The sequence below is a fragment of the Roseateles sp. AC306 genome (genome assembly GCF_979253795.1).
In genome coordinates this window covers 222,248-269,757 of the sequence record NZ_CEEDEB010000007.1, presented here as the reverse complement: position 1 = coordinate 269,757, position 47,510 = coordinate 222,248, and the positions used below count along the sequence as shown (strand labels likewise).

Sequence of the window (47,510 nt, the reverse complement as noted above, 5' to 3'; positions counted from 1 at the left end):
GCCTCTTCTTTGGTGACTTTCTTCTGGCCCCGCAGAAGAAAGTTACCCCGCTGCCGGGCGGGACTCCCGGCAATGCACCGAGCCAAGCCGGCTCACCGCAAAAGCAACCAAGCCCCTCGCTGCCAGCGACTTCAGATCCCCGCCCCAGCCTCAAACAAACTCAACCGCGCCGCACTCAACTTCACCCGCTGCCCCCCCCGCAAGCTCAACGCCTCCGCCTGCTCCCGCGTCAGCTCCGCTTCCAGCGGCTGCCCATCCGGCCCGATCAATTCGACCCGCGCGCTCGCCCCAAACGACAGCACCCGCTCCACGGTGGCCGCCAAACCAGGCGCCGATTCATCGGTCAGGATCTGCAGCTCATGCGGCCGCGCATAGGCCTGCACTTCGCCGCTCCCAACGTTCGTGCCGGCGCCGGGCAGCTGGTGCTCGCCCATGTGCAGGACACCTCCGCGCGCATGCCCCACGAAGCGGTTGACTGCACCCAGGAAGCCATAGACGAACGGCGTCGCCGGGCGCTCATAGACCTCCTGCGGCGTGCCAACCTGCTCGACGCGGCCATGGTCCATCAGCACGATGCGGTCCGCGACTTCCAGGGCTTCGTCCTGGTCGTGGGTGACGAAGATGCTGGTGATGTGCAGCTCGTCGTGCAGACGGCGCAGCCAGCGGCGCAGCTCCTTGCGAACCTTGGCGTCCAGCGCGCCGAAGGGCTCGTCCAGCAGCAGCACGCGCGGTTCCACGGCCAATGCGCGGGCCAGGGCGATGCGCTGGCGCTGGCCCCCCGACAACTGCGGCGGGAAACGGTCCCCCAGCCAGTCGAGCTGCACGAGCTTCAGCAGCTCGGTGACGCGCTTCCTGATCTCGGTCTCGGGCAGCCGCTGCTTGCGGGGCTTCACGCGCAGGCCGAAGGCGACGTTGTCGAACACCGTCATGTGGCGGAACAGCGCGTAATGCTGGAAGACGAAGCCCACCTGGCGCTCGCGCACGTGCGTGTCCGACGCGTCCTGGCCGTCGAGCAGCACGCGGCCGCGGTCGGCGGTCTCGAGGCCGGCAATGATGCGCAGCAGCGTCGTCTTGCCGCAGCCCGAGGGGCCGAGCAGCGCGACCAGTTCGCCGGTGGGAAAGTCCAGCGACACATCACCCAAAGCGGTGAAGTTGCCGAAGCTCTTGTGGATGTTTTGAACCTGGATACCCATCACTCGTTCCCGTGCGACGACTGGCTGGCGCGCCACTCGATGAATTGCTTGATCACCAGCGTCACCAGCGCGAGCAGCGCCAGCAGCGAGGCCACCGCAAACGCGGCCGCGAACTGGTATTCGTTGTAGAGAATCTCGACGTGCAGCGGCAGCGTGTTGGTCAGGCCGCGGATGTGGCCGGAAACGACCGACACCGCGCCGAACTCGCCCATGGCGCGTGCATTGCAGAGGATGACGCCGTACAGCAGGCCCCACTTGATGTTGGGCAGCGTCACGCGGCGGAAGGTCTGCCAGCCGCTGGCGCCGAGCACCGTGGCGGCCTCTTCCTCGTCCTTGCCTTGGGCCTGCATCAGCGGGATCAGCTCACGCGCGACGAAGGGGAAGGTCACGAACACGGTGGCCAGCACGATGCCCGGCACGGCGAAGATGATCTTCACGTCATGGGCCTGCAGCCACGGGCCGAACCAGCCCTGGGCGCCGAAGATCAGCACGTACATCAGGCCGGCCACGACGGGCGAGACCGAGAAGGGCAGGTCGATCAGCGTGATCAGCAGCTGCTTGCCGCGGAACTCGTGCTTGGCGATCAGCCAGGAAGCGGCCAGGCCGAACGCGAGGTTCAAGGGCACGGCGATGGCCGCGGCGATCAGCGTCAGCTTGATCGCCGAGAAGGTCTCCTCCTCGACGATGGACGCGAAGTAGACCTCCCAGCCCTTGCGCAGTGCTTCGGTGAACACCGCCACCAGGGGCAGCAGCAGGAAGATCGCAAAGAAACCGAGGCCCAGCGCCAGCAGCGTGAAGCGAACGGCGGGCGATTCGCGCGTGGCGGGGTTGTCCTGGTACTTGGCCCTGGCGCGGGCAGGAGCGAGATGGAGGGCGGTGCTCATTTCCGGCCCCCTCGCTGCGAACTCCAGGCCTGCAGCCCGTTGATGACGAGTAACAGCATGAAGCTGACGATCAGCATCACGGCCGCGATGGACGTGGCGCCGACATAGTCGTACTGCTCCAGCTTGGCGATGATCATCAGCGGCGTGATCTCACTCACCATCGGGATGTTGCCGGCGATGAAGATGACCGAGCCGTACTCGCCGACAGCGCGTGCGAAGGCCAGCGCGAAGCCGGTCAGCAGCGCAGGCAACAGCGTCGGCAGCACGACGTAGCGAAAAGTCGTCCAGCGCTGGGCGCCGAGCGATGCCGCTGCTTCTTCCAGCTCGGTCTCCATGTCCTCCAGCACCGGCTGCACCGTGCGCACGATGAAGGGCAGGCCGATGAAGATCAGCGCCAGCAGCACGCCCAGCGGCGTGAAGGCGATCTTGAGCCCGGCCTCGCCGAACAGCGGGGCCAGCGCGCCACCCGGCACGAACAGCGAACCGACCCAGCCGTTGGGCGCGTACAGGGCGGTCAGCGCAATGCCGGCGACGGCAGTGGGCAGCGCAAAGGGCAGGTCGATGAGGGCGTCCACCAGCTTCTTGCCGGGGAACTCGTAGCGCACGATGCACCAGGCCAGGATGAGGCCGAAGAACAAGTTGATGAAGGCGGCGATCAGCGAGGCGCCGAAGCTCAGCTTGTACGAAGCCATGACGCGCGGCGACGTGGCCGCCGCCCAGAAGGCGTCGAAGCCGTGGCCCGACGACTTCAGGAACACCGCGATCAGCGGCACCAGCACGATCAGCGACAGGTAGAACAGCGTGAAGCCGAGCGTGGGCGCGAAGCCGGGGAGCACGCGTCGCTTCACTGATAGGAACGAAGCCATGTATTGGTTTTATGTGTTTTGCATTTCGGGTCGAGCGCCGGGCCGCTCCCGAGCCGGCCCGCCTTGGCGATGTGCATGTGGCTCAATGCCACAAGCATCGCCGTCCCCTCGGGGGACCGACCAGACGCGCCGGCGTTCAGCGCGGCGCGACCGGGCGAGGGGCTCCATTTCAACGCTTGATGCTTGCCATCACCTGATCAAACGAACCACCGTCGGCGAAGTGCGTCTTGCTGACCTTGGCCCAGCCGCCCAGCGTCTGGTCGACCGTGAACAACTTGATGTTGGCGAAGCGCTGCGCATGCTTCTTGAAGATGGCCGGGTCGCGCGGGCGGAAGTTGTTCTTGGCGATGATTTCCTGCGCCTCGGGGCTCCAGTGGAAGTCCAGGTAGGCCTTGGCCAGAGCGGCATTGCCCTTCTTGGCAGCGACCTTGTCGACGATGGCCACCGGCGCGTCCGTCTCGATGGAGATGCTCGGGTTGACCTGCTCGAACTGGCCCTTGCCGAACTCGTTCTCGATCAGCTCCACCTCGGCCTCGAAGGTGACGAGCACGTCGCCGATGCCGCGTTGCGTGAAGGTCGTCGTGGCGCCGCGGCCGCCGCCGTCCAGCACGGGCACATTGGTCAGCACCTTGGTGACCAGCTCCTTGGCCTGGGCCTCCGTGCCGCCGGTGGCCAGCACGCTGCCCCAGATGGCCAGGTAGCTGTAGCGGCCGTTGCCGGTGACCTTGGGGTTGGGCAGGATGACCTGCACGCCCGGGCGGGCCAGGTCCGTCCACTCCTTGATGCCCTTGGGGTTGCCCTTGCGCACGAGGAAGGTCATCGTCGACGAATAGGGCGCCGCGCTGTTCGGGAAGCGGCTGCGCCAGTCGGCGGGCGTCAGGCCGCTGGTGGCGAGTTGGTCCACGTCGGTGGCCTGGTTCATCGTCACCACGTCGGCTTCCAGGCCGCCGATGACGGCGCCGATCTGCTTGCTGGAGCCGCCGTGGCTCTGGTTGATGGTCACGACCTGGCCCTTGGCCTTCTGCGCGGCGACGAAAGCCGGGTTGATCTGCTTGTACAGCTCGCGGGCGACGTCGTAGGAGACGTTCAGCAGCGTCGCGTCGGCAGCGAACGCGGGCACGGCGGGCAGGGCGGCCGAGGCGGCGATCAATGCAACGAGGGCGCGACGGGTAGGCAGGAAGGCGGGCATGGCGGAGGCTTCGGGTGAACGAAAGCCGGAAGGTTGCCCGAAGTCGCTTATTCGCGGAACGACAGTTTCCTTATTTCCTTATTCGCTCTCCGGCGATGACTGGTGCAACCCTTGCTAATCTCATGAGCATGCCGTTTGCCCTTGACCACCCCTCCACCGCTTCGCTGCTGCTTGAAAGCACGGGCGAAGGCATCTTCGGCATCGACATGGCCGGCTGCTGCACCTTCGTCAACCGCGCTGCCTGCGAGGCCCTGGGCTGGCGCACAGAGCAGGTGCTGGGCCGCAACATGCACGAGCTGATCCACCACTCGCGCGAGAACGGCGCGCACTACCCCGAGTGCGACTGCCCGATCTTCAACGCCTTTCGCCGCGGCGACCCCTGCCGCATCGACGACGAGGTGCTGTGGCGGGCCGACGGCAGCGCCTTCCCGGCTGAGTATTCGAGCTACCCCGTCATCGAGCATGGCGAGGTGCAGGGCGCCGTCGTCACCTTCGTCGACATCTCCGCGCGACGCCAGGCCGAGGCCGCGCTGCGCGCCAGCCACGACGAGCTGGAGCAGCGCGTGGCCGGCCGCACCGCCGAGCTGCGCGAACTGGCCCACCACCTGGAGGCCATGCGCGAGACCGAGCGCAAGCGCATCGCCCGCGAGATCCACGACGAGCTGGGTTCCCTGCTCGTGGCGCTGAAGATGGACCTGGACTGGCTGGCGCGCCGTGTGGGCGACCCGGCGCAGCGCGAGCCCATGGTGGGCAAATGCCAGCGCATGGGCGGCCTGGTGGACACGGCCGTCGACGCAGTCGGCCGCATCATCACGGACCTGCGCCCGAGCATCCTCGACCACCAGGGCTTGTGGGCGGCGCTCGAATGGCAGGCGCAGGAATTCGAGCTCGCCGGCAGCGACGAGCGCCGCGTCGACTTCAAGATGCACATCGCCGCCGACGTGGTGCCGCCGGAAGGCGGGCTGGCCATTGCCGTGTTCCGCATCTTTCAGGAAGTGCTCTCCAACATCGCCCGGCATGCGCGTGCCAGCCATGTCGCCATCCGCCTCGACGTGGACGCGCCACCGGGACCGGTGCTCTACCTTCAGGTGCGCGACGACGGCGTGGGCGCCGCGCCCGAGGCGCTCAACGATGCGCGCAGCTACGGCGTGCTGGGCATGCGCGAGCGGGCCGGGCACTTCGGCGGGCGGGTCGGCATCGAGAGCTTTCCCGGCCGGGGCACCACCGTCCGGCTCGTCATGCCGCTGGAGGCCGCGACATGATCCGCGTCCTCATCTGCGACGACCATCTCATCGTCCGGCAAGGCATCAAGCAGGTGTTGGCCGAGGCCGCGGACCTGCGCGTCGTCGGCGAGGCGGCCAACGGGCCGGATGCGATCCAACTCGTGCGCGCCGGCGGCGTCGACGTGGTCCTGCTGGACATCGCCATGCCGCAGCGCGACGGGCTGGACATCCTGAAAGCGCTGAAGTCCGAATTCCCCAAGCTGCCGGTGCTGATGCTGTCCACCTACCCGGACCGCCAGTACGCCGTGCGCAGCCTCAAGCTCGGCGCGGCCGGCTACCTGAACAAGAGCGCGGACAGCGAGCAGATGATCGACGCCGTGCGCAGCGTGGCGCGTGGCAAGCTTTTCATCACGCCCAGCGTGGCCGAGCAACTGGCCGGCGCCATCGGCGCGGGCGGCGGCCGGCCGGCGGACGACACGCAGCCGCTGGACGAGCTGTTGTCCCACCGCGAATACCAGGTCTTCAAGCTGCTGGCCGCCGGCCGCAGCGTGGGCGAGATCGCCGAGCAGCTGGTGCTGTCGCCGAACACGGTCTCCACTTACCGCGCCCGGGTGCTGGAGAAGATCGGCGTGCGCAACGATGTGGAGCTGGCGTTGTTCGCCGTGCGGACGGAACAGGCGGGATAGGCCCACTTCTGGAAAAGTAAAACCGCGTTTCGTTTTTGCGCGGTACATTGCCGGCCGCATGTGTCACCGCGCCGGCCGGCGCACAGAAAGAGTTCCATGAGCGCCACCCAGCAAATCGCCGAAGCCTTCACCACCGCCCGCGCCGCCGGCCGTGCCATCGCGGCGTATCCCGGCACCCCGCCCGCAACGCTGGCCGAGGCCTACGAGATCCAGGCGGCCGCGATTGCGCGCTGGCCCGATGCGGTCAAGGGCTGGAAGGTCGCCCGCGTGAACCCGGCCTTCGCGGCGCAGTTCCCCGAGGAGCGCCTGATCGGCCCGGCGTTCGCCCCCAACGTCCACCACGTCGACGCTGGCGGCACGGCGACCTGCCCGGTGTTCGAAGGCGGCTTCGCGGCCGTCGAGGCGGAAGTCGTCATCGTCGTCGCGGCCGATTCGCCGGCGGGCAAGGCCGACTGGACGGCCGATTCAGTGCTTCCGCTCATCAAGTCCATGCACATCGGCGTGGAAGTGGCCAGCAGCCCGCTCGCGACGCTGAACGACATCGGCCCCGGGGCGGTCATCTCCGACTTCGGCAACAACTGGGGCGTCGTCGTCGGCGCTGAGATCGCCAACTGGCGCGAGCTGGACACCATCGACGTCGAGACCTTCATCGACGGCCAGTCGGTCGGCACAGGCAAGGCCCACATCAAGCCCGGCCCGCTGGGCGCACTGGCCTTCACGCTGAACAAGCGGGCCGAGCAAGGCGAGATCCTGCGCGCCGGCGATGTCATCTCGACCGGCATGATCACCGGCGTGCATGACATCCTTGCCGGGCAGCAATCGCGCCATGTGTTTGCGGGTGTCGGTGAGGTGATGGTGCAGATCACGCGGGCGGCGGTCGCAGTCGCTTGAGGGCGCGGCCGGAGCGGCAGCAGCCCCGGGTCAGGCCGAGGGCTGCTGGACGTGCTGGAACTCGCCAGCGGCGGCTCCAGCAGCGAACCACTCGGTCGTTCAACCCATGCGGCGCCGGCGCACCAGCAGGCCCACAACGCCCAGCCCCGCAAGCAGCAATGCGTAGGTGCGCGGCTCGGGAACGGCGCTGATGGAGATGTTGAGCACCGCGTCGCGCACCGCTGTTCCGTTCGCCACCAGGCGATAGGTGCCGGGACCGATGGCGCCGTTGAGGGTCGATACGGCGTACCCCCCGAGAACGCCTGCGAAAGCATCGCTCATCACGATGTTGTTGCCGGCGTCGAAGATGTCAATGTTGACGCCTGTGAGACGCGGCCCCGGGCCGGTGGCGGTCGAGATTTCCCACACCGCTCGCCCTGTGAGGCCGGTGATCCCCGCTCCCAAGGTGAAGGTGACGCTCTGCGACAGCGCGCCGGTTTCCTGTGTCACCGTCGTGTCGACGATCAGCGTGTCGCCCGCAGCGAACGATCCCTGGAGCGTGGCGTCGGCATCGAGCACGTTGAACTCAACGTCCCGCGTCATCGCATGCGCTTGGCCGGCCAGCGCCACGGTGAGCGTTGCGGCCGGCACCAGTGCCGCCTGCCTGAACCCTGCAATCCTGAACATCGCGATCTCCTTGCCATGGGGTTGCGCCCGACACCGCGCCGGGCTGCGAACAGCAAACATAGGTGACCCGGGTTTGCGTGCAAGCGTGCAACTAGGGGTGCGGCCGGCATCCGGATCTCGAGAAAGTCCCTCGGCCAGGTCTTGCACGAAGGCGACGCCATTTCGCCCGGCGTGATCACCGACGTGCTCGACATCCTTGCCGGCCTGCGGTCGCGGTATGTGCTTGCCGGTGTCGGTGAAGTGAAGGTGCTGATCACGCACGCGGCAGCCACCAGCCGCTGAGGCATCCGCTGATTCAAGCCGCCATCCAGGCGGCGATTCAGGGCAGCTTTGGCATCCCGCGCTGCACCGCCAGTTCCGCCACCTGACGGCCGAGCGCCGTGCCGTGCTCGTCGGCCGTGCGGGTGTGAATGCCCGCCCAGATCCGCGCGTTCTCGATCTCCGTGGCCGCCTGGGAGAAGCTGTTGAAATGACGCGTCAGCGCGATGTTGAAGGTGGCGCTGAAAGGCACGCCATCGTTGCCGAACAGCAGTTGCAGCGATCTGGACCAGGCGCCTGAAGTCACCGAGTGGCCGGAGAGATAGTCCGGGTGCGGCGGCGTGTTGATCAGCGGCTCCCAGGTCGGGTCCGCGTTCTTCGCAGCGGCGCGGATGGCGGTCAGCGGGCGCCAGGTGCCCATCTTGCGCTTGACCTCCCAGCCGGCGATCACGGCGTCGAGCGCCGCCATGTTGACGATGGCGAAGATGCGCGCGTTCTCCGGCATCGACGTGCCCTTGGCAGCGCTGGCCGCGCGCGCTGCGGCGTTCCACATCTGGCCGCCGTTCATCAGCGTGAAGATGGCTGCCACCGTCTGGTCGGCGGTGCGCTCGGTGGAGTTGCGCGCGCCCAGGCGCCGCACCTCGTCGAGTTCCTTGGCGTACTGCGCGCTGTCGATGGCCAGCGGGCCGGGCACCGACACCTCGGCCGCTGACTTCAGGAAGAAGGGCTTGACCTCCGCCCAGTGGACGGACGCGAAAGCGCCCATCGAAGGCGGTGCCGCCTGCCAGCTCCCCGGCGCGGTGGCCGGCGTGTAGGCGACGCGCGCGTTCCAGCCGTCAGCGGTTCGCATGGCGATGCACTGCTCGGCGACCTGGCGGCCCAGGGCGCTGCCATCGCTCTTGCCGGCGCCATCGGGCAGCTTGGCGAGCGAGGCCAGCAGAGCGGCGTCGAGCGCCGGCTTTTGCACCGGATAGATCGAGACCAGCACCGCATGCGCCGCAGAGGCCGCCGCCGCCTCGGCCGACGCGCCGGCCGGAGCCGTGGGCACGGGGCTCATGTAGGCCTGGTGCGTGCGCGTGATGGCGTTGACGGCGTCGAACATGGAAACGTGCATGAGGGACAGAGCCCGCATCTCGACCTGCGGCGGGCTGGACGTCGTGAGCCCCAGTGCGGTGACGTTCCAATCCGTGACGACATCGGCCCGCGACGAGGGCAGGGCAGTCATCAGCACAGCGGCAAGCAAGGCTTTCAAAGCAACAGGTGTCATCGCAGCTCCTTCGCAGTTGACGGTGCGAGGCTCCGCTCGCCCCTGTGGCCCGGCAACCCCTAGATGGCGGCACAACCGGGCTCTGTCCTCTCGGTTGAGGATTGCTGCGGGGGCGCTCAGGCGTGCAGCGCGACTGGGCCTACGCCGTCGCGGCTGTCAACGGCCGCCCTGGCAGCCGCATGAACGCCAGCGCCGACAGGAAGGAACAGATGCCCAGCGCGAACGCGCCGATGAACAGCCAGGTGTAGCTGGACGTGGCATCAAAGATCATCCCGCCCAGCACGGGGCCCAGCGCCATGCCGACGCTGCTGGCCATCGTGGTGCCGCCGATGACGGTGCCCATCATGCGCAGCGGAAAGTTCTCGCGCGCGATCACTGCGAACAGCGGCATCACGCCGGCATAGGTGAAGCCGAACAGCGCAGCCACCGTGTAGAAGCTCCCCAACTCGCGCGCTTGCACATAGCCCAGCACGACGATCGCCTGGGCCAGCAGCGCCAGCACCAGCGTGCGCGCCGCGCCGAAGCGGTCGCCCAGCAGGCCAAACACCAGGCGACCGCCCATGCCGGCCAGCCCCTCCAGGCTGTAGATGGACACGGCCGCCATCAGCGGGATGCCGCAGGTGACGGCATAGCTCACCGTGTGGAAGATCGGCCCCGAGTGCGTTGCGCAGGTCAGGAAGCTCGTCAGCACGAGGATCTGGAAGGGCGCCGAGCGCACCGCCTGGCCGACGGACATGCCCGGCTCCTGTGCGGCGCCGGCTTTGCTTGCCGCTGCGGCCTGGGCCAGCGCGGGCGGGCGGCGCACCAGCAGCGCGGCGGGCAGCATGATGGCCGCTAACACGGCAGCGATGATCTGCAGCACCGTGCGCCAGTCGTGCGCCTGCACCAGCCAGGCGGCCAGCGGCGACATCGTCAGCGGCGCCATGCCCATGCCCGCCGATACCAGCGACACCGCCAGGCTGCGGCGCGTGTCGAACCAGCCGGTCACGCAGGCCATCAGCGGCGCAAAGATCGCCGCTGCGGCCAGGCCCACGACCGCGCCGAACAGCAGCTGGAAGGCTGGCAGCGACGTCGCCAGGCTGGCGAGCGCCAGCCCTGCCGTGAGCAGCAGCGAGCCGGCGATGAGCACGACGCGCGGCCCGACGCGGTCCGACAGCGTGCCCCAGGCCATGCTGCCGACGGCCATCGCCGCGAAGGCAATCGTCATCGCAGTGGAAATGCCGGTGGTGGACCAGCCCGTGTCCAGCGCGATGGGCCGCAGCAGCACCGGCAGCGAGAAGAGGGCGCCGATGGCCACGCAACCGAGCAGGCCGCCGGCGGCGACGATGACCCAGCGGTAGTGCTCGCGAAGAGCGTTTGTCATGGAAGGCATGGCCGGTCCTTTGCTGAGGGAGTTGATCTGCAGCTCAGGGCTGGCAACCCGGGCCGTCGAGCTGGCGTACCTCGCATTCGAGGTCCCAGTCGGCGCCGTGCACCTTCAGGAATTGCTTCGCCAGTTCGACCGCTTCCGCCAGCGACGGCGCCTCAACGATCGCGTAGCCGGCGATGACCTCCTTGGCCTCGGTGAACGGGCCGTCCGTCACCGACAGTTCGCCGCCGCGACGCAGCCGCACACGTGCGCCTTCGGCCGTGGGGCGCAGGCCGGCGGTGCTCACCAGTTGGCCGGTGCGGGTCAGCGCTTCCATGAGTTGGCCCATGTCGGCCATCAATTGCTCGCTGGGCTGCTGGCCGGTGGTTTCGTCGGCACGGATCATCGAAAGGAATTTCATGTGCAGGTCTCCTGGAATGTGACGGGGGCGGAACGGTGCCGCCGTCTCCACAGGAAGACGAACGACGGCCCGCCAAATCGACGGGCCCGGCATTGCCCGGCCGTGTTTTCAGGGTTTTCCTGAGGGGTTGAAACCGGCACGTGCCGGCGTGCTTCAGCCTCGGCGGAGTCGCTCGACGACTGATGGCGGCAGCGGCATGAACTCGCGCACGTCCTGCGCGCAGCGGCAGGCGGCGGCGATCTTGGCGGCCCAGTGGTGCGCGGCGTCCCGGTCGGGCACGTCGACCACGGCGAAGCCGCCGATGAAGTCCCGATAGGCCGGGTTGGGGCCTTGGGTGATGTGCCCGTCGGTCGCGACGATGGTCGTCGTGGGCGGCTCCAGCAGCCCGCCTGCAAACAGGAAGACGCCGGCGTCGATGGCTTCCAGCACGGCCGCCGCGGCGGCCTTGCCCACGGCCGGAAAGTCGGCTTCCGGGATGTGGCTCATGGCGCCTTCGTTGAACGAGATCAGGTATTGAGTCACTGCACGCTCCTTCGTTGGGGCCGACGACTTCGGCCGCTACCCGTCACGACGAACGAGGCCGTACCGAATCGACAGACTTGGCTTGGCGTTCCAGCGCAATCAGGTGTCGCGTGGACCGAGCGGCATGGGCGTGAACCCGGCCGCGATCAGCCGGCTGCCGTCGAATGCGGCAGGCTGATCCCCAAACTGCATGCGTGGATCGTTCGTGACCTTCTCCATGCCGGCATCCCGCGCGGCCTTGTCGGGCCATTCAACGCAGGAAAGAACGACCGTCTCGTCGTGCCGGGCGCCCGCAGCCGTCGCGAAGTCGGCGTACTCCACCTCCGACCCCTTGGTTTCAACGCCGTGGTAGGTCTTGGCATCCGGTCCAGACTCGTCAAGCCAGCATTCGATGACGTTCAGCGCACCGTGCTCCTTGACCACCTGTGCCGAGATCCTGGCGAGCCTTTCATAGGCGGCGCGGTTGGCGCGCGGGACCGGTGCGAGGAAACAGTCGATGTAGCTCATGCAAACCTCCGTGGGTGATGCCCGATGCTCAGGGCGAGAGGCTGGACGTCATAGCCATGCTGGCGGCGTCTCCACTCCGGACCAGCCCCAGTCTCGAAGAACTTCGATTGCGCTCCCTCGTTCGTACGGGAAGGCGCCCATGCATGAATAGCCGTAGCCATTCTCCATAGCGGCCTTCGCCTTCGTTTCGTCCCACTGCTCCATGAGAAGCATGCCTCGGGTTGCGCCGAAATCGTAGACAACAGCGTCGAAGGGAACAGCCTTACCGGCCGTTGTTGTTAACACGAATGGCGCGGCAACGCGCAAGCCGAGATCAGCGCCGGCCTCAACCCAGGATTGACCAAGGTCTGAATTTATGACGTTCAACGTTGAAGTTCAGCCGACCTGCGCCAGCGAAGCTGGCGCAGGTCGGCTGCAATGCCAGGTTAAGGCGCTCTCCCGCAGACACAGGTAGTGCTCCTCACATTCCGCCGTTGGTCCGCGCCAATGAAGGGATTGAGCAATGTCACCTCAACTCGATAAGCGAGAGGACTGCACTTCGCTCTGCATTGCTCTTGAAACGAAGCTCGCGGATTTTCTTGGATGTCCAGCAAGGCCCAAGTCAACAGGGTCACCCACGCCACGAGAACAACGAGCACAGATGCCCGTCGTCGCGGGGATTGCGACTGAAACCTTTGCCAGTTGAACCGCAAGATGCCTCGTAGCCCCTGAAACTCCTTCGGCACTCTCTGCGCCGTAGATCGTGTCACGTCGCCAGCGCCTTAACGTTGAAGTTGAGCCACAAGCGGCGGCTTGCCGACGCGAGTCGGCTCGAGCGAATGGTTAGACATCAGATTGCATCCCCCGCGACTGGTTTGCCAGCAACGACGATTTGCGCTTTGACCGAGAAGAGAGCCCTTACAAATACTTGAACCAAGCCGCCTTCTGGCTCGCCTTGCGTCATAGGGGCTGTGAGCCAGAGAGTCTTTCTGAGCGCGAACCATCCTGTGTTCCGGTCGCGGCACTCACCATCGATATATAGACGCGTGCCGCCAGTCCATGAATTGACCACTCGAACATCGCGTCCATTGACGACTGCGGACCACTCTTTGATTGGCATGTCTCTTCCTCTCCCCTGATGTTTAACGTTCGCGCTCAGCGGGCGGCGAAGCCGTCCGCTGTAGCAAAGGGTTCGGCCTCGCAGTCAATACCAGAACGCTAACCTGCGACATAGGAGACTGAAAGCAGCTTGTACTTGGCAAGCTCCGCTGGTGAAGGGCAAGGTACTTCGTCGAGGTAGAAGTGATATCCGGTTGCAATCAGCGCGATGGGCACTGCGACTTTGGCGACGGTGCTCGGGGAAGCGCTGGTACGCAAGCATGTACGCGATCCGTGCTGCAACTTGACCTTCACTCGCGTGGGCTCCGCAGTTCTAGCCTGCACAAAAATCTCTTGCTCGCCCGGTGCCATGTCAGCAACGACGTAGTCGGAATTTGATAGCGATGCGAACGCCGCGCCGTTTGTGCCGACGGAAAGTGATACGCCTCCAGCAATGAACGACGACTCTCGAAAGACGAGAACCTCTGCGCGAGCAGATGGGGAAGGCTTGGGAATCGCGACGACGGGCTGACTTGCACACCCAACCAGCACTGCCGTAGTGAGTGCGATACAGAAGAGTCTCAAGAATTTCATAGGTGGAAGCCCCAGGGGAATGTTAAGACGCCTAACGTGTTCTCGGGAGAAAGACCGCGCCGCCTAGACAGGCGCCCTGCGCCCTAGATCGGCGCCTTGTATCGCAGGCAAGTGCTTGAATCGACAAAGAAAATCTCCCCTTTCTCTGCATTCCATACAGCATTAAATTTCCGGCGAAAGCGGCGAGAACTTACAAGTTCTCTGCCGTGGGTTTCGCCTGCCGTTGACGGCTGATGATGCCAGCGGCGGCGACCTTCGCGCCGCTGCGGCCAACTGCCGCAGCCCCAGGTTTTCCCTGGTAGTTCCACCCCTGCAAAAACTCGCCGCCCCCACGATGACGCGACGGCGTGCTGGTTCCTGGAGTCGCTCCCATCCCGAGTAGCACTCGATGACCCACGATCCCTACGACGCTGACCGCCCCTTGCTGATGCATTGCGCCTGCGGCCAGCACGCCAGCGCCGCAGACCACGCCGCCGCCGAGCTGCGCACCCGCAGCGAATCAGCCGACTTCGAGGCCGAAGCGGCCAACTTCGTCGAAGCCTCGCTCGTGAAGGCGCTGTTCCCGCAGGACGAGCTTCGCCGCCGCTTCCTGAAGACCGTGGGCCGGGGGCACGGCGATGGTGGCGATCGCCAGCCTGTTGCCGATTGCGCCACTGCACGCCATGGCCCCGGACACCAAGGCGGCGTCGGCGAAGTGCAGGTGCAGAGACGCGCGCTGCGGCGACAAGCACTCAAGACAGTGGGCGGAGGGCGGCCAGTACGGCCTCGGGATCTTCCTGGCAGCAGTAGCGCAAATTCAGGCGCGGCAGCGTGGCGCCAAAGTGAGCGGCGACCGAGCCGTCCGCAGGAATCAGGAACCGCACGTCCGCCCACTGCTGAGCGCACACGGCGATGGGCTGAAGTGCCGAGCCGGTGCAGCCGCCCGAAGACTCGACGACCCAGGTGGCCTTGCCTCCCGCGATGCGGACATGGCTCAGGTCTTCGATGGCCAACGCCACCAGCGCACGCAGCGTCGTGACCGGCGCGACGGTGATCCGCCGGGAAGGCGCGTCGTCGCTGGCGTGAACGGTCCCGCGCTCGACCCGCACGATCAGGTGCGCCGCCGCCTCATGGGTCGACTTTCTGCCGCGCGACCCCAAGCGCAAGCCGACGTAGAAGATGGCTGCGCAAGGCAGCATGGCCATGCCGGCCATCAAGGTCAGGCCGAACACCCAGCCAAGCACATCGCTGCTGAACAGCTTCGCGAGCACCAGGGTCACGACCGGGAAGGCGATGACCGCAAGAACGATGAGCGCCTTCGTGCGCCCACAGGCCTTGCCGGATCGGGCCGGACGCAGGCGCCCGAACGCAAACCCCGCAGCCAGCAAGCCGCCGATGCTGAAGGCGGCGCCGATCATGGCTGCCCCGCGCGAACGATCACCGGCGCGTTGCCGAGGCCGCTGCGCTGCAGCCAGGCGAAGACCGAGTCGACGGTCACCGTGTCGATGCGATCCGCGAAGCGCTGCTCGTTCGGGTGGTCGTCGAACGCGACGTTGGCGGCCGTCGCCCGCGCGCCGAGGCGTTTCAGCGGGCCGATGTTCAGCGACGTGGGCTTGTAGCCCTTCATCAGCATCCAGGCCTGCGCCTGCCGCCTGTCGGCAACGGTGGCTTCGGCCGCCAGCGCGAGCGTCTCCACCGCCCACTGGTTGCTCTGCTGGTAGGTCTGCCCCCAGGCATAGGCGACCATGCTGTAGCGCGGCTCGTTCAGCACGGCGGCGCGTGCGTTGTCCTTCAGCAAGGGCAGCAGCCGCGACTGGAGTTCGGGCGACAGCGTGACGAAGGCCGCTTCGTAGCGATGGGGGCGATCCAGGAAGAACTCGCCGAGCCCTTGCCGATAGAGCGCCGAGCGCGCCGTGCCGCAGTGGTTGAGCTTGTGCAGCACCCGCCAGACGGGCTTCGAGCCGTCTGTCTTCGAGCCGTCTGTGTCGCGATAGGCAAAACCGAGGTGCGAGTAGCTCAGCCGGTAGGCGCTGAGGTCCTGCCCGGCGCGCGCCAGCATGACGACGTCTGCGCCGCCGGCGTCGAGCGCCTGCGCAGTCGCGTGGGCCAGTGACATGCCATCGGACACTGACCTCGGGTCGGCCGCCTTCTGCTCGCAGGCCTGGCCTGCCGAGGCGAGCGGGGTCGCCGCGGCGAGCAGCAACGCGAGAGTCGACCGCCGGATCATGGCGTCACGCGTTCGTTGTGCAGCAGCGCTGCGCCGATCTCGCTCGGAATGAAGGCGACCACTTCACCAGCGACCGACAACACCTTGCCGGCAGTGATCGCAGTCACGACAACGCTGGTGCCGACGGCGACCGACGCCTTTCCCGTCAAGTTGCTGGCCACCTTCACCGAGCAGCGTGCGCCGTCGCTGGCCCGTTCGAGCACCCAGGTCGAGACGTTGGCAGACGCCTCAACCGCGACAACCGTCAGGTTGACGCCCGACAGGACGACGGGCACCGCCGCTGCCGACAGCACCCCGATGGGTACGGCGGACAGCGCGCTCGCATCGGAGGCCTGCGCGTGTGTATGGGCCGAGCACGCTGTGACGACGATGAAGACGACGGCTGAAAGGGTGGAAAGGGGCGCGAAAGCGGGCATGAAGCAACCTGACGGATGTGGGGAGGGAACAGCCCGAACTGTCGCCACCGCGCGTTGTTGCGTCGTTTCATGCTGGCGCTGTCTTGTTTCATTGGTTGCTCCAACAAATGAAACACGCCGGCCCGGGGATGAAACGCCCCTGCGACTGGCGGTAGCCAGACTGCGACTGCTCGCGCATTCGGCCCGAGCAGAACCCCTGGTAGCTGCATGCGCTTTCGTTTCACTTTGCCAACCTGGCCCTTCGTCGTTCTCGCCGTCCTCGGACTGGCCGGGTGCGACATGGCGAACTACCACCACAGGGGCGGCCAATGGCTGCACGGCGATGCTTCGTTCACGCCGCAGGACCCGGCGAGTTTCGAACCGCTCGACGAGCGCTTTGCGCGCGACAAGCTGCGCGGCTATTGCCGCGGCGCAGTGATCGAAGACAGCGACGGCGCGAGCTTTTCCGTCGTCTCGCAGACTGAGGCGCGAGACCGCAGCAAGGTCTTCCACTGCGACACCTACCGCAACGCGCAGGAGTACTGGTCCATCCAGCACCTGCGCATCAAGCAGGTCGAGGGCGCCGACGCGCCCAGCTATGTTTCGCTGGGCGGAGGCTATGCGCGCGACAGGCGTCGCGTCTACCTCGCCGGCACGCCGTTCAAGGTGCGCGACCCTGCGACTTTCGAGCCGCTGGGCGGCGACTTCGCCCGTGATGCCGAGCGTGGCTACTACGCACGGGTCGAGATCCCCGGCAGCGATGGCCCCAGCTTCGAGAACATCGATGCTGGCGACACCGCATACGCCCGACACCGCGCAAACGGCTACTACGGCTACCGTGACGATGAATCGCTGGATTCGGCCGGCCGCCCCCGCCGCGTCGTTCGCACGCTGCGCGGCGCCGACCCTGTTGGCCTGCGTGTGCTCGGGCGCGACTACGCCGCCGATGCGCGCCATGTGTGGCATCGGGGGCAGCCCGTCCTCGGCGCCGATCCCGCGAGCTTCGTGGTCGACAGGGCCTTCGAAGGCGAGGCCGATGCCAGGGACAAGTCGGGCGCGTGGAGCGCCGGCCAGCGCGCGGGCGCCTCGAAATGATGCGGCTCGCTCAGGTCTTCTGGACCGTCGCCGCCATCGATGCGGCGCTGCTTGCGATCTTCTTCTTGATGATGTTGAAGGACAACACCGGCCACCAGGACGGTGGCCGCGCGATGGGTCTGTTCTTCTTTGGGTGCGTGCCGGCGGTGGTGCTCGTCGCCACTGTGCTGCTGTTCCATTTCAGCGCCGGCTGGCCGATGAAGTCGGTCGCGCTTTTCATCCTCGTCGTGCCCGGCCTGTGGTTCGTGAAGGTGCAGGTCGGGGACCGGATGATCGACCGGCGCATTGAGGCAGACCGGCAGGGGGTGGGCTACTTCGAGGGCGATGCGATGCGCCAGATGGGCGCGGCGGTCGTGGCGCGTGACGTGGCGACGTTGATGCGCATCGGTGCCACGGTGGACGTCAACACGCCGGGCCGAGAGATGACGCTGATGCGCCTGGCCGTCGACAGCGCCGACGCGCGCTCCTCAGACGGCAACGAACTGCCGGTAGTGCGCGCACTGCTCGCACTGGGCGCGCAGGCGGACGACGCGTTGCCGGTGGCTTGCGTGCGACGCGATTCGACGTTGCTGACCATGCTGCTTGCGGCGGGCGCCAATCCGAATCTCAAGGTCTCGCCCAAGGAGCCGCTCGTGTTTGGCGTGATGAGCGGCGTGACGCCCGCCAACTTCCGCCTGCTCGCCAGCCATGGTCTCGATCTGGGCAGCAGCTCCTACGACAACCCGCTGGCGGTGCAACTGGTGATCTATCGCCGTTGGGACTTGCTGGCGATCCTGATCGAGCTGGGCGGAGATACCGCGCGCGCACGGCCCGACGGCCGGACGGTGAACACCGAAGTGGCCAGCCAGATCGCGGAGGAAACCGCCGCCGGGCGCGAGCCGCCGCCTGAGTTGCTGCGGGCCTCGAAGCTGCTGAATGGCAGGCGCCGCGGCCCCTGAGCCCGGCTTGCAACAAACGAAACGCGACGCCCTGCCGCGCGCAACAGGGTTGCAACCGGCGCGCAGAAGAATCAACGCTCACCACTTCTGACCCAGGACGAACCCATGCCGATCTCCCATTTCCGCGCGCGCACCGCATGCCATTTGCTCGCCGCGCTCACGCTGTCTCTGGCGGCCGGCGCAGCGAGCGCCACGGACGCCACGCGTGGCATCGAGCAGGCGCTCGCCGCCGCGCAGCAGGACAAACGCGGCGTCACGCTGTATGTGGCCGGTCAGACTATTGGCGGCGCCGTGACGCGGATCGAGCCGGGCCTGTGGGTCGAGCTGAAGAGCCAGGCCTTCGGCAAGATCATCGTGCGCCTGGATCGCATCGACGGCATTGCCGCGCCTTGAGGAGCAGGATGTGACTGCCACCCTGCCCAACCCCATGTCCATCGAGAGCGCGCTCGCCGCGCACTTCAAGCAGCCCGACGGCCCGAGCGTGCCCGGCGTCTCTTGGCTGGTCCGCATCGAGCATGGCGGCCAGGCCTGCCACGCGCGGGTGAAGGCCCTGCTCGCAGCAGACGCCAGCCGTGCGACCCGCCGTGACGAGGCCTACCAGGCGCGCGTCACGATGCAATACCTGACCGAGCTGATCGAGAGCGGCTGGAACCCGGCGGATGAACGTGAGCACACGATCGAGGTCGGCAACCCGCCCGGTGCCGCGCAATGCCCGTGGTGGCGGTTCTGGTGAGCTTCTGGGATCACCCCAAGTTCAACCGGCCGACTGATGCTGTGGGCGACTGGCACTTCGCGCGGAGCGCCTGCTTCGAGCATGAGGATGCGCCCACGGCGGTGAAGTACGCCGTCGAGAAGATGACGAAGCAATTGCTGCAGCGGGAACCGCTCGATCTCACGGCGCCGGTGCTGCGCTACGCCGGCACGTCAGGTGCGGGCGGGCACCCGAGCACCGTGCGGCTGGAACTCATCGCCATCGGCGGCGGGCGCCATCTCTACCGCCTGACCAGCGAAAGCAGCGCACCGCGACGCTGGGAAAGGGAGTTGGGCTTTACCGCCGATTGCGAACGCCGCTTCGCCCACTGGGGCAGGCAGTTGCGCATCGTTGCCGACGAGCAGGCTTGGCCGAGCGCATCGCGCGAAGCGCTTGAGCAAGTCGTCATGGCCGTCGTCGCCGAGGATGAAGCGGCCGCGCTCATCGTCGAGGACAGGGCGCCGGTCATCGAGTTGCAGCGCCAGGTGCTGGACGCGTTGCGGAGCGGCATGGGCTTCTTCACGGCCAACAAGGAAGGCGGCTCCCATTTGTTCTTCGACGGCCAGGTGTTTCGTCGCAACGACTACGGCGAAGCGCCCGAACCGAGCACCATCTACACCGACGACGCGGCGATGGTCGAGTGCCTGTGGCGCTTCTACCAGTGGGATGCCTGCCGCGACAGCTACCCGCACGCCAAGCCAGAGCGGGCGGTGTGGCAGTTCATCCAGGGCCAGTTGCGGCCTCGCTGAGCCGGCGACGAGGATTGCGGCGCAGAACAGTACCCAGGAAATCCCGGGTAGTTGCAGCACTACAAGAAGTCGCCGGCCACGACGATGCCGCTGAACTGCGGCTCTCCCTAGAGTCGCTCCCATCTTGAGGAGCGACGCGATGACCCACGATCCCTACGACGCCGACCGGCCGCTGCTGATGCGCTGCGCCTGCGGCCAGCACGCCAGCGCTGCAGACCACGCCGCCGAGGTACTGCGCGCACGCAGCGAGACGGCCGACTTCGAGGCCGAATCGGCCAGCTTCGTCGAAGCCTCGTTGGTGAAGGCGCTGTTCCCGCAGGATGCGCTGCGCCGCCGCTTCCTGAGGGCCGTCGGCCGCAACACCGCGATGGCGGCCATCTCCAGCGTGCTGCCCATCGCGTCGTTGCAGGCGATGGCGCAAGGCACGACAGGCCCGCTGGAGAAGAAGGACCTGAAGATCGGCTTCATCCCCATCACCTGCGCCACGCCGCTGATCATGGCGCACCCGCTGGGCTTCTATGCCAAGCAGGGGCTGAACGTGGAGGTGGTGAAGACAGCGGGCTGGGCGTTGATCCGCGACAAGATGATCAACAAGGAGTACGACGCGACGCACTTCCTGTCGCCGATGCCGCTGGCCATCAGCCTGGGCCTGGGTGCGCCGGCCACGCCGATGAACGTGGCCACCATCCAGAACACCAACGGCCAGGCGATCACGCTCAGCGTGAAGCACAAGGACAAGCGCGACCCGGCGACGTGGAAAGGTTTCAAGTTTGCGGTGCCGTTCGAGTATTCGATGCACAACTTCCTGCTGCGCTACTACGTCGCGGAAGCGGGGTTGGACCCGGACCGCGACATCCAGATCCGCGTGGTGCCGCCGCCCGAGATGGTGGCCAACCTGCGCGCCGGCAACATCGACGGCTTTCTCGGCCCGGACCCGTTCAACCAGCGCGCTGTGTACGAGGAGGTGGGCTTCATCCACATTCTCACCAAGGAGCTGTGGAACGGCCACCCCTGCTGCGCCTTCGGCACGAGCACGGAGTTCATCCAGAAGAACCCCAATACCTTCATCGCGCTGTACCGCGCGGTGTTGACGTCGGCGGCGATGGCGCGCGAGGCCAAGAACCGCGAGCTGATCGCCAAGGTCATCGCACCGCAGGCCTATTTGAACCAGCCGGAGACCGTCATCGCCCAAGTGCTGACGGGCAAGTTTGCCGACGGCCTGGGCAACGTCAAGGTCGTGCCCGACCGCGCCGACTTCGACCCGATGCCGTGGCAGGGCATGGCCGTGTGGATGCTGACGCAGATGAAGCGCTGGGGCTACCTGAAGGGCGACGTGAACTACAAGCAGGTGGCCGAGAAGGTCTTCCTGCTGACGGACGCGCGCAAGCAGATGAAGGCGCTGGATCAGGCAGTGCCGGAGGACAAGAGCGGCGGCTATCCGAAGTTCAAGGTGATGGGCAAGGAGTTCGATCCGGCCAAGCCGGACGCCTACGTGAACAGCTTCGCCATCAAGCGGACCTGACATGCAGAAGTCCCTGAGCTTCCGTGCCGGCCTGCTGTCGCTGCTGCTGCTGATCTGCCTGCTCGGCCTGTGGCATCTCGCCACGCTGGGCAGCGGGCCGGTCGCCGCGCCGACGGCGGCCATGACGCCCGAGCAGATCGAGTACGCCAAGTTGATGGGAAAGCCGGTGGACGCGACGCCGGTGGCCGCGAAGAGCGGCTTTCCGACGCTGATGCAGATGGGCTCGGTGGCGGTGCGCCACCTGTCCGAGCCCTTCTACGACCGCGGGCCGAACGACAAGGGCATCGGTCTGCAGCTCGCTTACTCGCTGGGCCGTGTCGGCGTGGGCTATCTGCTGGCGGCGCTGGTCGCCATTCCGCTCGGCTTCGTCATCGGCATGAGCCCGCTGATCTACAAGGCGCTGGACCCGTTCATCCAGGTGCTCAAGCCCATCTCGCCGCTGGCGTGGATGCCACTGGCGCTCTACACGATCAAGGACTCGGCCGCGAGCGGCATCTTCGTCATCTTCATCTGCAGCCTGTGGCCGATGCTGATCAACACCGCCTTCGGCGTGGCCGGCGTGCGGCGGGAGTGGCTGAACGTGGCGCGCACGCTGGAGGTGAGCCCGCTGCGCCGCGCCTTCGAAGTCATCCTGCCGGCGGCGGCGCCGACCATCCTGACGGGCATGCGCATCAGCATGGGCATCGCCTGGCTCGTCATCGTCGCGGCCGAGATGCTGGTGGGCGGCACGGGCATCGGCTACTTCGTCTGGAACGAGTGGAACAACCTGAGCCTGCCGAATGTCATCTTCGCCATCCTCGTCATCGGCCTCGTGGGCATGGCGCTGGACCTGCTGTTTGCCCGCGCACAAAAAGCGGTGACCTATGCCGACTGAACTCGTTCAAGTGCAGGGCCTGGCCAAACGCTATGGCGACGCGACCGTCTTCGACAACGTCAACTTCACGCTGACCGAAGGCGAGTTCGTCTGCATCATCGGCCACAGCGGCTGCGGCAAGACGACCATCCTCAACGTGCTGGCCGGGCTGGAGCATGCGAGCGATGGCCATGTCTTCATGGCCAAGCGCGAAGTGAATGCGCCGGGGCTGGAGCGCGGCGTCGTCTTCCAGGGCCATGCGCTGATGCCGTGGCTCACCGTGCGCCAGAACATCGCCTTCGCCGTGCGCAGCAAGTGGCCCGACTGGAAGCGCGCCGAGGTTGATGCGCAGGTCGAGAAATACGTCGCCCTGGTGGGCCTCACGCCCGCGCTGGACAAGAAGCCCAGCCAGCTCTCCGGCGGCATGAAGCAGCGCGTGGGCATCGCCCGCGCCTTCGCCATCGAGCCGCGCATGCTGCTGCTGGACGAGCCCTTCGGCGCGCTCGATGCGCTGACGCGCGGCACCATCCAGGACGAGCTGCTGAAGATATGCGCCGCGACGCGGCAGACCGTCTTCATGATCACGCACGACGTGGACGAAGCCATCCTGCTCGCCGACCGCATCCTGCTGATGGCCAACGGCCCGCAGGCGCGCGTGGCCGAGATCGTCGTCAACACGATGAGCCGCGACCGGCAGCGCGCCTCGCTGCACCACGACCCGCAGTTCTATCGGATCCGCAACCACCTCGTCGACTTTCTCGTCGAGCGCAGCGCAACCCTTTCTCACGGCCGCGCGCCGGAGCATCCGCCCGAGGTTCGACCGGGCCTGGCGCAGACCGCCGAAATCGTTTCTCTCGACACCCACCCCGCCATTCACAGGAGCACCGCATGAGCCGCCTCGAAGTCACCGAAAAGATCATCGCCACCAAGGTTGCCAAAGGCATCAAGTGGGCCGACGTCGCCGCCGACATCGGCCTCAGCAAGGAATGGGTCACCGCCGGCTGCCTCGGCCAGATGACCTTCAACGACGAGCAGGCCGCCAAGCTGGCCAAGCACTTTGACCTCACCGAAGCCGAGGCCCAGTGGCTCAAGGTCGTGCCCTACAAGGGCAGCCTGCCGACCAGCGTGCCGACCGACCCGCTGATCTACCGCTTCTATGAGCTGATCAGCGTCTACGGCACGACCTTCAAGGAGCTGATCCATGAAGAATTTGGCGACGGCATCATGAGCGCCATCGACTTCAAGATGGACCTGCGGCGCGAGGCCAACCCCATGGGCGACCGCATCAGCATCGTCATGAGCGGCAAGTTCCTCCCCTACAAGACCTATTGATCATGAAGCCGCCGCTTCCGCCGTTCACGCACGAGAGTGCCGTGCAGAAGGTGCGCATGGCCGAGGACGCGTGGAACAGCCGCGACCCGGACCGCGTTGTCGGCGTCTACACGGACGACACGGTCTGGCGCAACCGCGCCGAATTCCCCGTAGGCCGCGAGCAGGTACATGCGCTGCTCACCCGCAAGTGGGCGCGCGAGCTCGATTACCGGTTGATCAAGGAGCTATGGGCATTCACAGGCAACCGCATCGCCGTGCGCTTTGCCTACGAGTGGCACGACGACTCGGGCCACTGGTTCCGCAGCTACGGCAACGAGAACTGGGAGTTCACCGATGAAGGCCTGATGAGGAGGCGCTTTGCCAGCATCAACGACCTGCCCATTGCGGAGTCGGCGCGGCTGTTCTTTTGGCCGCTGGGTCGGCGGCCGGATGACCATCCGAGCCTGAGCGAACTGGGGCTTTGAACGCCGGGCACGCGTCAATGCGTGCCGCGCAGATGCTTGCCGCTCAGGCGATCGAACCAATGGCGAGCGCGGGCGGATAGCTGCGCGTCCTGGACGACGTCATCGAACAGGCGCAGGCCGTTGGGGTCGGCCAGCACGCCGGGCTCCACCGCAATGTCGCTGCCAGCACGCTTGACCTGCAGTGCCTGGAATCGCGGCAACAGCGTGCACAGGATCACGTTGTGAGTGACGACGACGGTGCGCGCGCGTGAGGCCAGCGACTCCAGCACGCTGGCTGAAGCCGAGAGCGACTCCAGGTTGTTGGTGCCCCTGAACGGCTCGTCCACCAGCACCAGCACCTTGTCCATCGACGCCACGGCGGCCAGCACTTCCCGGCAGCGCCTCAGTTCTGCGGCGTAGAGGCTTTCGCGGTCGGCCATGGAATCGGTCGCTGTGATGGAGCTGATGACGCCGGTCACCTCGCCCGTGCAGCGCGTGCAGAAGGCGCCGCCGAACGCCCGCAGGAACAGCGCGTTGACGCCGACGGCACGCAGCAGGGTGCTCTTGCCGGCGGCGTTCTGGCCGGAGATGAAGGTGCCACCGACGTGTGCATGCAACCCGGAGAAGGCCAGAGGGCGTTCGATCCCCGGGTGCACAAGTCCTTCGAAATCCAAGGCATCGCCTGCCGCCGCCACGCCGTCCTGCGCGTCCGACCACGGAACGCCCAGTCGCTGGGGCGCCGTGGCGAGCGCGTGCTGCAGATCGACGCTTGCGCAATAAAGGTAGGCGCTGCGAATCATCTCGATGTCGTTCTCCACGCGCCGGATGTCAGCCAGCATCGTGCGGTACTCGCGGAGCATCGCAAGGTTGAGGTACTCGTTCAGCCACTCCCATTGCGACCTGCTGCGCTCGAGTGCCCGGCGCAGGGCATTGATGCGCGCAAGCGGGTGCGCATGTCGAACGGTGTTCGATGCGGCCAGCGACTCCGCCGTGGCGAGCACCGTGCAGAGCCCCGCCCTGACCATCTTCCATGACACCAGGAAGGCGTGCAGCCGGATCTGTGCATAGGCCATGACTGCCATTGCCGCGGCCACGGCCAGCCAGCCCGCCGGCACCGAACCCGACGCCACCAGCACGATGCCAGAGAGCAGCAGCAGGGGCATGACATACAGGTGATTGGCCCAGGCCGGCGTCGGATAGCGGGCGCCGAGGAAGAGGAAAGGCAGCGGGTCGTGAGGTGAATGACGAAGCGGCTCCAGCAGCGGTTCCAGCGCGTCGGCATGGCGTCGCACATCGGCCTTCATGGCGGCGATGTCGCCTCGCTGCGTCTCGGCAGTTCCGTTGACAAGGGCCGCGTAGCCCGCGTAGTGACCGGCCTTGGAGCACGGTTCAAACACTGACTGCGTCGCGGCCTGCAGCTCCAGATCATCGACGGTCTGCATGTCGATGCGGCGGCCGGAGGCATTGGCATCTTGCCGGGCGAACTGCTCCAGGTGCTGGCGGCTGGGCGGCAGCGCCTTCACCGGTGCGGCGGGCGCGGCCCTGGAGAACAACTGGCGCGCAAAGCGCCGTTCGCTGGCCAGTTCAGCGCGGTAGCCCGACAGGTTCATCGCCTCCCATCCCCGGTTTTGTAGTTCGATTGAACCGCGAGGTCGGGGCCGTGCCGTCGATCTAAACCCCAGCCCTTAAAATTTGATCGCCGGCGCGTCCAGCGGCGGTCAGGCGCGCACCGCCAGCATCACTGCGTAGGCCTTGAACACCGCCGTCGCGGCTTGGCCCGCGGCCAGCGCGAGTCCATCGACCGCATCGTTGGTGACGCTCGCTGTCACGACCGCCCCGCCTGGCAGCGTGAGCCCGATGAGCGATGACACGGCGCCGCGCTCCACGCGCGACACGGTGCCGGCGAGCTGGTTGCGTGCCGACAGCCTGTAGCCACCGAAGTCGGTCACCAGCACGACTTCGCTGGACTTCACGAGCGCTAGCGCCTCCTGGCCTTTCTTCACCTTCAGCTCCTGTGCGGCTTCGGTGGTCAGCGAGGCGGTGACCTCCTGGCCGCCGTCCAATGCGACACGCACCGTCGTCGTCGACGGGCCCGGGTTGACGCTTGCGATACGACCGAAGAACTGGTTGCGGGCGGTGGTTTTCATGCTCATCCTTTTCAGCAGTGCGTCGAGCGCCGGTTGCGTGGCCAGCCAGGCGGCCTGTTCATGCAGGAAGGCGGCGTGGCGCGTCTGCAGTTCGCGCCAGGCGACCAGCAAGGCCCGACCCTCGGCCGTCAGCATCGTGCCGCCGCCGCCGCTGCCGCCGGCCGACTTGTCTACCAGCGGCGCATGCGTCAGCGCGGTGGCCGCATCCAGCACCAGCCAGGCGCCCTTGTAGCTGTAGCCCGCGGCCTTGGCGGCCTTCTGCAGCGAGCCGGTCAGGGCCAGCGCGGCCAGCAAATCGAAGAAGCGACCATCGAGCCGTCCGGCCAGGCGAAGGTCGCCCTGCAGCAGCGGGTGGTCGGAGGTGGTCATGCCAGGCGCGCTCGCAGATCGTCGCGGCCGGCGATCAGGCGCTCCGTCACGCGCCCGCCGTCGAAGAGGTAGACCTCGTCGGCCAGTGCGACCACGTCGTCTGCATCGTGGCTGACCATCACCGCCGGAATGCCCCATTGCGCCCGCACGCGCTTCAGCTCATCGCGCAGTTCGCGGCGCAGCGCGCTGTGCAGCGCGGCGAAGGGCTCGTCCAGCAGCAGCACCTGTGGGTTGCAGGCGAGTGCCCGCGCCAGGGCCACGCGTTGCTGCTGGCCGCCCGAGAGCGTGGCCGGCTTGCTGCGCACCAAGGCGGCGAGGCCGAAGGTTTCGATCAGCTCATCCACGCGCGCTGCGTCTTCTGCCTTGAGCCTGCGGCGCCAGCTCGTCAGCCCGAAGGCGATGTTGTCGCGCACGCTGAGGTGGGGGAAGAGGGCGTAGTGCTGGAACAGATAGCCCACGCCGCGGGCCTCGGGCGGCAGCGCTATGCCGGCGGCCGTGTCCATCAGCGCGCGGCCGTTCAGCCTCACATGGCCAGCGCGTACCGGCAGCAGCCCGGCCAGAGCCTGAAGCGTCAGCGACTTGCCGGCGCCGGAGGGGCCGTACAGCGCGACAAAGGGCGCGTCGGTCGCGAAGGCGATGTCCAGGTCGAAGCGACGGCGCGTGTCGCTGACTGAGAGATTGAGCGCAATATCGATCAAGGCTTACCGAAGCCGTACTTGGCGAGGATGGCCTGCGCCTCACTGCTGCCGAGGAATGTCACGAAGTCCCGCGCCAGTACCGCCTGCCGGCTGTCCGCCACCACGGCGGCCGGGTAGGCGACCGGCGCATGGCCGCTCACCGTCATGGCAATGACGACCTTGCCCCTGGCCAGCTCGGCATCGGTGCGGTAGACAAAGCCTGCGTCGACTTCGCCGCGGGACACGTAGTCCAGCACCTGGCGCACGTTGTCGGCAAACACGAGCCTGGCTTGCAGCGGCGCCCAGAGCTGCGCACTTTCCAGCGCCTGCTGGGTGTAGCGGCCCACGGGCACGGAGGCGACCTTGCCGACGGCGATGCGCTTCACGCTCGCCAGCGCCAGGTCGCGCATGGTCTTGACGGGGCTGCCCGGCGGTGTGACCAGCACCAGCGTGTTGCTTGCGAAGTCGCGCCGCGTGTCGGTGGCGAGGAGCTTCTGCTCGGCAGCGCGGTTCATGGTCTCCTGATCGGCGCTGGCGAACACGTCCACCGGCGCGCCCTGGGCGATCTGCTGCAGCAGCACGCCCGAGGCCGCAAAGTTGAAGCGCACGGTGGCTCCGGGCTTGCTGGCCTCGAAGCGCGGCCCGATTTCCTTGAAGGCGTCCGTCAGGCTGGCGGCGGCCGAGACGGTGAGTTGCTGGGCCGAGGCCAGCAGGGGCAGGGCGGCCAGCAGGAGCAGCAGTGGTTTCATGAGGGTGTGCGTTGCAGGAAGCGGTTGGACAGCAGCAGGATGGCCACCGATACCGCCGACACGACCAGCGCCAGCATCAGCGCCAGATCGTCATGCCCGGCCTGCACGGCGTCGTAGATGGCCATGGACGCCGTCTGCGTCTGCCCCGGGATGGAGCCGGCCACCATCAGCGAGGCGCCGAACTCGCCCATCGCACGGGCGAAGGCCAGCAGCGTGCCGGCCAGGATGCCGGGCCAGGCCAGCGGCAGCGTCACGCGCACGAAGGTGCTCCAGCGCGACTGGCGCAGCGTGCGGGCGGCCGCCTCCAGGTTGCGGTCCACCTGGCTGAACGCGCTGCTTGCGCCCTTCAGCACCAGCGGCAGGGCGACCAGCGTGGAGGCGATGACCGCGCCATGCCAGTTGAAGATGACGGTGTAGTCGAAGTGCTCGCGCAGCCAGCCGCCCAGGGCGCTGCGCCGGCCCATGAGCACCAGGATGCCGTAGCCCAGCACGGTGGGCGGCAGCACCAGCGGCAGCATGCAGACGGCCTCCAGCAGGCCGCGCCCCGGCAGCCGCGTGCGGGCGAACACCCAACCCAGCGCGACACCCAACAGCAGGGCGAGCAAGGTGGCGACGGCGGCCACGCGCAGCGTCAGGGCGAGCGGCGCGGCGTCGAACTGGCTCCAGAGATCGGCAGGCATGGAGGCGTAATGTAATCAACTACATCACGACTCTGTCGGCATTGGCGGACGCCAGCGCGGGCATGCCCGGAGAACTATGCTGACTGCTCACGCCATGGACCTGCTGATCGAACTCTTCTCCCGCCACGGCCTGTTTGCCGTGGCCGCTGCCGTGCTGCTGCATCAGTTGGGCGCGCCGCTTCCATCCACGCCGCTGTTGCTGCTGCTGGGCGCCGAGTCGGCCTCGCGAGACGGCTTCGCGCTGCGCGCCTTCGCTGCCGTGACCGGCGCCGCGATGGTGGCCAATGTGGTTTGGTTCTGGGCCGGCCGGCGCCTGGGCCGGCGCGTGCTGGCGGCGCTGTGCCGCATCTCCATCTCGCCGGACAGCTGCGTGCGCCAGAACGAGATCAGCTTCGCCCGGCGTGGCGCGCTGACGCTGCTGATCGCCAAGTTCGTGCCCGGGCTGTCCATGGTGGCGCCGCCGCTGGCCGGTGCGCTGGGCATGACGGCGGGGCGCTTCCTGACCTGGAACCTGCTCGGCTCCGCGCTTTGGGCCGCCGCAGGCCTGGCGGCCGGCCGCGTCTTCCACGCCCAGATCGGCGAGCTGCTGCGCGAGCTGAGCAGGCTGGGCGGCGCGGCAATCGCGCTGGGCGTGGCGGCCGTGGCTGCCTATCTGGCCTGGCGGCTGTGGCGGCGCCTGCGGGTGCGGCGGGAGCTGGGTCGCCTGGAGCGCCTCGGCCCCGCCGAAGTGATGGCCTTGCGGCAGCAGGGCTGCGACATCGTCTTCGTCGACGTTCGTGGCGGGCCGCCCGACAGCCGCATCCCAGGTGCGCGCCATCTCGATCTCGGCGCCCTGAGCGATGCCGCATTGGCCGATTGGCCGGCCGAGGCCGAGTTCATCACCTACTGCGCCTGCCCCAACGATGTCTCGGCCGCGCACGCGGCGCGGTGGCTTAAGGCGAGGGGCCACCACGCGCGCGTGCTGCGCGGGGGCGTAGAAGCCTGGACGCAGGCCGGGCTGGCTCTGGAAAGCAACTGAGCTTTCGGGCGGGCGCTCAAGGCGCTCATTTCGTGCGGGATGTCGCGAGCCGGCTGGCCCTCACCGCCCGGAGATGCGTGTTTACCCTAAAATAGGGTTTACCCGATAAAAACCGGGCCACAAGCCCAGATCAAAGACCATGAGCCTCATCGAGAAACTCTTCCGCTCCCTCCGCAACGTGCTGGCGGCCGACACGATGGCAGACGTCGAGGAGCGTTTCCTGTCCGACGCCACGGACCACGCCGACCTCGAGCGCCGCATCGCGATCCAGTCGCGCGCCCATGCCATGACGCCGCTGAACATCGGCCGCTGATCGGCCACTGACTGGCTTCGCCCGCGCGCTTCGTTTCGCGCATTGCTGACGGCCCCGAGAGGGGCCGTTGGTGTTTGTGGCGGTGATGTGTCCTGGCGAATTTCCGGTCGTCAGCCATGTCCGACAGCGGGCCGGGTCCGCAGCCGATGCCGTCGCCCGCCCGCAGCGGCGAGAGTCGGAACAAGGCTCGGCGAACCGCCGGGCTTCGGAAAGGACAACAAGATGGCTGAACTGCACACCCCCCTGCGCCTGGACGAGTCCGCGCTGAAGGCTGCTCGAAGCGACCTTGACGACGGCGCCGTCACCCCCGCCTACGGCCCCTGGCGCGACGACATCGTCGCCTTGCTGAATGGCGCGCTGGCCACCGAGCTGACCTGCGTGCTGCGCTATCGCCGCCATCACTTCATGGCCAGCGGGCTGGAGTCGCCGACCATCGCCAAAGAGTTCATGGTTCATGCCAACGCCGAACTTGGCCATGCCGACCGCCTGGCCGAGCGCATCGTGCAATTGGGCGGCGAGCCGGACTTCAACCCGGTTGGCCTGCTGGACCGCAGCCACGCCGATTACGACGCGGTCAACGACCTCAAGGGAATGATCCGCGCCAACCTCATCGCCGAGCGCGTCGCCGTCGAGACCTACCGCCAGATGATCAAGCTCATCGCCGACAAGGACTCCACGACCCGCCGGCTGCTCGAAGACATCCTCGCCGATGAGGAAGAGCATGCCGACGAGCTGAAGGACTGGATGACCCGCGCCTGAGCGCCCACTGCTGAGGAGACCGTCATGAGACTCTTTGCCAAGAAGCCCGTACCCCGTTCGCTGCTGAACCCCGATGGAAGCCTGCGCGTGGCCGACACCGCGCCCCGGCCGCACAAGGTGGTGGTGGTTGAGCCCAGGCCGAGGAGCCGCGTGCTGCCCTGGCTGCTGGCGCTGGGTGTCGGCGCGGCCATCGCGATGGTGGCGGTGGTGGCGATGCAGGACCCGCGCTCCGTCGGCACCCAGCTTGACGACGCCGTGGCCAACGTCAAGGACGTCGGCACCCAGGCGGAGCAGACCGTCATCGACTCGCAGAACGCTGCTGCGGACGCCTCGCGCAGCGCGGTGAATGGGGTCGGCACGGCCGTCGCCGACGCCGGCATCACGACCAAGGTCAAGGCCGCGCTGGCGGTGGACCCGGCCCTGAGTGCCTCGCGCATCGAGGTGCAGACCGACAACGGCATCGTGCGTCTGGACGGCCCCGCCCCCGACGCCGCCGCCAAGGCCCGCGCGACCGTGCTGGCCGGTGCGCCGCAGGGCGTGCGTGGCGTGGACAACCGGCTGGCCCTGCCGCAGCCCGGCGCTGTCGTTGCAACCGCAGCGGAACCTGCTGCGCCGGTCACGCCGCGCTGATCGGACACTGAGCCTGCGCTCATCCTGCTGAGAGTTCGAGGCCGCCCCGCCGTGGGCGGCCTTGGCGTTCCTAAACTGCGCCGACTCTTTCCCGAGCAGGATTCCCATGCCGTTCTCCCAGGCCTACCGGCTGTTGCTGCGTGCCTTCACCGCGCTCGTGCCCGCGTTCGCAGCGATGCCGTCCGGCGCCGATACGGCCGCCATCGGCAAGCGCTACTTCGACAGCAACTGCGCGATGTGCCACACGGTCTCGCCCGACCAGCGCGCGCTGATGGGGCCGGGCCTGTTCAACGTCCCGGGCCGCAGGATCGGTGGCGTGCCGGGCTTTGGCTATTCCGCCGCGCTCGCGAAGTTGGGCGCCCTCAACAAGGTGTGGACCCAGGCCGAGCTGGACCGCTTCCTGCGCGACCCAGCCCTGTTCGCGCCGGGCACGTCCATGCCCATCAGCGTGCCTGACAAGACCCAGCGGGCGGCGCTGGTCAGCTACCTGGCCGCGCAGACGGGCCAAGCCAAGCCGGGCGCGACGGTCGCACCCGCTGCGGCTGCAGGCGACACGCGTGGCAGCTGGACCGAGGACGCGCCAGGTCGCATCCATGAACTGAAAGCCGCCGACCTGGACAAGCCCTACGCCACCGAGAGCGCCAGCAACGGGCCGCGCACCGTGCCGCGCCCGGAAGGCGTGCTGCCGGCGGTGCCCGAAGGCTTCAAGGTCAATCTGTGGGCCAAGGACCCGGACCGTGGCCGCGTCATGGTGAAGGCACCGAATGGCGACATCTTCATCTCGTCCACGCCCAAGCGCCTGGTCAAGGTGTTCCGCTCGGCCAACGGCGAGACGGCGACCGAGGTCAGCACCTTTGCCGCCGGCATGGACCGGCCCTTCGGCATGGCCTTCTGGCCCGTCGGACCGAATCCGCAGTACCTGTACGTGGCCTTCGTCAACGCCATCGTCCGCTATCCGTACAAGAACGGCGACCTGGTGGCCACAGCCGAGCCCGAGGTGGTCGTGCCCAAGCTGACCGCTGCCGTCGGCGCGCACTCGTCGCGCACGCTGGCCTTCTCGGCGGACGGCAAGACGATGTTCCTCTCCATCGGCTCAGCCACCAACGTCGCCGACGGCATGCCGGCCGCGCCGCCAGAGCCGGTCGCGCAGTGGGAAGCGAAGCAGGGCGTCGGCGCCGCCTGGGGAGGCGAGCTGGACCACGCGCTCGTCATCGCCTTCGACCCTGACGGCAAGAACAAGCGCACCTTCGCCACCGGCCTGCGCAACTGCGTCGGCATGTATCTGCACCCGCGCACGGGCGACTTGATCTGCAGCGTCAACGAGCGCGACCTGCTGGGCGACAACCTGCCGCCCGACTACCTGACGCGCGTGAAACCTGGCGCCTTCTACGGCTGGCCCTGGTACTACATCGGCGCCAACGAAGACCCGCGCCTGAAGGGTCTGCGGCCCGACCTGAAGGACAAGGTGACGGCGCCCGACCTGCTGATCACTGCGCACTCGGCGCCGCTCGGCATGGTCATGTACGCCGCTCCGAAAGGTGCGCGTGCTGCCTTCCCGGCCGCCTACGACGGCGAGCTGTTCCTGGCGCTGCACGGCTCCTGGAACCGCCACACCCGCACGGGTTCCAAGGTCGTGCGCGTGTTCATGAAGGATGGCGTGCCCACGGGCCGATACCAGGATTTCATGACCGGCTTCGTCGTCAGCGACCAGGAGGTCTGGGGCCGCCCGAGCGCGGTGGTGGTGCAGGACGACGGCTCACTGCTGGTGGACGACGACGTGACGGGCGAGATCTGGCGCGTGGCGCCGAAGTAGGGCCTGCTGCCGTAGCGTTGGCAGGCTCTTCGCCCGGCAATTTTTCTCGCTTGGCCGGCGCTTCTTGTAAGCGCGGCCTGCATCAGGGCAGAAGTGCTTCATCCGCACTTGGCGTGGGCGGCGCGTCCATCAATGATTCGGATCGAGATCCCCCGACTCCGAAGCCACACCCCATGGACAGCGCCAGCAACACCCCACGCCCCGATCTGCGTCAGAAATTCATCATCGCGGGCGTCGCCGTCCTGCTGCTGCTGGCGCTGCTTGCGCTGGACCTGCTGCAGACGCGCACCGCCACCGAGGTGCAGGCCCGCCGCAGCGCCACCGCCCAGGTGTTCGAGCGCGCGCCCGAGCAGTGGCTCGCCCACCCTCGCGAGGCGTCCGAATTTGAGCGCGCCGTGCAGGCGCGTGAAGTCGCGGCCGTCGGCATCGAGGGCCGCCTGGTGCTCTACACCGACCGCGGCGGCCGCCACTTCTCCACCCACCTCATCGACTGCGGCCTGACCTGCAAGAGCGACATCGCCTCGCGCCTCGGCGAGTTGAGCGTGGCCCAGGGCTTCGCGCTGACCGACATCGACGTCGACGCCCGCACCACCGGCCAACGCTGGAGCCAGTCGCTGGACAAGGCCGTCACCGTGGCTTCGCCGCTGCTGGTCATCGTGCTTGTCGTCGGCCTGCTGCTCTATGTGCAGATGCGCGGCCCGATCGGCCCGCGCACCCGCCTGGCCGACAAGCCCAAGACCCGCTTCGACGATGTCATCGGCGCCGACGAGGCCAAGAAGGCCCTCAAGCGCGTGGCCGCCTTCATGAAGGACCCCAAGCAATACGCTGCCGTCGGCGCCAAGGCGCCGCGCGGCGTGCTGCTCGACGGCCCGCCCGGCACCGGCAAGACGCTGCTCGCCAAGGCCCTGGCCGGCGAGTGCGGTGCCAGCTTCATCAGCGTGGACGGTTCCTACTTCAGCTCCATGTTCTACGGCGCCGGCATCGGCAAGGTGAAGGAGCTTTTCAAGCGCGCCCGCGACGCTGCGCCCTGCATCATCTTCATCGACGAGATCGACGGCATCGGCCGCCGCAGCAGCGGCAAGGACTCGCCCGGCGGCGGCGAGCAGGAGCAAAACCGCATCATCAACCGCCTGCTGGTGGAGATGGACGGCTTCTCCGCGCTGGAGAACGTCGTCGTCATCGGCGCCACCAACCACGTCGACAACGTCGACATCGCGATGCGCCGCCCGGGTCGTTTCGACCTCATCGTGCGCACGTCTCTTCCCACCACGCCCGAGCGCGAGAAGCTGTTTGGCCTCTACCTCGGCCAGGTGAAGGCGGCGGCCGGCATGGACCTGCCGTCGATTGCGCGCACCGCCACGGGCATGTCGCCGGCCGACATCGCCAACTGCGTGAACCGCGCCGCCGCCTACGCGGCCGAAGCCGGAGAAACGCTGGTCAGCGAGGAGCGGGTCTACCAGTCGCTCGAGACGCATCAGCTCGGTGGCGAGGTGACCAACACCAAGGACATCATCACGCCCGAGACGCTGCGCCGCATCGCCTTCCATGAGTCCGGCCATGCGCTGGTGGCCCACGTGCTCGAGGCCGGCAGCGTCGAGCGCGTCAGCATCGAGCCGCGCGGCCCGGCCCTGGGCGTGACCTACGTGGCGCGCAATCACGAGGAGCCGCTGTACGGCGAGCGCGAGCTGCGCTCCCGCCTGGCGATGATGCTGGCCGGCCGCGAGGCTGAAATGATGGCCTTCGGCAACGCCTCCTCCGGCGCGGCGGACGACCTCAAGCGCGCTTCCGAGCTGGCCACGTCCATGATCGGCTCCTACGGCTTCGGCAAGACCTTCGGCCTGCTCAGCATGGCCGGTGTGCCGCGCGAACTGATCGGGCCCGACGTGCAGAAATCGCTGCTCGACGAAGCGCGTGCGCTGCTCGAAAGCGCGCAAGCCGAATGCCGCCGCGTGCTGGAAGAAAAGAGCGACCGGCTCCGCACGCTGGCCGAGATGCTGCTGGGCCACGAGACCGTCAGCGGCGCGCCGCTCAAGCGCGTGCTGTCGGGCGAGCCGGCCTGACGCCGTCGCATCCTGCCGGCTGACAGGCCGCAGGCCGCCTGCCGCTTAGGCTGTGGGCGTGAAGGTCGCCACCTGGAACATCAACAACGTCGTCAAGCGGCTCGATCTGCTCGTCGACTGGCTGGGCCGCAGCCGGCCTGACGTCGTAGCGCTTCAGGAACTGAAGGCGACCCCTGAGGCCTTCCCTGCCGACGCGCTGCGAGAAGCGGGCTACGAGTCGCTCGTGGTGGGGCAAAAGACCTGGAACGGCGTCGCGCTGCTGGCGCGTGACCTCGCGATGCTGCCCGTTGCAACCGCGCTGCCTGGCGACGCCAGGGACAAGGAGGCGCGCTACGTCGAAGCCGCCATCGGCGGCGTGCTCTTCGCGGGCCTCTACCTGCCCAACGGCAACCCGCAGCCCGGGCCGAAGTTCGACTACAAGCTGCGCTGGTTCGAGCGCCTGCGTCAGCGCGCCGCCGCGCTGTGGGCCACCGGCGCACCGGTCGTGTTGATGGGCGACTGGAACGTCGTGCCGACCGACGCCGACATCTACAAGCCCGACACGTGGCGCGACAACGCGCTGCTGCAGCCCGGGGCGCGGCAAGTCTTTGCCGACGTGCTGGCGCAGGGCTGGACAGACGCGCTGCAGGCCACGCATCCGCGGAAGCCGCCCTTCACCTTCTGGGACTACCGCCGCCGTCGCTGGGAGCGCGACGCGGGGCTGCGCATCGACCACATCCTCGCCAGCGCGGCGCTGGAGGTCGTGGCCGCCGGCGTGGACCGCGAGGAGCGCGGGAAAAGCGGGAAGGGCCAGCCCAGCGACCATGCGCCGGTGTGGGCCGAGCTTCGCATCAAGGCTGCGAGCAAGCCCCCTAGAAAGCGCTGACGCGCTGTAACCAGCACGCCGTCCTACAACGCCGGCGCCGTAGCGACGGCAATCTCGCGGCAGTGTTCAACATCACCGCCTGACCCGGAGGACTTCCATGCCTGACGAACTGACGATGCACGGCAACCGCATCAGCATCACCGAAGAGCACGACGTGCGCAGCTGGTGCGACTCACTCGGAGTCACCGAGGAGCAGTTGCGGATTGCGGTGGCCGCGGTGGGCGACGAAGCGGACGAGGTTCGCGGGCACCTGGGGCGCCCTGCAAACTGAGCGCGATCGCCCGGCCTATCGCCGGGCCCTGAGAGCCTGCAGCTCTTCGATGAGGTCCACCACGAAGGCCGCCAGCTCCGGGTTGGCGTCGAAGTCCCGTTCCACCGCCAGGATGCGGCGCGCGCGGCTCAGGTGAGGGCTCGAGAACCGGCGCTCGGCAGCGTCGCTGCTGTCTCGGATCAACAGCCCGGCATCCAGGCGCTGCTGCAGCCAGTCCGCATCGACTCCGCAGGCGCAGGCCAGTTCCTCCAGGCTCAGGCCGTGCTCGTCGATCACGAGGCCCAGCAGAACGGGTTCGTCGGCCATGTCATGCCCTCAGCGGTCAGGCCCGCTGCCACGCGGCTCGAAGGTCCTGCCGACGATCTCGGCCATTGCCTGGTAGGCCGTGCGGGCACCGGGCAGCGTTGATGGCGGCAGCACCACCTCGACCTCCAGCACCATGTCTCCAGCGGGCTCGCCGCCCAGGCCCCGGCCGCGCAGGCGCAGGCGTTTGCCATGCGGCGTGTCCGGCGGCACGGTCACGCTCACCTGGCCAGCGGGCGTGGTGGTGGTCACCTCGGCGCCCAGGGCTGCCTCCCAGGGCGCCAGCGGCAGGCGCTCATGCACATCGCGGCTCGGCGCGTGACCAATGCCGGCCTGCTTGAACTGGATCTCGACGTAGAGATCGCCGTTGGCCGCGCCGCCGCGCCCCGCAGAGCCCTGCCCGGGCAAGCGGAGGTGCTGGCCCGCGCGTATGCCCTTCGGTATCTGCACCTGGATCTGCCGCAGCGCCACGGCCCTGTGCCCCTTCTCGTCGGGCGCCAGGGTGCGCACCGTCACGGCGCGCACGGCACCGTCGATGGCGTCCGCAGCGTCGATCAGCAGCTTGACGTGCTCGTCCGAGCCGCGCGCAGGTTTGCCGTCGACAGGGTCAGGCTTGGCGGCGCGGCCGAACATGCCGGTGAAGAAATCGCTGAAGGCCTCGCCGGTGCGCCCCGGTGTCGGCTCACCGTCGAAGTCGAAGCCCTGCTTCCAGTCGCTCGCCAGGTCTGCACTGGCCTTGGTGGCCGCGCGTCGTTCAAGTTCGCGGTGGCGGACGTTGTCATAGGCCGCCCGCCGCTTGGGGTCGGACAGAACCTCATAGGCCTCGTTGACCTGGGTCATCGCGGCGTTGGCCTCTGGGGCGGCGTTCAGGTCCGGGTGATGCAGGCGCACCAGCCGTCGATAGGCCTGCTTGATCGCAGCCGCATCGGCGGCAGCGTCCAGCCGCATGACTTCGTAGTAGTCCTCGAAACGCATGCTGCGAGTGTGAAATTCTGGTGAGCATGCGCCATCGGACGGGGCCGCCCGCGTGGTGATGATTCGTCCTACAGCAGCGCGCCGCCGATACTCTGACGCTTCTGCTTTGCGGAGCCAGACCAAGCGCCCATGCCGTTCGACGTTGCCAATCAGACCGCCTCCGTGCAGCAGCGGCGCGCCGTAGGTCTGCTGTGCGCCGCCGTGTGCGGGGCGACCTTGCTGGCGCTGCCGGTGGCCTCCATGAAGCTGCCGGCGCTGCCGCACATCTCGGGCATCTACGGCGCCAGCGCCGCGATGATCGATTTCGCGACCTTCTGGCTGCTGATGTCGGCGCACAAGCCGTCGCGAGCGCTGCGCATCGTCGCGGCGGCCTACCTGTTCGCCGGGCTGATGGCGGTGCTGCATGTGCTGTCCTTCCCCGGCGCGCTGATGGCCGAGGCCTCGGTGATCGGCAACACCAACTCCGTGAGCTGGATGTTCCTGTCGTGGCGCACAGGCTTTCCTGTCTTCATCCTGTGGGCCGTGTTGACCGAGACGCGCCAGTCACACACTGCACCCGATTCGAGGCTGTCGCCCGCCGTCGTCGCCGTGGCTGCTGCCGTGGTCTGCCTCGCGGCGGCGTTGGCGGCCAAGGACTACTCGGCCTTTTCGCCGGGGCCGCAAGGGCTGCACTTCGGCACCTTCGACCGCCTGGCGTCCTACCTCGGCCTGAGCATTGCCGCACTGACGCTCGCGGTGATGCTGCGCCACGGCCTGGCCTGGCGGTCGCTCTATCTGTGGCTGATGCTCGTGTTGGTGTCCGAGGCCGTGGGCGTCTGGTTCAGCACGCATGGCGGCGGGCGCTACACCGTGGCCTGGTACGTCGCGCGGGTAGAAGGGCTGGCTGCGAGCGCTATCGTGCTGGTGTTGCTGGCCACGCACTTTCGCGAGCTGCAGTCGCGCCTGGGCGCGGCTGTCATCAGCCTGAGCGAGCGCACCGATGCGCTGCAGGCCGAGATCCAGCACCGCGAACGTGCCGAGCGCATGCTGGCCCAGTCGCAAAAGCTCGATGCTGTGGGCCAGCTCGCCGCCGGGCTGGCGCACGACATCAACAACTTCATGCAGGTGGTGTCGACGCGCGCCGAGCTGATCCGCCGCCGCACCCGGGCCGATGCCGCCATCGGCACGCCGGTGAGCGCAGACGTGGACGTCATCCAGCGCAACGTGCGCAAGGCGGAGCACCTGACGCGGCAGTTGCTGCTGTTCGCCGGCCGGCGCCCGCTGCAGGCCCAGGCCGTGCAGCTGCAACGGCTGCTTCCCGAGTTCCTGGAGGCCTTCCAACCGGTGCTGGGCCAGCGCGCCACCGTGAAGCTGGCCCTCGACGCCGACGCCTGGCCTGTGCAGGCGGACCCGACCGAGCTGGAGATCGCCCTCACCAATCTGCTCACCAACGCCCGCGACGCGAGCGAGTCCGGCGGCGTGGTGGACGTTCGCGTGGCCAACCGCAGCGATCCACAGCACGGCGACCGCGTCGTGCTCGCCGTGCAAGACCACGGCAGCGGCATTCCCGCGCCGGTGCTGGAGCGCGTGTTCGAGCCCTTCTTCACCACCAAGCCGCCCGGGAAAGGCACGGGCCTGGGCCTGTCCCAGGTGTACGCCTTCGCGCGCGCCAGCGGCGGTGAAGTCGTCATCGACAGCGTGGTCGGGCAGGGCACGACGGTTCGCATCGAGCTGCCCCGCCACCAGGCTGCCCTGGAAGCCGGCGCGACCCACGCCGACCCGGCAGGTGCCGCGCCGGCGGGCACGGTCGTGCTGCTGGTGGACGACAACGCCGACGTGCTGGAGGCGACCTCTTCGCTGCTGGAGCAGGCGGGCCTTGCCGTGCGCACCGCCAGCGGTGCCGCCCAGGCGCTCGCGCTGCTGGATGGCGGCCTGAGCCCGGCCGTGCTGTTGTCCGACATCGTGCTGGGCGATGTCGACGGCGTCGCCCTGGCCCAGCGAGTGCGCGCGCGGCTGCCCGGCGTGCGCATCGTGCTCGCCACCGGCTACAGCACCGCTGCAGCCGAGGCGCGTGCCCAGGGGTTCACGGTGCTGCACAAGCCCTACGACGCACCGCGGATGCTCCGTGAGGTGCTGGCCTTGCCGTCAACCTGACGCGGCGGCGCCCTGAAATTCGGCGTCCAGCGCGGCGCCCCACTCAGCCCGGGCGGGTGCCGGCGCAAAGCTCGCCTCCAGGCTGTTGCGCGCCAGCTGCCAGGCCTCGCGTGCGCCCCACTGCGGCTGGGCAGCGAACAGCGCCAGCAGGTTCTCGTTCAGGTAGCCGCCAAAGTAGGCCGGGTCGTCGGAGTTGATGGTCACGGCCAGGCCGGCGGCAAGCATCTGCGGCAGTGGATGCGCGGCCAGGTCGGGCACGACGCAGAGCTTCACGTTGGACAGCGGGCAGACCGTCAGCGGCATGCGCTGACGGGCCAGGCGCTGCATCAGCGCAGGGCTTTCAATGGCGCGCACGCCGTGGTCGATGCGCTCCACCTTCAGCAGGTCGAGCGCCTCCTCGATGTACTCGGGGGGGCCTTCCTCGCCGGCGTGGGCGACGCGGTGCAGGCCCAGTTCGGCGCAGCGGGCGAACACGCGCTCGAACTTGGCCGGCGGGTGGCCGCGCTCGGAGCTGTCCAGGCCGACGCCGATGAAGTGCTCGCGGTACGGCAGCGCCTCGTCCAGCGTCGCCAGGGCGTCGTCTTCGCTGAGATGGCGCAGGAAACACAGGATCAGCGCGCCGCTGACGCCCAGCTTTTCGCCCGCATCGGCGCAGGCGCGCGACAGGCCCCGGATGACGGTGGCCATGGTCACGCCGCGCGCGGTGTGCGTCTGCGGGTCGAAGAACAGCTCGGCGTGGACGATGTGGTCGCGCGCCGCCTTCTCGAAATAGGCCCAGGCCATGTCGTAGAAGTCCTGCTGCTGCAGCAACACGCTGGCCCCGGCGTAGTAGATGTCGAGAAAGGTCTGCAGGTCGGTAAAGGCATAAGCCGCCCGCAGCGCCTCGACGCTGGCATAGGGCAGGGCGATGCCATTGCGCCCGGCCAGCGCAAAGATCAGCTCGGGCTCCAGCGAGCCCTCGATGTGGATGTGCAGCTCGGCCTTGGGCATGCGGGCCAGCAGGCCGGGAAGGGCTGAGCGCGGGATGCGGTCGAAGTCGATGTCGGCAGTCATGCGCTCAGTGTCCCCGGTGAGGCCTCACTTGTTGCCGGGCACCTTGCCCTCGACGCCTTTGACGAAGAACTTGATGCCGCCCAGGAAAGCGTCGTCCGCGACCGTGTCCTTGGCCAGCACTTCCTTGCCCGTGTTGTCGACGAGCGGGCCCTTCCAGATCGAGAAGCTGCCGTCCTTCAACCCGGCCTTGATCTGTTCGACCTTGGCCTTGGTCTCGGCCGGCACGTCGTCGGCAACGGAGACCAGGTCGATCGCACCCTCCTTGACACCCCACCAGGCCTTGCCCGTGGCCCACTGGCCGTCCAGCGCGTCGCGCGTCGCCTTGATGTAGTAGGGCGCCCAGTTGATGACGGCCGAGCCCAGGTGGGCCTTGGGGCCGTAGGCCTTCATGTCGGAGTCCCAGCCGAAGGCGCGCTTGCCCTTTTCCTCGGCGGTCTTCAGCACGGCGGCGGAGTCTGTGTTCTGCATCAGCACGTCGGCGCCGCCGTTGATGAGGGCGACTGCCGCTTCGGTTTCCTTCGGCGGGTCGAACCACTCGTTGACCCAGACCACCTTGGTCTTGATCTTGGGGTTCACGCTTTGCGCGCCGAGCGTGAAGCTGTTGATGTTGCGGATGACCTCGGGAATGGGAATGGAGCCGACCACGCCGATGGTGTTGGTCTTGGTCATCGCCCCGGCGATGACGCCCGCCAGGTAGGCGCCTTCATAGGTGCGGCTGTCGTAGGTGCGCAGGTTGTCGGCCGTCTTGTAGCCGGTGGCGTGCTCGAACTTGACGTCCTTGTGCTCGGCCGCGACCTTGAGCATGGGCTCCATGTAGCCGAAGGTGGTGCCGAAGACCAGCTTGTTGCCCTGGCCGACGAGGTCATTGAAGACGCGCTCGGCGTCGGCCGCCTCGGGCACCTTCTCGACGAAGCTGGTGGCGATCCTGTCGCCGAACTCCTTCTCCAGCGCCTTGCGGGCGTTGTCGTGCGCAAACGTCCAGCCGCCGTCACCGACCGGGCCCACATAGGCGAACGCGATCTTCAGCGGCTCTGGCTTGGCGGCGGCGGCCGAGGCGGCCGGCGCGGCGGCAGGCGCCTCCTCCTTCTTCGAGCAGGCGGTGAGCGTGGCGGCCGCAGCGAGTGCGGCCAGTGCGAAGGTCCGGCGGGTGACGGTGGGTGTCATGCGTTCTCCTGGGGGTTGGTGGGTTAGGTGGACAAATCAGTGGCCGGGTTTGAAGGGCTTGCCGAGCGATGCCGGCATGTTGGCCTTGATCCAGGCCGGGTTGCGCGAGATCAGCACCAGCACGACGATGGTGGACAGGTAGGGCAGCATGCTGAGCCAGTGGCTGGAGATGTCGATGCCCTCGCTCTGCAGATGGAACTGCAGCATGGTCACGCCGCCGAACAGGTAGGCGCCGAGCAGCACGCGGGCCGGCCGCCAGGTGGCGAAGGTTGTCAAGGCGAGTGCGATCCAGCCTTTGCCGGCCACCATGCCCTCCACCCACAGCGGCGTGTAGATCAGCGACAGGTAGGCGCCCGCCAGGCCGCACAGCGCGCCCCCGGCCGCCACCGCCGCGAGGCGGATGCGACGCACCGGGTAGCCCAGCGCATGGGCCGACTCGGGCGACTCGCCCACCGCGCGCAGCACCAGGCCGGCCCGGGTGCGGTACAGGAAGACGTGCAGCGCCACTGCCAGCGCCATGGCCAGGTAGACCATCGGGTGATGCTCGAACAGCGCCTTGCCCAGCACCGGCAGGTCGGCCAAGCCCGGGATGGCCCAGTGGCTGCGTTCTGTGAGCCTCTGCTGCGTGTAGCTGATGCCCACGAAGGCCGAGAAGCCGGCACCGAACAGGCTCAGTGCCAGCCCGGTCGCATAGGGGTTGGTGTTGAGCCAGATCACCAGCATGCCGAAGAACACCGCCAGCACGACCCCCGCCGCCATGCCGGCCGCAAAGCCGAGCAGGTCCGAGCCGCTGTGCACGGCGGTCGCATAGCCGGCGATGGCCGCCACCAGCATCATTCCCTCGGCGCCCAGGTTGACGATGCCCGCCCGCTCGTTGATCAAGAGGCCTAACCCGGCAATTGCCAGCACCGTGCCGGCGCTCAGCGTCGCGGCGATGAGCAGCGCGATCTCGTTCATGCCGGTGCTCCCGCGCGTGCCTTGGCTTTTTCCCTGGCCGCCGCGACCCAGCGGATGCGGTATTGCAGTCCGTGGTCGCAGGCCAGCAGCGTGAATAGCAGCAACCCTTGGAAGACGCTGGTCAGCGCCTTGGGCAGGCCCATGCGGCTCTGTGCCAACTCGCCGCCGATGTAGAACATGCTCATCAGCACGGCCGAGAAGACGATGCCCACCGGATGCAGCCGGCCGACGAAGGCGACGATGATGGCCGCGAAGCCGTAGCCCACCGGCACGTAGGGCGTCAGCTGGCCCAGCGGCCCCGCCACTTCCAAGGCGCCTGCCAGGCCCGCCATGCCGCCTGAGAGCAGCAGCGCCGTCCACAGCGCGCTGCGCGACGAGAAGCCGGCGTAGCGTGCTGCGGCCGGTGCGATGCCGCCCACGGTCAACGCATAGCCGCGGTAGGTGCGGAACTGGAACACTGCAAAGGCCACCACCGCGAGCAGTGCGATGACGACGCCGATGTTCATCCGCAGCCCCGGCACCAGGCGCGGCAGGCGCGTGCCCGGCGCGAACAGCAGGGTCTGCGGGAAGTTGTAGCCGTCCGGGTCCTTCCAGGGCCCGTAGACAAGGTAGTTCAGCAGCAGGCCGGCCACGTAGACCAGCATCAGGCTGACCAGGATCTCGTTGGTGTTGAAGCGGTCGCGCAGCAGCGCCACGACGCCCGCCCACAGCATGCCGCCCGCCATACCGCCCAGCAGCACCGGAACGACGAACCAGGCCGAGGTGTCGGGCCCTGCCTGCATGGCCACCCAGCCGGCGCCCAGGGCGCCCAGCACGAACTGGCCCTCGGCGCCGATGTTCCAGATGTTGGCGCGAAAGCACACCGCCAGGCCCAGCGCGATCAGCGCCAGCGGCACGGCCTTGACGCTGAGTTCCGACAGCGCCCGGCCGTTCTTCAGCGGCTCAACGAAGAACAGGCGCAGCGCCTGCACTGGGTCCTTGCCCAGCGCGGTGAACAGCACGACGCCGATCAGCACGGTGATGGCCAGCGCCAGCAGCGGGGCGGCCACGGCCAACAACATGGAGGTTTGGGTGCGCGGCTCAAGCTTGAACATCGCTGGCCTCCTTTGCGGTATCGGCGCCGGGCCACAGCCCCGACATCCATTCGCCGATCTGCTCGCGCGTGGCCGCAGCGATGGGCACCGAGGGCGACAGCCGGCCATCGGCGATGACGTGCAGCCGGTCGCAGACCTCGAACAGCTCGTCCAGCTCCTCGCTGAAGACGAGCAGCGCGCAGCCCTGGTTGCGCAGGCGCAGCAGCTCGCCGCGGATCTGCGCGGCCGCGCCCACGTCCACACCCCAGGTGGGTTGAGCAATGATCAGCAGCCTGGGCGCCGCGTCGATCTCGCGGCCGACGATGAACTTCTGCAGGTTGCCGCCCGACAGCGTGCGCGCCATCGCGTCCGGCCCCGGCGCCTTGACGCGAAAGCCCTCGATCAGCTTCGCCGCCAGCCGGCGCGCGTCGCCGAGGCGCAGCCAGCCACCGCGGCCGACCGCCTCGGTGCGCGTCAGCAGCGTGTTCATGGCCAGCGACAGCGTCGGCACCGCGCCGCGGCCCAGCCTTTCCTCGGGCACGAAATGCAGGCCCGCCGCACGGCGCCGCGCCGGCGCGGCCTGGGCGATGTCCTGATCGAAGAGCCGGATGCTGCCGGCCGGCGCGCGCGGGTCTTCGCCCGAGAGGGCCGCCAGCAGCTCCTGCTGGCCATTGCCCGACACGCCGGCCACGCCGACGATCTCGCCCGCACAGACGTCAAAGCCGATGTTCTTCAGCGTCACGCCGAAGGGGTCCAGCTGAGCCAGGCCCAGATCGCTCACACGCAGCACGGACGCGCCGGGCCGACCCTCGCGAGCGGTGAGCACCGGCGCATCGGCGCCGATCATCAGCCGCGACAGGCTGGCATTGCTCTCCTGGCGCGGGTCCACCTCGCCCACCACGCGGCCGCCGCGCAGCACCGTGCAGTGGTGGCACAGCGAGCGGATCTCGTGCAGCTTGTGGCTGATGTAGAGGATGGCGCAGCCCTCGCTGCTGAGCTGGCGCAGCGTCACGAAGAGGCGCTCCACGGCCTGGGGCGTCAGCACCGAGGTGGGCTCGTCCAGGATCAGCAGCTGCGGCTGTGTCAGCAGCGCGCGCACGATCTCGACACGCTGGCGCTCGCCGACGCTGAGCGTGTGCACCGGGCGGGCCGGGTCCACGGGCAGGCCGTACTCTGCCGACACCGCGCGCGTCTGCTCGGCCACCTCGGCCAGCGACAGCGCCTTGTCCAGCCCCAGCCAGATGTTCTCGGCGGCGGTCAGGGTGTCGAACAGCGAGAAGTGCTGGTAGACCATGCTGATGCCCAGCGCCCGCGCCTGCGCCGGGCTGGCCACCGCCACCTCGCGGCCGTTCCAGGCCATCTGCCCGGCATCCGGCCGCGTGGCACCGTAGATGATCTTCATCAGCGTCGACTTGCCGGCGCCGTTCTCGCCCAGCACGGCGTGGATCTGCCCCGGCGCCACCTTGAGGTGGACACCATCATTGGCGCGGACCCCCGGGTATTGCTTGGTGATGCCGATCAGTTCAAGCCTGGTCATGTGAGCCCCTCGTCCAGTCGCGCCCCGCTGAACGCGGGCGCGCCCAGCCGGTCCCCCGAGGGGACAGCGACGCTTGCGGCATTGAGCCGCAAACGTCGCCCGGCGGGCCGGCTTGGGAGCGGCCCGGCGCTCGGCCCGAAAACCGCAAGCATCATCACCGGCTTCAGAAGTGGTATTCGGCCCTGATCATCGGCGTCTTGGCAAAGGCTCCGCTTCCGGCCGGACCCTTGTACGGGTTGCCAAACTTGTTGCGCCAGTACTGGTACTCCAGCCCGATCTTGAACTTGTTCGGCGTCGCGCCGGTGGCGGCGCCCACGTCGAGCATGACCTGGCCATCGAAGTTGGTCTCGGGCCCTGTCGCGCCGCCGAACTCGTTGGTGCCTTTGCTGGCGATGTAGTTGGCGAAGCCTTCGAAGGCCAGGGGCAGCTTGCCGAACGGGATGCTCCAGGCCGCCGTCAGCATCACATGGGTCTTGTAGTCGTAGCGCGGCGTTGCCGTGCTGCTGAACTTGTTGTACGGCGCGTTGCTTTCCTTCAGCAACAGCAGGCTGACGTTGAGGAAGCCCGGCACGTCCATCATGAACGTCGGGCCGAGCACCAGCATCTGCTTGCGCGAGTTGTAGCCTGCGTCGACCTTCACGTTGGCGTCGAAGCCGACCGTGAGGCCCATGCCGCGCACGGGACCGAAGGCGAATTTGCTGTCGGTGACCTTGGACAGGTCCAGCGTGTGGCGATAGACGATGTAGACCTCGCTGGCGCCGCTGCCCGAGTTGGGACTGGACGGGTCCTTCTTGTCCGACAGCAGCAGGTCGGCGTTGAAGAAGTTGCTGCCGTAGCTGTAGCCGCTGGCGTGGTTGAGGTTGACGATGCTCTTCTTGATGTCGTTGGTGCCGAAGGGCTCGCCGAACTTGGTGCCGTAGCGGTAGCCGATGGACGTGTCGCTCCAGTCGGCGGCTGAGGCTGTGCCGGCGGCGAGGGCGGCAACGGTGGTGCAAAGCAGGCGCGTGGTCGTTCTCATGGTGAAGTTCCTCTGTGGATGGTTGGGAAGACTCTTGAAATGAGGCGCCGGGCGGTGGGTCTGCATCAGGCATCCCTTCGCGCGCGGTAGAGCATGTCCAGCGTGATGTGCCTCACTTCCAGCTTGCTCTGCTGGATGTGGGCGCGCAGCAGGCGCTGGGCTTCGTCGGTGCGCCGCCGCGTGATGGCGCGCAGGATGCGGGCGTGCTCGTCGTAAGTGGCGGCGATGCGGGCCGACTTGGTGAAGTCCAGGCGCCGGATGATGCGGATGCGCTCGGTGATTTCCTTGTGCACGCGGGCCATCTCGCGGTTGCCGCTGCCCTGTACCAGCAGCGCATGGAAGCGCTCGTCCAGCAGGCCCACCTGCGCCGCGTCATCGAGGCGCTCGGCCGGCGGCAGCAGCCAGGTGTCGGCCAGCTGAGCCAGTTCGGGCCGCTGCTCGCTCTCGGCCAGGTGGCGCGCGGCCTCGCACTCGATCAGCGTGCGCAGGTCGTAGAGCTCGTCCATCACGTCGAAATCGAGCGGCGCCACCTGCCAGCCCAGACGCGGCAGCAGGTTCAGGAAGCCCTCGCGCTCCAGCCGCTGCAGCGCGGCGCGCAGCGGTGTGCGGCTGACGGCCACGCGCTGCGCCAGCTCCGTCTCGGAGACGCGGTCGCCGGGCATCAGCTGAAAGTCGAAGATCATCTGCTTGAGCCGCGCATAGGCCTGGTCGGTCAGGCTGGCGGCCTCGGGCGCGGTGGTGCTGCTCACGGGGCCGCCACGGGCAAGGGAATCATGCTCACGTGGGCCGCGACGATGCGCCAGCCTTCGGGCAGGCGTGCCCAGGTCTGCGTCTGGAAGCCCCGCAGCGGCGTGTCGCTGCGCACGAACTCCACTTGCGCCACCGCCATGTCGGGCCCGAAGGCGTGCAAGCGCAGATGCTCCAGTCGCCGCGTGAAGTTGGGCGCGGGCGTGGCGGCGCGGTAGGCCATCAGCTCGGCAATGCCCCATTGCCGGTCGGCGATGCCGTAGCGCGTGGTGCGCTCGTCCTGCCAGAAGAAGGCATTGAGCGCGGCCACGTCGTTGCTCATC

General features: G+C 67.9%; 53 protein-coding genes (1 of these 53 cut by a window edge). 23 read left to right on the top strand and 30 right to left on the bottom strand.

Features of this window, described 5'->3' with window-relative positions:
• Positions 1 to 131: 131 nt before the first annotated feature.
• The 4 genes from AC0IZJ_RS16385 to AC0IZJ_RS16370 all read right to left on the bottom strand — a co-directional run bounded on the left by AC0IZJ_RS16385 (position 132) and on the right by AC0IZJ_RS16370 (position 4,132).
• Complete coding sequence (locus AC0IZJ_RS16385; protein WP_471851785.1) at positions 132 to 1,193, bottom strand: sulfate/molybdate ABC transporter ATP-binding protein; 1,062 nt, start codon at positions 1,191 to 1,193, stop codon at positions 132 to 134.
• The gene (gene cysW, locus AC0IZJ_RS16380) at positions 1,193 to 2,077 is read right to left on the bottom strand and encodes a sulfate ABC transporter permease subunit CysW (protein ID WP_471851783.1); all 885 of its coding nucleotides are present in this window, start codon (positions 2,075 to 2,077) and stop codon (positions 1,193 to 1,195) included. Before cysW ends, AC0IZJ_RS16385 begins: the two co-directional genes overlap by 1 nt.
• The gene (gene cysT / locus AC0IZJ_RS16375; protein WP_471851781.1) at positions 2,074 to 2,943 is read right to left on the bottom strand and encodes a sulfate ABC transporter permease subunit CysT; all 870 of its coding nucleotides are present in this window, start codon (positions 2,941 to 2,943) and stop codon (positions 2,074 to 2,076) included. The genes cysW and cysT overlap by 4 nt, the downstream gene beginning before the upstream one ends.
• 169 nt (positions 2,944 to 3,112) lie before the next feature.
• Complete coding sequence (locus AC0IZJ_RS16370; RefSeq protein ID WP_471851779.1) at positions 3,113 to 4,132, bottom strand: sulfate ABC transporter substrate-binding protein; 1,020 nt, start codon at positions 4,130 to 4,132, stop codon at positions 3,113 to 3,115.
• 128 nt (positions 4,133 to 4,260) lie between these two features.
• Here AC0IZJ_RS16370 and AC0IZJ_RS16365 point away from each other — a divergent pair, with 128 nt between their 5' ends.
• From AC0IZJ_RS16365 to AC0IZJ_RS16355, 3 genes are all read left to right on the top strand, one after another.
• Positions 4,261 to 5,394, top strand: coding sequence for a sensor histidine kinase (locus AC0IZJ_RS16365; RefSeq protein ID WP_471851777.1), 1,134 nt, complete (start codon positions 4,261 to 4,263; stop codon positions 5,392 to 5,394).
• A complete protein-coding gene (locus tag AC0IZJ_RS16360) occupies positions 5,391 to 6,041 on the top strand; it encodes a response regulator (protein WP_471851774.1) in 651 nt (216 codons plus the stop codon). Before AC0IZJ_RS16365 ends, AC0IZJ_RS16360 begins: the two co-directional genes overlap by 4 nt.
• Positions 6,042 to 6,137: 96 nt before the next feature.
• A complete protein-coding gene (locus AC0IZJ_RS16355) occupies positions 6,138 to 6,932 on the top strand; it encodes a 2-keto-4-pentenoate hydratase (protein WP_471851772.1) in 795 nt (264 codons plus the stop codon).
• Between the two features lie 99 nt (positions 6,933 to 7,031).
• On the opposite strand, the gene AC0IZJ_RS16350 is transcribed toward AC0IZJ_RS16355, so the two are convergent.
• A complete protein-coding gene (locus tag AC0IZJ_RS16350; protein ID WP_471851770.1) occupies positions 7,032 to 7,598 on the bottom strand; it encodes an FxDxF family PEP-CTERM protein in 567 nt (188 codons plus the stop codon).
• 141 nt (positions 7,599 to 7,739) lie between these two features.
• Between AC0IZJ_RS16350 and AC0IZJ_RS16345 the strand changes: the two genes are divergently transcribed.
• Positions 7,740 to 7,880, top strand: a complete 141-nt coding sequence (locus tag AC0IZJ_RS16345; RefSeq protein WP_471851767.1) for a hypothetical protein — start codon at positions 7,740 to 7,742, stop codon at positions 7,878 to 7,880.
• A 37-nt stretch (positions 7,881 to 7,917) separates the two neighbouring features.
• On the opposite strand, the gene AC0IZJ_RS16340 is transcribed toward AC0IZJ_RS16345, so the two are convergent.
• The 10 genes from AC0IZJ_RS16340 to AC0IZJ_RS16295 all read right to left on the bottom strand — a co-directional run bounded on the left by AC0IZJ_RS16340 (position 7,918) and on the right by AC0IZJ_RS16295 (position 16,214).
• Positions 7,918 to 9,123 carry a vanadium-dependent haloperoxidase gene (locus tag AC0IZJ_RS16340; RefSeq protein ID WP_471851764.1) on the bottom strand — a complete coding sequence of 402 codons (1,206 nt, stop codon included), beginning with the start codon at positions 9,121 to 9,123 and terminating at the stop codon, positions 7,918 to 7,920.
• Between the two features lie 139 nt (positions 9,124 to 9,262).
• Positions 9,263 to 10,495, bottom strand: coding sequence for an MFS transporter (locus AC0IZJ_RS16335; RefSeq protein WP_471851762.1), 1,233 nt, complete (start codon positions 10,493 to 10,495; stop codon positions 9,263 to 9,265).
• Positions 10,496 to 10,529: 34 nt separating this feature from the next.
• Positions 10,530 to 10,892 carry a YciI family protein gene (locus AC0IZJ_RS16330; protein WP_471851760.1) on the bottom strand — a complete coding sequence of 121 codons (363 nt, stop codon included), beginning with the start codon at positions 10,890 to 10,892 and terminating at the stop codon, positions 10,530 to 10,532.
• A gap of 153 nt (positions 10,893 to 11,045) precedes the next feature.
• Positions 11,046 to 11,414 carry a YciI family protein gene (locus tag AC0IZJ_RS16325; protein ID WP_471851758.1) on the bottom strand — a complete coding sequence of 123 codons (369 nt, stop codon included), beginning with the start codon at positions 11,412 to 11,414 and terminating at the stop codon, positions 11,046 to 11,048.
• A gap of 99 nt (positions 11,415 to 11,513) precedes the next feature.
• The gene (locus tag AC0IZJ_RS16320) at positions 11,514 to 11,921 is read right to left on the bottom strand and encodes a DUF1428 domain-containing protein (RefSeq protein ID WP_471851756.1); all 408 of its coding nucleotides are present in this window, start codon (positions 11,919 to 11,921) and stop codon (positions 11,514 to 11,516) included.
• A gap of 829 nt (positions 11,922 to 12,750) precedes the next feature.
• Positions 12,751 to 13,020, bottom strand: coding sequence for a hypothetical protein (locus AC0IZJ_RS16315; protein WP_471851754.1), 270 nt, complete (start codon positions 13,018 to 13,020; stop codon positions 12,751 to 12,753).
• A 1,071-nt stretch (positions 13,021 to 14,091) separates the two neighbouring features.
• Entirely contained in the window at positions 14,092 to 14,319 is a 228-nt protein-coding gene (locus tag AC0IZJ_RS16310; protein WP_471851751.1) for a hypothetical protein, read from the bottom strand.
• Between the two features lie 4 nt (positions 14,320 to 14,323).
• Positions 14,324 to 14,989, bottom strand: coding sequence for a hypothetical protein (locus AC0IZJ_RS16305; protein WP_471851749.1), 666 nt, complete (start codon positions 14,987 to 14,989; stop codon positions 14,324 to 14,326).
• Positions 14,986 to 15,798, bottom strand: a complete 813-nt coding sequence (locus AC0IZJ_RS16300) for a DUF2145 domain-containing protein (protein ID WP_471851747.1) — start codon at positions 15,796 to 15,798, stop codon at positions 14,986 to 14,988. Before AC0IZJ_RS16300 ends, AC0IZJ_RS16305 begins: the two co-directional genes overlap by 4 nt.
• Positions 15,795 to 16,214: a hypothetical protein gene (locus AC0IZJ_RS16295; RefSeq protein WP_471851745.1), complete on the bottom strand. Its 420-nt coding sequence runs from the start codon at positions 16,212 to 16,214 to the stop codon at positions 15,795 to 15,797. Before AC0IZJ_RS16295 ends, AC0IZJ_RS16300 begins: the two co-directional genes overlap by 4 nt.
• A 207-nt stretch (positions 16,215 to 16,421) precedes the next feature.
• Here AC0IZJ_RS16295 and AC0IZJ_RS16290 point away from each other — a divergent pair, with 207 nt between their 5' ends.
• The 10 genes from AC0IZJ_RS16290 (at position 16,422) to AC0IZJ_RS16245 (ending at position 23,897) form a co-directional block, all read left to right on the top strand.
• A complete protein-coding gene (locus AC0IZJ_RS16290) occupies positions 16,422 to 17,288 on the top strand; it encodes a DKNYY domain-containing protein (RefSeq protein WP_471851742.1) in 867 nt (288 codons plus the stop codon).
• Positions 17,285 to 18,226, top strand: a complete 942-nt coding sequence (locus tag AC0IZJ_RS16285; RefSeq protein ID WP_471851740.1) for a hypothetical protein — start codon at positions 17,285 to 17,287, stop codon at positions 18,224 to 18,226. The genes AC0IZJ_RS16290 and AC0IZJ_RS16285 overlap by 4 nt, the downstream gene beginning before the upstream one ends.
• Before the next feature lie 105 nt (positions 18,227 to 18,331).
• Positions 18,332 to 18,619 (top strand): hypothetical protein, encoded by a 288-nt coding sequence (locus tag AC0IZJ_RS16280; RefSeq protein ID WP_471851738.1) that lies wholly within the window; start codon positions 18,332 to 18,334, stop codon positions 18,617 to 18,619.
• 10 nt (positions 18,620 to 18,629) lie between these two features.
• Positions 18,630 to 18,959 (top strand): hypothetical protein, encoded by a 330-nt coding sequence (locus tag AC0IZJ_RS16275; RefSeq protein ID WP_471851736.1) that lies wholly within the window; start codon positions 18,630 to 18,632, stop codon positions 18,957 to 18,959.
• Positions 18,956 to 19,726, top strand: a complete 771-nt coding sequence (locus AC0IZJ_RS16270) for a hypothetical protein (RefSeq protein WP_471851734.1) — start codon at positions 18,956 to 18,958, stop codon at positions 19,724 to 19,726. Before AC0IZJ_RS16275 ends, AC0IZJ_RS16270 begins: the two co-directional genes overlap by 4 nt.
• 139 nt (positions 19,727 to 19,865) lie before the next feature.
• On the top strand, positions 19,866 to 21,248 hold the full coding sequence (locus AC0IZJ_RS16265) for a CmpA/NrtA family ABC transporter substrate-binding protein (RefSeq protein ID WP_471851731.1): 1,383 nt from the start codon (positions 19,866 to 19,868) through the stop codon (positions 21,246 to 21,248).
• A 1-nt stretch (position 21,249) separates the two neighbouring features.
• Positions 21,250 to 22,122, top strand: coding sequence for a nitrate ABC transporter permease (gene ntrB, locus AC0IZJ_RS16260; protein ID WP_471851729.1), 873 nt, complete (start codon positions 21,250 to 21,252; stop codon positions 22,120 to 22,122).
• Positions 22,112 to 22,993 (top strand): ABC transporter ATP-binding protein, encoded by an 882-nt coding sequence (locus AC0IZJ_RS16255; RefSeq protein WP_471851727.1) that lies wholly within the window; start codon positions 22,112 to 22,114, stop codon positions 22,991 to 22,993. Before ntrB ends, AC0IZJ_RS16255 begins: the two co-directional genes overlap by 11 nt.
• A complete protein-coding gene (gene cynS / locus AC0IZJ_RS16250; protein WP_471851725.1) occupies positions 22,990 to 23,433 on the top strand; it encodes a cyanase in 444 nt (147 codons plus the stop codon). The genes AC0IZJ_RS16255 and cynS overlap by 4 nt, the downstream gene beginning before the upstream one ends.
• Positions 23,430 to 23,897 (top strand): nuclear transport factor 2 family protein, encoded by a 468-nt coding sequence (locus AC0IZJ_RS16245; RefSeq protein WP_471851724.1) that lies wholly within the window; start codon positions 23,430 to 23,432, stop codon positions 23,895 to 23,897. Before cynS ends, AC0IZJ_RS16245 begins: the two co-directional genes overlap by 4 nt.
• Positions 23,898 to 23,911: 14 nt before the next feature.
• Here AC0IZJ_RS16245 and AC0IZJ_RS16240 read toward each other — a convergent pair whose 3' ends face one another.
• From AC0IZJ_RS16240 to modB, 5 genes are all read right to left on the bottom strand, one after another.
• Positions 23,912 to 25,486, bottom strand: a complete 1,575-nt coding sequence (locus AC0IZJ_RS16240) for a MutS-related protein (RefSeq protein ID WP_471851722.1) — start codon at positions 25,484 to 25,486, stop codon at positions 23,912 to 23,914.
• Between the two features lie 108 nt (positions 25,487 to 25,594).
• Positions 25,595 to 26,392 carry a TOBE domain-containing protein gene (locus tag AC0IZJ_RS16235; protein WP_471851720.1) on the bottom strand — a complete coding sequence of 266 codons (798 nt, stop codon included), beginning with the start codon at positions 26,390 to 26,392 and terminating at the stop codon, positions 25,595 to 25,597.
• Complete coding sequence (locus AC0IZJ_RS16230) at positions 26,389 to 27,090, bottom strand: ABC transporter ATP-binding protein (protein ID WP_471851718.1); 702 nt, start codon at positions 27,088 to 27,090, stop codon at positions 26,389 to 26,391. The genes AC0IZJ_RS16235 and AC0IZJ_RS16230 overlap by 4 nt, the downstream gene beginning before the upstream one ends.
• Positions 27,087 to 27,818: a molybdate ABC transporter substrate-binding protein gene (gene modA, locus AC0IZJ_RS16225; protein WP_471851716.1), complete on the bottom strand. Its 732-nt coding sequence runs from the start codon at positions 27,816 to 27,818 to the stop codon at positions 27,087 to 27,089. The genes AC0IZJ_RS16230 and modA overlap by 4 nt, the downstream gene beginning before the upstream one ends.
• Positions 27,815 to 28,498 carry a molybdate ABC transporter permease subunit gene (gene modB, locus AC0IZJ_RS16220; protein ID WP_471851714.1) on the bottom strand — a complete coding sequence of 228 codons (684 nt, stop codon included), beginning with the start codon at positions 28,496 to 28,498 and terminating at the stop codon, positions 27,815 to 27,817. The genes modA and modB overlap by 4 nt, the downstream gene beginning before the upstream one ends.
• A 94-nt stretch (positions 28,499 to 28,592) precedes the next feature.
• Between modB and AC0IZJ_RS16215 the strand changes: the two genes are divergently transcribed.
• The 8 genes from AC0IZJ_RS16215 to AC0IZJ_RS16180 all read left to right on the top strand — a co-directional run bounded on the left by AC0IZJ_RS16215 (position 28,593) and on the right by AC0IZJ_RS16180 (position 36,227).
• A complete protein-coding gene (locus AC0IZJ_RS16215; RefSeq protein ID WP_471851712.1) occupies positions 28,593 to 29,516 on the top strand; it encodes a VTT domain-containing protein in 924 nt (307 codons plus the stop codon).
• A gap of 139 nt (positions 29,517 to 29,655) precedes the next feature.
• The gene (locus AC0IZJ_RS16210; protein WP_471851710.1) at positions 29,656 to 29,829 is read left to right on the top strand and encodes a hypothetical protein; all 174 of its coding nucleotides are present in this window, start codon (positions 29,656 to 29,658) and stop codon (positions 29,827 to 29,829) included.
• Between the two features lie 222 nt (positions 29,830 to 30,051).
• Entirely contained in the window at positions 30,052 to 30,588 is a 537-nt protein-coding gene (locus AC0IZJ_RS16205) for a ferritin-like domain-containing protein (protein WP_471851708.1), read from the top strand.
• A gap of 24 nt (positions 30,589 to 30,612) precedes the next feature.
• On the top strand, positions 30,613 to 31,218 hold the full coding sequence (locus tag AC0IZJ_RS16200) for a BON domain-containing protein (protein WP_471851706.1): 606 nt from the start codon (positions 30,613 to 30,615) through the stop codon (positions 31,216 to 31,218).
• 106 nt (positions 31,219 to 31,324) lie between these two features.
• The gene (locus AC0IZJ_RS16195) at positions 31,325 to 33,031 is read left to right on the top strand and encodes a PQQ-dependent sugar dehydrogenase (protein ID WP_471851704.1); all 1,707 of its coding nucleotides are present in this window, start codon (positions 31,325 to 31,327) and stop codon (positions 33,029 to 33,031) included.
• Positions 33,032 to 33,204: 173 nt separating this feature from the next.
• Positions 33,205 to 35,091, top strand: coding sequence for an AAA family ATPase (locus AC0IZJ_RS16190; RefSeq protein ID WP_471851702.1), 1,887 nt, complete (start codon positions 33,205 to 33,207; stop codon positions 35,089 to 35,091).
• A 58-nt stretch (positions 35,092 to 35,149) separates the two neighbouring features.
• A complete protein-coding gene (locus AC0IZJ_RS16185) occupies positions 35,150 to 35,956 on the top strand; it encodes an exodeoxyribonuclease III (RefSeq protein ID WP_471851700.1) in 807 nt (268 codons plus the stop codon).
• A gap of 97 nt (positions 35,957 to 36,053) precedes the next feature.
• On the top strand, positions 36,054 to 36,227 hold the full coding sequence (locus AC0IZJ_RS16180) for a DUF3606 domain-containing protein (protein ID WP_471851697.1): 174 nt from the start codon (positions 36,054 to 36,056) through the stop codon (positions 36,225 to 36,227).
• Between the two features lie 15 nt (positions 36,228 to 36,242).
• On the opposite strand, the gene AC0IZJ_RS16175 is transcribed toward AC0IZJ_RS16180, so the two are convergent.
• Positions 36,243 to 36,533: a MerR family transcriptional regulator gene (locus AC0IZJ_RS16175; protein ID WP_471851695.1), complete on the bottom strand. Its 291-nt coding sequence runs from the start codon at positions 36,531 to 36,533 to the stop codon at positions 36,243 to 36,245.
• Between the two features lie 9 nt (positions 36,534 to 36,542).
• Positions 36,543 to 37,505, bottom strand: coding sequence for a DnaJ C-terminal domain-containing protein (locus AC0IZJ_RS16170; RefSeq protein WP_471851693.1), 963 nt, complete (start codon positions 37,503 to 37,505; stop codon positions 36,543 to 36,545).
• Positions 37,506 to 37,634: 129 nt separating this feature from the next.
• On the opposite strand from AC0IZJ_RS16170, the gene AC0IZJ_RS16165 reads away from it, so the two are divergent.
• Complete coding sequence (locus tag AC0IZJ_RS16165) at positions 37,635 to 39,638, top strand: ATP-binding protein (RefSeq protein ID WP_471851691.1); 2,004 nt, start codon at positions 37,635 to 37,637, stop codon at positions 39,636 to 39,638.
• Here AC0IZJ_RS16165 and AC0IZJ_RS16160 read toward each other — a convergent pair.
• The 8 genes from AC0IZJ_RS16160 to hpxZ form a co-directional block, all read right to left on the bottom strand.
• Positions 39,630 to 40,691, bottom strand: a complete 1,062-nt coding sequence (locus AC0IZJ_RS16160; RefSeq protein ID WP_471851689.1) for an adenosine deaminase — start codon at positions 40,689 to 40,691, stop codon at positions 39,630 to 39,632. The genes AC0IZJ_RS16165 and AC0IZJ_RS16160 overlap by 9 nt on opposite strands.
• 24 nt (positions 40,692 to 40,715) lie before the next feature.
• The gene (locus AC0IZJ_RS16155; RefSeq protein WP_471851686.1) at positions 40,716 to 41,855 is read right to left on the bottom strand and encodes a BMP family ABC transporter substrate-binding protein; all 1,140 of its coding nucleotides are present in this window, start codon (positions 41,853 to 41,855) and stop codon (positions 40,716 to 40,718) included.
• Positions 41,856 to 41,891: 36 nt separating this feature from the next.
• Positions 41,892 to 42,812: an ABC transporter permease gene (locus tag AC0IZJ_RS16150; RefSeq protein ID WP_471851684.1), complete on the bottom strand. Its 921-nt coding sequence runs from the start codon at positions 42,810 to 42,812 to the stop codon at positions 41,892 to 41,894.
• Positions 42,809 to 43,906, bottom strand: coding sequence for an ABC transporter permease (locus tag AC0IZJ_RS16145; RefSeq protein WP_471851682.1), 1,098 nt, complete (start codon positions 43,904 to 43,906; stop codon positions 42,809 to 42,811). The genes AC0IZJ_RS16150 and AC0IZJ_RS16145 overlap by 4 nt, the downstream gene beginning before the upstream one ends.
• Positions 43,893 to 45,422, bottom strand: a complete 1,530-nt coding sequence (locus AC0IZJ_RS16140; RefSeq protein WP_471851680.1) for an ABC transporter ATP-binding protein — start codon at positions 45,420 to 45,422, stop codon at positions 43,893 to 43,895. The genes AC0IZJ_RS16145 and AC0IZJ_RS16140 overlap by 14 nt, the downstream gene beginning before the upstream one ends.
• A 163-nt stretch (positions 45,423 to 45,585) precedes the next feature.
• Positions 45,586 to 46,440, bottom strand: coding sequence for an outer envelope protein (locus AC0IZJ_RS16135; protein ID WP_471851677.1), 855 nt, complete (start codon positions 46,438 to 46,440; stop codon positions 45,586 to 45,588).
• Positions 46,441 to 46,505: 65 nt separating this feature from the next.
• Positions 46,506 to 47,189, bottom strand: coding sequence for a GntR family transcriptional regulator (locus AC0IZJ_RS16130; RefSeq protein ID WP_471851675.1), 684 nt, complete (start codon positions 47,187 to 47,189; stop codon positions 46,506 to 46,508).
• On the bottom strand, positions 47,186 to 47,510 hold the 3' portion of the coding sequence (hpxZ, locus tag AC0IZJ_RS16125) for an oxalurate catabolism protein HpxZ (RefSeq protein WP_471851672.1). The gene runs 77 nt beyond the window's last position; only the last 325 of its 402 coding nucleotides appear in the window; its start codon lies off the right edge, out of view — the gene reads right to left on this strand; it ends in the stop codon at positions 47,186 to 47,188. The genes AC0IZJ_RS16130 and hpxZ overlap by 4 nt, the downstream gene beginning before the upstream one ends.

Excerpts from the sequence above, each read along its gene's own strand:
- AC0IZJ_RS16200 (WP_471851706.1), top strand. The coding sequence starts at position 30,613 with ATGAGACTCTTTGCCAAGAAGCCCGTACCCCGTTCGCTGCTGAACCCC.
- AC0IZJ_RS16355 (WP_471851772.1), top strand. The coding sequence starts at position 6,138 with ATGAGCGCCACCCAGCAAATCGCCGAAGCCTTCACCACCGCCCGCGCC.
- AC0IZJ_RS16240 (WP_471851722.1), bottom strand. The coding sequence starts at position 25,486 with ATGAACCTGTCGGGCTACCGCGCTGAACTGGCCAGCGAACGGCGCTTT.
- AC0IZJ_RS16265 (WP_471851731.1), top strand. The coding sequence starts at position 19,866 with ATGACCCACGATCCCTACGACGCCGACCGGCCGCTGCTGATGCGCTGC.
- AC0IZJ_RS16360 (WP_471851774.1), top strand. The coding sequence starts at position 5,391 with ATGATCCGCGTCCTCATCTGCGACGACCATCTCATCGTCCGGCAAGGC.
- AC0IZJ_RS16145 (WP_471851682.1), bottom strand. The coding sequence starts at position 43,906 with ATGTTCAAGCTTGAGCCGCGCACCCAAACCTCCATGTTGTTGGCCGTG.
- AC0IZJ_RS16365 (WP_471851777.1), top strand. The coding sequence starts at position 4,261 with ATGCCGTTTGCCCTTGACCACCCCTCCACCGCTTCGCTGCTGCTTGAA.
- AC0IZJ_RS16160 (WP_471851689.1), bottom strand. The coding sequence starts at position 40,691 with ATGACTGCCGACATCGACTTCGACCGCATCCCGCGCTCAGCCCTTCCC.
- AC0IZJ_RS16135 (WP_471851677.1), bottom strand. The coding sequence starts at position 46,440 with ATGAGAACGACCACGCGCCTGCTTTGCACCACCGTTGCCGCCCTCGCC.
- AC0IZJ_RS16205 (WP_471851708.1), top strand. The coding sequence starts at position 30,052 with ATGGCTGAACTGCACACCCCCCTGCGCCTGGACGAGTCCGCGCTGAAG.
- AC0IZJ_RS16255 (WP_471851727.1), top strand. The coding sequence starts at position 22,112 with ATGCCGACTGAACTCGTTCAAGTGCAGGGCCTGGCCAAACGCTATGGC.
- AC0IZJ_RS16280 (WP_471851738.1), top strand. The coding sequence starts at position 18,332 with ATGCCGATCTCCCATTTCCGCGCGCGCACCGCATGCCATTTGCTCGCC.
- AC0IZJ_RS16215 (WP_471851712.1), top strand. The coding sequence starts at position 28,593 with ATGGACCTGCTGATCGAACTCTTCTCCCGCCACGGCCTGTTTGCCGTG.
- AC0IZJ_RS16335 (WP_471851762.1), bottom strand. The coding sequence starts at position 10,495 with ATGCCTTCCATGACAAACGCTCTTCGCGAGCACTACCGCTGGGTCATC.
- AC0IZJ_RS16370 (WP_471851779.1), bottom strand. The coding sequence starts at position 4,132 with ATGCCCGCCTTCCTGCCTACCCGTCGCGCCCTCGTTGCATTGATCGCC.
- AC0IZJ_RS16340 (WP_471851764.1), bottom strand. The coding sequence starts at position 9,123 with ATGACACCTGTTGCTTTGAAAGCCTTGCTTGCCGCTGTGCTGATGACT.
- cysW (WP_471851783.1), bottom strand. The coding sequence starts at position 2,077 with ATGAGCACCGCCCTCCATCTCGCTCCTGCCCGCGCCAGGGCCAAGTAC.
- AC0IZJ_RS16385 (WP_471851785.1), bottom strand. The coding sequence starts at position 1,193 with ATGGGTATCCAGGTTCAAAACATCCACAAGAGCTTCGGCAACTTCACC.
- cynS (WP_471851725.1), top strand. The coding sequence starts at position 22,990 with ATGAGCCGCCTCGAAGTCACCGAAAAGATCATCGCCACCAAGGTTGCC.
- AC0IZJ_RS16320 (WP_471851756.1), bottom strand. The coding sequence starts at position 11,921 with ATGAGCTACATCGACTGTTTCCTCGCACCGGTCCCGCGCGCCAACCGC.
- AC0IZJ_RS16140 (WP_471851680.1), bottom strand. The coding sequence starts at position 45,422 with ATGACCAGGCTTGAACTGATCGGCATCACCAAGCAATACCCGGGGGTC.
- AC0IZJ_RS16165 (WP_471851691.1), top strand. The coding sequence starts at position 37,635 with ATGCCGTTCGACGTTGCCAATCAGACCGCCTCCGTGCAGCAGCGGCGC.
- AC0IZJ_RS16180 (WP_471851697.1), top strand. The coding sequence starts at position 36,054 with ATGCCTGACGAACTGACGATGCACGGCAACCGCATCAGCATCACCGAA.
- AC0IZJ_RS16235 (WP_471851720.1), bottom strand. The coding sequence starts at position 26,392 with ATGACCACCTCCGACCACCCGCTGCTGCAGGGCGACCTTCGCCTGGCC.
- AC0IZJ_RS16315 (WP_471851754.1), bottom strand. The coding sequence starts at position 13,020 with ATGCCAATCAAAGAGTGGTCCGCAGTCGTCAATGGACGCGATGTTCGA.
- AC0IZJ_RS16155 (WP_471851686.1), bottom strand. The coding sequence starts at position 41,855 with ATGACACCCACCGTCACCCGCCGGACCTTCGCACTGGCCGCACTCGCT.
- ntrB (WP_471851729.1), top strand. The coding sequence starts at position 21,250 with ATGCAGAAGTCCCTGAGCTTCCGTGCCGGCCTGCTGTCGCTGCTGCTG.
- modB (WP_471851714.1), bottom strand. The coding sequence starts at position 28,498 with ATGCCTGCCGATCTCTGGAGCCAGTTCGACGCCGCGCCGCTCGCCCTG.
- AC0IZJ_RS16350 (WP_471851770.1), bottom strand. The coding sequence starts at position 7,598 with ATGTTCAGGATTGCAGGGTTCAGGCAGGCGGCACTGGTGCCGGCCGCA.
- AC0IZJ_RS16170 (WP_471851693.1), bottom strand. The coding sequence starts at position 37,505 with ATGCGTTTCGAGGACTACTACGAAGTCATGCGGCTGGACGCTGCCGCC.
- AC0IZJ_RS16295 (WP_471851745.1), bottom strand. The coding sequence starts at position 16,214 with ATGCCCGCTTTCGCGCCCCTTTCCACCCTTTCAGCCGTCGTCTTCATC.
- AC0IZJ_RS16210 (WP_471851710.1), top strand. The coding sequence starts at position 29,656 with ATGAGCCTCATCGAGAAACTCTTCCGCTCCCTCCGCAACGTGCTGGCG.
- AC0IZJ_RS16190 (WP_471851702.1), top strand. The coding sequence starts at position 33,205 with ATGGACAGCGCCAGCAACACCCCACGCCCCGATCTGCGTCAGAAATTC.
- AC0IZJ_RS16305 (WP_471851749.1), bottom strand. The coding sequence starts at position 14,989 with ATGATCGGCGCCGCCTTCAGCATCGGCGGCTTGCTGGCTGCGGGGTTT.
- AC0IZJ_RS16290 (WP_471851742.1), top strand. The coding sequence starts at position 16,422 with ATGCGCTTTCGTTTCACTTTGCCAACCTGGCCCTTCGTCGTTCTCGCC.
- AC0IZJ_RS16150 (WP_471851684.1), bottom strand. The coding sequence starts at position 42,812 with ATGAACGAGATCGCGCTGCTCATCGCCGCGACGCTGAGCGCCGGCACG.
- AC0IZJ_RS16175 (WP_471851695.1), bottom strand. The coding sequence starts at position 36,533 with ATGGCCGACGAACCCGTTCTGCTGGGCCTCGTGATCGACGAGCACGGC.
- AC0IZJ_RS16330 (WP_471851760.1), bottom strand. The coding sequence starts at position 10,892 with ATGAAATTCCTTTCGATGATCCGTGCCGACGAAACCACCGGCCAGCAG.
- AC0IZJ_RS16285 (WP_471851740.1), top strand. The coding sequence starts at position 17,285 with ATGATGCGGCTCGCTCAGGTCTTCTGGACCGTCGCCGCCATCGATGCG.
- AC0IZJ_RS16195 (WP_471851704.1), top strand. The coding sequence starts at position 31,325 with ATGCCGTTCTCCCAGGCCTACCGGCTGTTGCTGCGTGCCTTCACCGCG.
- AC0IZJ_RS16300 (WP_471851747.1), bottom strand. The coding sequence starts at position 15,798 with ATGATCCGGCGGTCGACTCTCGCGTTGCTGCTCGCCGCGGCGACCCCG.
- modA (WP_471851716.1), bottom strand. The coding sequence starts at position 27,818 with ATGAAACCACTGCTGCTCCTGCTGGCCGCCCTGCCCCTGCTGGCCTCG.
- cysT (WP_471851781.1), bottom strand. The coding sequence starts at position 2,943 with ATGGCTTCGTTCCTATCAGTGAAGCGACGCGTGCTCCCCGGCTTCGCG.